The organism is Streptomyces sp. NPDC055140 (assembly GCF_053607285.1).
The window spans coordinates 1-56,702 of record NZ_JBSGTG010000034.1 but is presented as its reverse complement, the minus strand read 5'-3'; the positions used below and the strand labels follow the sequence as shown (position 1 = coordinate 56,702).

54 protein-coding genes and 4 pseudogenes are annotated in these 56,702 nt (G+C 69.5%); 39 read left to right on the top strand and 19 right to left on the bottom strand.

All coding sequences use genetic code 11. The annotated features are described in order from the left end of the window. Positions 1-390: 390 nt before the first annotated feature. Entirely contained in the window at positions 391-630 is a 240-nt protein-coding gene (locus ACWFR4_RS40450; protein WP_453656611.1) for a hypothetical protein, read from the bottom strand. Between the two features lie 113 nt (positions 631-743). On the opposite strand from ACWFR4_RS40450, the gene ACWFR4_RS40445 reads away from it, so the two are divergent. From ACWFR4_RS40445 to ACWFR4_RS40435, 3 genes are all read left to right on the top strand, one after another. Then, a complete protein-coding gene (locus ACWFR4_RS40445; RefSeq protein WP_453656610.1) occupies positions 744-2,099 on the top strand; it encodes a hypothetical protein in 1,356 nt (451 codons plus the stop codon). A gap of 142 nt (positions 2,100-2,241) precedes the next feature. Then, entirely contained in the window at positions 2,242-2,604 is a 363-nt protein-coding gene (locus ACWFR4_RS40440; protein ID WP_453656609.1) for a hypothetical protein, read from the top strand. Positions 2,605-2,609: 5 nt separating this feature from the next. After that, complete coding sequence (locus tag ACWFR4_RS40435; protein ID WP_453656608.1) at positions 2,610-2,990, top strand: hypothetical protein; 381 nt, start codon at positions 2,610-2,612, stop codon at positions 2,988-2,990. A gap of 5 nt (positions 2,991-2,995) precedes the next feature. Here ACWFR4_RS40435 and ACWFR4_RS40430 read toward each other — a convergent pair whose 3' ends face one another. The 3 genes from ACWFR4_RS40430 to ACWFR4_RS40420 all read right to left on the bottom strand — a co-directional run bounded on the left by ACWFR4_RS40430 (position 2,996) and on the right by ACWFR4_RS40420 (position 4,422). Next, positions 2,996-3,157 carry a hypothetical protein gene (locus tag ACWFR4_RS40430; RefSeq protein ID WP_453656607.1) on the bottom strand — a complete coding sequence of 54 codons (162 nt, stop codon included), beginning with the start codon at positions 3,155-3,157 and terminating at the stop codon, positions 2,996-2,998. 176 nt (positions 3,158-3,333) lie between these two features. Beyond that, positions 3,334-3,456 carry a hypothetical protein gene (locus ACWFR4_RS40425; RefSeq protein ID WP_453656606.1) on the bottom strand — a complete coding sequence of 41 codons (123 nt, stop codon included), beginning with the start codon at positions 3,454-3,456 and terminating at the stop codon, positions 3,334-3,336. A 42-nt stretch (positions 3,457-3,498) separates the two neighbouring features. Further along, the gene (locus tag ACWFR4_RS40420; RefSeq protein ID WP_453656605.1) at positions 3,499-4,422 is read right to left on the bottom strand and encodes a hypothetical protein; all 924 of its coding nucleotides are present in this window, start codon (positions 4,420-4,422) and stop codon (positions 3,499-3,501) included. Between the two features lie 79 nt (positions 4,423-4,501). On the opposite strand from ACWFR4_RS40420, the gene ACWFR4_RS40415 reads away from it, so the two are divergent. Beyond that, complete coding sequence (locus tag ACWFR4_RS40415) at positions 4,502-4,684, top strand: hypothetical protein (RefSeq protein ID WP_453656604.1); 183 nt, start codon at positions 4,502-4,504, stop codon at positions 4,682-4,684. A 1,129-nt stretch (positions 4,685-5,813) separates the two neighbouring features. Continuing rightward, the gene (locus ACWFR4_RS40410) at positions 5,814-6,020 is read left to right on the top strand and encodes a hypothetical protein (protein WP_453656603.1); all 207 of its coding nucleotides are present in this window, start codon (positions 5,814-5,816) and stop codon (positions 6,018-6,020) included. 356 nt (positions 6,021-6,376) lie between these two features. Here ACWFR4_RS40410 and ACWFR4_RS40405 read toward each other — a convergent pair whose 3' ends face one another. Further along, a complete protein-coding gene (locus tag ACWFR4_RS40405) occupies positions 6,377-6,898 on the bottom strand; it encodes a hypothetical protein (protein ID WP_453656602.1) in 522 nt (173 codons plus the stop codon). 489 nt (positions 6,899-7,387) lie between these two features. Here ACWFR4_RS40405 and ACWFR4_RS40400 point away from each other — a divergent pair, with 489 nt between their 5' ends. The 3 genes from ACWFR4_RS40400 to ACWFR4_RS40390 all read left to right on the top strand — a co-directional run bounded on the left by ACWFR4_RS40400 (position 7,388) and on the right by ACWFR4_RS40390 (position 9,060). After that, positions 7,388-7,612 carry a hypothetical protein gene (locus ACWFR4_RS40400; protein WP_453656601.1) on the top strand — a complete coding sequence of 75 codons (225 nt, stop codon included), beginning with the start codon at positions 7,388-7,390 and terminating at the stop codon, positions 7,610-7,612. Positions 7,613-7,838: 226 nt separating this feature from the next. Continuing rightward, on the top strand, positions 7,839-8,768 hold the full coding sequence (locus ACWFR4_RS40395) for a hypothetical protein (RefSeq protein ID WP_453656600.1): 930 nt from the start codon (positions 7,839-7,841) through the stop codon (positions 8,766-8,768). A gap of 31 nt (positions 8,769-8,799) precedes the next feature. Beyond that, positions 8,800-9,060 carry a hypothetical protein gene (locus tag ACWFR4_RS40390; RefSeq protein WP_453656599.1) on the top strand — a complete coding sequence of 87 codons (261 nt, stop codon included), beginning with the start codon at positions 8,800-8,802 and terminating at the stop codon, positions 9,058-9,060. 735 nt (positions 9,061-9,795) lie between these two features. Here the strand turns inward: ACWFR4_RS40390 and ACWFR4_RS40385 are convergent. Together ACWFR4_RS40385 and ACWFR4_RS40380 are read right to left on the bottom strand one after the other, a co-directional pair. Continuing rightward, positions 9,796-10,269: a hypothetical protein gene (locus tag ACWFR4_RS40385; protein ID WP_389705177.1), complete on the bottom strand. Its 474-nt coding sequence runs from the start codon at positions 10,267-10,269 to the stop codon at positions 9,796-9,798. Between the two features lie 10 nt (positions 10,270-10,279). After that, a complete protein-coding gene (locus ACWFR4_RS40380) occupies positions 10,280-11,521 on the bottom strand; it encodes a helix-turn-helix domain-containing protein (protein WP_453656598.1) in 1,242 nt (413 codons plus the stop codon). A gap of 251 nt (positions 11,522-11,772) precedes the next feature. Between ACWFR4_RS40380 and ACWFR4_RS40375 the strand changes: the two genes are divergently transcribed. The 4 genes and pseudogenes from ACWFR4_RS40375 (at position 11,773) to ACWFR4_RS40360 (ending at position 15,528) form a co-directional block, all read left to right on the top strand. Then, positions 11,773-12,225 carry an ATP-binding protein gene (locus ACWFR4_RS40375; RefSeq protein WP_453656597.1) on the top strand — a complete coding sequence of 151 codons (453 nt, stop codon included), beginning with the start codon at positions 11,773-11,775 and terminating at the stop codon, positions 12,223-12,225. 559 nt (positions 12,226-12,784) lie between these two features. Beyond that, positions 12,785-13,764: pseudogene (gene rfbB, locus ACWFR4_RS40370) on the top strand (dTDP-glucose 4,6-dehydratase). Next, positions 13,757-14,887, top strand: a complete 1,131-nt coding sequence (locus ACWFR4_RS40365; protein WP_453656596.1) for a DegT/DnrJ/EryC1/StrS family aminotransferase — start codon at positions 13,757-13,759, stop codon at positions 14,885-14,887. Before rfbB ends, ACWFR4_RS40365 begins: the two are co-directional and overlap by 8 nt. Continuing rightward, positions 14,884-15,528 (top strand): formyltransferase family protein, encoded by a 645-nt coding sequence (locus tag ACWFR4_RS40360; protein ID WP_453656595.1) that lies wholly within the window; start codon positions 14,884-14,886, stop codon positions 15,526-15,528. Before ACWFR4_RS40365 ends, ACWFR4_RS40360 begins: the two co-directional genes overlap by 4 nt. Before the next feature lie 11 nt (positions 15,529-15,539). Here the strand turns inward: ACWFR4_RS40360 and ACWFR4_RS40355 are convergent, their stop codons facing one another. Further along, complete coding sequence (locus tag ACWFR4_RS40355; protein ID WP_453656634.1) at positions 15,540-16,763, bottom strand: UDP-N-acetylglucosamine--N-acetylmuramyl-(pentapeptide) pyrophosphoryl-undecaprenol N-acetylglucosamine transferase; 1,224 nt, start codon at positions 16,761-16,763, stop codon at positions 15,540-15,542. A gap of 223 nt (positions 16,764-16,986) precedes the next feature. Continuing rightward, entirely contained in the window at positions 16,987-18,018 is a 1,032-nt protein-coding gene (locus ACWFR4_RS40350) for a hypothetical protein (protein ID WP_453656594.1), read from the bottom strand. Between the two features lie 1,154 nt (positions 18,019-19,172). Here ACWFR4_RS40350 and ACWFR4_RS40345 point away from each other — a divergent pair. The 23 genes from ACWFR4_RS40345 to ACWFR4_RS40235 all read left to right on the top strand — a co-directional run bounded on the left by ACWFR4_RS40345 (position 19,173) and on the right by ACWFR4_RS40235 (position 44,330). Next, complete coding sequence (locus ACWFR4_RS40345) at positions 19,173-20,078, top strand: conjugal transfer protein (protein ID WP_453656593.1); 906 nt, start codon at positions 19,173-19,175, stop codon at positions 20,076-20,078. Next, positions 20,075-20,407: a hypothetical protein gene (locus ACWFR4_RS40340; protein WP_453656592.1), complete on the top strand. Its 333-nt coding sequence runs from the start codon at positions 20,075-20,077 to the stop codon at positions 20,405-20,407. Before ACWFR4_RS40345 ends, ACWFR4_RS40340 begins: the two co-directional genes overlap by 4 nt. After that, the gene (locus tag ACWFR4_RS40335; RefSeq protein WP_453656591.1) at positions 20,404-20,946 is read left to right on the top strand and encodes a hypothetical protein; all 543 of its coding nucleotides are present in this window, start codon (positions 20,404-20,406) and stop codon (positions 20,944-20,946) included. Before ACWFR4_RS40340 ends, ACWFR4_RS40335 begins: the two co-directional genes overlap by 4 nt. Further along, positions 20,946-23,642 carry an ATP-binding protein gene (locus ACWFR4_RS40330; protein WP_453656590.1) on the top strand — a complete coding sequence of 899 codons (2,697 nt, stop codon included), beginning with the start codon at positions 20,946-20,948 and terminating at the stop codon, positions 23,640-23,642. The genes ACWFR4_RS40335 and ACWFR4_RS40330 overlap by 1 nt, the downstream gene beginning before the upstream one ends. Then, a complete protein-coding gene (locus ACWFR4_RS40325; protein ID WP_453656589.1) occupies positions 23,639-24,052 on the top strand; it encodes a hypothetical protein in 414 nt (137 codons plus the stop codon). The genes ACWFR4_RS40330 and ACWFR4_RS40325 overlap by 4 nt, the downstream gene beginning before the upstream one ends. Then, positions 24,052-26,895, top strand: a complete 2,844-nt coding sequence (locus ACWFR4_RS40320) for a hypothetical protein (RefSeq protein ID WP_453656588.1) — start codon at positions 24,052-24,054, stop codon at positions 26,893-26,895. The genes ACWFR4_RS40325 and ACWFR4_RS40320 overlap by 1 nt, the downstream gene beginning before the upstream one ends. After that, a complete protein-coding gene (locus ACWFR4_RS40315; RefSeq protein ID WP_453656587.1) occupies positions 26,892-28,169 on the top strand; it encodes a C40 family peptidase in 1,278 nt (425 codons plus the stop codon). Before ACWFR4_RS40320 ends, ACWFR4_RS40315 begins: the two co-directional genes overlap by 4 nt. Then, a complete protein-coding gene (locus ACWFR4_RS40310; protein WP_453656586.1) occupies positions 28,166-28,837 on the top strand; it encodes a hypothetical protein in 672 nt (223 codons plus the stop codon). The genes ACWFR4_RS40315 and ACWFR4_RS40310 overlap by 4 nt, the downstream gene beginning before the upstream one ends. Then, a complete protein-coding gene (locus ACWFR4_RS40305; RefSeq protein ID WP_453656585.1) occupies positions 28,807-31,422 on the top strand; it encodes an ATP/GTP-binding protein in 2,616 nt (871 codons plus the stop codon). The genes ACWFR4_RS40310 and ACWFR4_RS40305 overlap by 31 nt, the downstream gene beginning before the upstream one ends. Then, complete coding sequence (locus ACWFR4_RS40300) at positions 31,419-32,354, top strand: replication-relaxation family protein (RefSeq protein ID WP_453656584.1); 936 nt, start codon at positions 31,419-31,421, stop codon at positions 32,352-32,354. The genes ACWFR4_RS40305 and ACWFR4_RS40300 overlap by 4 nt, the downstream gene beginning before the upstream one ends. Further along, positions 32,351-32,656: a hypothetical protein gene (locus ACWFR4_RS40295; RefSeq protein ID WP_453656583.1), complete on the top strand. Its 306-nt coding sequence runs from the start codon at positions 32,351-32,353 to the stop codon at positions 32,654-32,656. The genes ACWFR4_RS40300 and ACWFR4_RS40295 overlap by 4 nt, the downstream gene beginning before the upstream one ends. Before the next feature lie 621 nt (positions 32,657-33,277). After that, on the top strand, positions 33,278-33,583 hold the full coding sequence (locus ACWFR4_RS40290) for a hypothetical protein (protein WP_384683450.1): 306 nt from the start codon (positions 33,278-33,280) through the stop codon (positions 33,581-33,583). Positions 33,584-33,810: 227 nt separating this feature from the next. Then, entirely contained in the window at positions 33,811-34,416 is a 606-nt protein-coding gene (locus ACWFR4_RS40285) for an ATP/GTP-binding protein (protein WP_453656582.1), read from the top strand. Between the two features lie 87 nt (positions 34,417-34,503). Continuing rightward, positions 34,504-35,148, top strand: coding sequence for an SAF domain-containing protein (locus ACWFR4_RS40280; RefSeq protein ID WP_453656581.1), 645 nt, complete (start codon positions 34,504-34,506; stop codon positions 35,146-35,148). Then, positions 35,148-35,999, top strand: coding sequence for a hypothetical protein (locus ACWFR4_RS40275; protein WP_453656580.1), 852 nt, complete (start codon positions 35,148-35,150; stop codon positions 35,997-35,999). The genes ACWFR4_RS40280 and ACWFR4_RS40275 overlap by 1 nt, the downstream gene beginning before the upstream one ends. Then, positions 35,989-37,500 carry a CpaF family protein gene (locus tag ACWFR4_RS40270; protein ID WP_453656579.1) on the top strand — a complete coding sequence of 504 codons (1,512 nt, stop codon included), beginning with the start codon at positions 35,989-35,991 and terminating at the stop codon, positions 37,498-37,500. The genes ACWFR4_RS40275 and ACWFR4_RS40270 overlap by 11 nt, the downstream gene beginning before the upstream one ends. Positions 37,501-37,517: 17 nt before the next feature. After that, on the top strand, positions 37,518-38,414 hold the full coding sequence (locus ACWFR4_RS40265; protein WP_453656578.1) for a type II secretion system F family protein: 897 nt from the start codon (positions 37,518-37,520) through the stop codon (positions 38,412-38,414). Beyond that, positions 38,408-39,307 carry a hypothetical protein gene (locus tag ACWFR4_RS40260; protein WP_453656577.1) on the top strand — a complete coding sequence of 300 codons (900 nt, stop codon included), beginning with the start codon at positions 38,408-38,410 and terminating at the stop codon, positions 39,305-39,307. The genes ACWFR4_RS40265 and ACWFR4_RS40260 overlap by 7 nt, the downstream gene beginning before the upstream one ends. A 14-nt stretch (positions 39,308-39,321) precedes the next feature. Then, positions 39,322-39,561, top strand: coding sequence for a hypothetical protein (locus ACWFR4_RS40255; RefSeq protein ID WP_453656576.1), 240 nt, complete (start codon positions 39,322-39,324; stop codon positions 39,559-39,561). Between the two features lie 2 nt (positions 39,562-39,563). Continuing rightward, on the top strand, positions 39,564-39,956 hold the full coding sequence (locus tag ACWFR4_RS40250; RefSeq protein ID WP_453656575.1) for a TadE family protein: 393 nt from the start codon (positions 39,564-39,566) through the stop codon (positions 39,954-39,956). Beyond that, positions 39,953-40,420 carry a TadE/TadG family type IV pilus assembly protein gene (locus tag ACWFR4_RS40245; RefSeq protein ID WP_453656574.1) on the top strand — a complete coding sequence of 156 codons (468 nt, stop codon included), beginning with the start codon at positions 39,953-39,955 and terminating at the stop codon, positions 40,418-40,420. Before ACWFR4_RS40250 ends, ACWFR4_RS40245 begins: the two co-directional genes overlap by 4 nt. After that, positions 40,417-40,875, top strand: coding sequence for a hypothetical protein (locus ACWFR4_RS40240; protein ID WP_453656573.1), 459 nt, complete (start codon positions 40,417-40,419; stop codon positions 40,873-40,875). Before ACWFR4_RS40245 ends, ACWFR4_RS40240 begins: the two co-directional genes overlap by 4 nt. Beyond that, positions 40,872-44,330: a LysM peptidoglycan-binding domain-containing protein gene (locus tag ACWFR4_RS40235; RefSeq protein WP_453656572.1), complete on the top strand. Its 3,459-nt coding sequence runs from the start codon at positions 40,872-40,874 to the stop codon at positions 44,328-44,330. Before ACWFR4_RS40240 ends, ACWFR4_RS40235 begins: the two co-directional genes overlap by 4 nt. A 22-nt stretch (positions 44,331-44,352) precedes the next feature. On the opposite strand, the gene ACWFR4_RS40230 is transcribed toward ACWFR4_RS40235, so the two are convergent. Continuing rightward, on the bottom strand, positions 44,353-44,574 hold the full coding sequence (locus tag ACWFR4_RS40230) for a hypothetical protein (RefSeq protein ID WP_453656571.1): 222 nt from the start codon (positions 44,572-44,574) through the stop codon (positions 44,353-44,355). 205 nt (positions 44,575-44,779) lie between these two features. Here ACWFR4_RS40230 and ACWFR4_RS40225 point away from each other — a divergent pair. After that, positions 44,780-45,070: pseudogene (locus tag ACWFR4_RS40225) on the top strand (transposase); the annotation flags it as partial. 34 nt (positions 45,071-45,104) lie between these two features. Here ACWFR4_RS40225 and ACWFR4_RS40220 read toward each other — a convergent pair. The 7 genes and pseudogenes from ACWFR4_RS40220 to ACWFR4_RS40190 form a co-directional block, all read right to left on the bottom strand. Continuing rightward, positions 45,105-45,890, bottom strand: coding sequence for a hypothetical protein (locus ACWFR4_RS40220; protein ID WP_453656570.1), 786 nt, complete (start codon positions 45,888-45,890; stop codon positions 45,105-45,107). 25 nt (positions 45,891-45,915) lie between these two features. Further along, positions 45,916-46,572, bottom strand: coding sequence for a DUF6000 family protein (locus tag ACWFR4_RS40215; RefSeq protein ID WP_453656569.1), 657 nt, complete (start codon positions 46,570-46,572; stop codon positions 45,916-45,918). Positions 46,573-46,575: 3 nt separating this feature from the next. Next, positions 46,576-47,304 (bottom strand): HEAT repeat domain-containing protein, encoded by a 729-nt coding sequence (locus tag ACWFR4_RS40210; RefSeq protein ID WP_453656568.1) that lies wholly within the window; start codon positions 47,302-47,304, stop codon positions 46,576-46,578. Further along, entirely contained in the window at positions 47,301-47,687 is a 387-nt protein-coding gene (locus tag ACWFR4_RS40205) for a CPCC family cysteine-rich protein (protein WP_453656567.1), read from the bottom strand. Before ACWFR4_RS40205 ends, ACWFR4_RS40210 begins: the two co-directional genes overlap by 4 nt. Before the next feature lie 1,636 nt (positions 47,688-49,323). Further along, positions 49,324-50,104: pseudogene (locus ACWFR4_RS40200) on the bottom strand (DUF2637 domain-containing protein); the annotation flags it as partial. Positions 50,105-50,349: 245 nt separating this feature from the next. Beyond that, positions 50,350-50,922 carry a hypothetical protein gene (locus ACWFR4_RS40195; protein WP_453656566.1) on the bottom strand — a complete coding sequence of 191 codons (573 nt, stop codon included), beginning with the start codon at positions 50,920-50,922 and terminating at the stop codon, positions 50,350-50,352. Continuing rightward, complete coding sequence (locus tag ACWFR4_RS40190; RefSeq protein ID WP_453656565.1) at positions 50,922-53,432, bottom strand: DnaB-like helicase C-terminal domain-containing protein; 2,511 nt, start codon at positions 53,430-53,432, stop codon at positions 50,922-50,924. Before ACWFR4_RS40190 ends, ACWFR4_RS40195 begins: the two co-directional genes overlap by 1 nt. A gap of 611 nt (positions 53,433-54,043) precedes the next feature. On the opposite strand from ACWFR4_RS40190, the gene ACWFR4_RS40185 reads away from it, so the two are divergent. After that, positions 54,044-54,331 carry a hypothetical protein gene (locus ACWFR4_RS40185; protein ID WP_453656564.1) on the top strand — a complete coding sequence of 96 codons (288 nt, stop codon included), beginning with the start codon at positions 54,044-54,046 and terminating at the stop codon, positions 54,329-54,331. 325 nt (positions 54,332-54,656) lie between these two features. On the opposite strand, the gene ACWFR4_RS40180 is transcribed toward ACWFR4_RS40185, so the two are convergent. After that, entirely contained in the window at positions 54,657-55,070 is a 414-nt protein-coding gene (locus ACWFR4_RS40180) for a hypothetical protein (protein ID WP_453656635.1), read from the bottom strand. 17 nt (positions 55,071-55,087) lie between these two features. On the opposite strand from ACWFR4_RS40180, the pseudogene ACWFR4_RS40175 reads away from it, so the two are divergent. Together ACWFR4_RS40175 and ACWFR4_RS40170 are read left to right on the top strand one after the other, a co-directional pair. Then, positions 55,088-55,701 (top strand): annotated as a pseudogene (locus tag ACWFR4_RS40175) (IS5 family transposase); the annotation flags it as partial. Between the two features lie 53 nt (positions 55,702-55,754). Continuing rightward, complete coding sequence (locus ACWFR4_RS40170) at positions 55,755-56,087, top strand: DUF6221 family protein (protein WP_453656563.1); 333 nt, start codon at positions 55,755-55,757, stop codon at positions 56,085-56,087. Between the two features lie 192 nt (positions 56,088-56,279). Here ACWFR4_RS40170 and ACWFR4_RS40165 read toward each other — a convergent pair whose 3' ends face one another. Next, positions 56,280-56,702: a tetratricopeptide repeat protein gene (locus tag ACWFR4_RS40165; protein WP_453656562.1), complete on the bottom strand. Its 423-nt coding sequence runs from the start codon at positions 56,700-56,702 to the stop codon at positions 56,280-56,282.

The window sequence follows — 56,702 nt, the reverse complement described above, 5'->3', positions numbered from 1 at the left end:
TTCGGCGTGCCAGGGCAGGCAGTCGTGGCAGGGCCAGATTTCGTGCGGGGTGCCGTCCTCCTGTCCGCGGCCGTGCCCACAAGGCTGGGGCGAAGAACTGGCAGCAAATCACCGCACACGGACTACGCCGTGGGGGCGCCCAAGCCATTGCGGCTGTGGGGGGCGACCCCACCAAGCAGGGCCGGTGGAAGGAGGGCTCGGCCGTCGTGAAGCGGAAGTACCTGGACCACGCGCAGTCTCGGGCCGAGAATCCGTGGTTGAAGGTGCAGGAGACCAGGCGGAAGCCCAGCGATTCGTAGAGCCTGCGCAACTACACCAAGCGCTCCGCCGCCGAGCGGCTCAGGGCCAGCTAGGTTCTAGCACTCGGTCTGCGAGGGGAGCTCGTACATCTCAACCAGCGCCAGGTATTCGGGTGCGTGGCGGAGGCTGGGAGGGGCGTCTGGCACGAGCAGCTCCCTGAGCGACGACCGGCGCCGCTTCCGCGACCTGTACGGCCGCCTCGACGAACGCGTCGTCGACATCTCCGACGCCTGCTTCGAGCTGCTCCCCTGGATCAGCCAGGACCTCCACCGCCGCGCCCTCATCGCCGACACCATCGCCGCCCGCGCCCGCGACGACCAGATCCAGCACGACTACGCAGACTGACGGCTCTTCGGCAGCAGCGCCGTAACGATCGCATCCGGCTTCCGCGTCAGCTCAGCAACAACCGGCACCCGGCTCCAAGCCACCGGAACACTGCCCTGGTGGATAAGACCCTGCACTTCCTCGGCGGTCACGCGGAGAAGCTCCTTGACCTCCTCATCGGCGTGTTCCTCGCGTACTTCGGCTGGTGGTTGGCCAACAAGTCCCGTGATCGAGCGGACCGTGAAGCCGAGAAGGCTGCCCTCCGCGGGCAGGCCGACGCCCTGATAGTCGCTGTCGTCGACCTGCGGCATGCCGCAGCCACCAACCGCATCTTGTGGGAGGGCCCTGCGGAGCGCGCCCGGTCCTTCCTCCTCGCACTTCTCGCCGGCGCGGGCGGCGTCGCCCGAGCGCAGGTAGTCGGCGGGTCCGAGAGGCTGCACATCACAGCCGGTCTCGGGAGCGCCGCCGAGATGCTCGCCGGGGACCGCCGAGCGAGCAAGGAGCACACGGCCAGGGTGCGGGAACCGATTCTCCGCCTGGCCACCGCCGCCGCACCGCTTCTCCGCCACACAGACGCGAGCGTGGCGACGGCCGCCAACGGTCTGGTGACCGCTGCCTTCGCAGAGGTTGAGAACCCCACCCGCGTCGAGGCGGCACTGGAAGCCTTCGAGGGTGCCGTCCGGTCGGTTCTCCAGCCGTCGCCGTCCGTGTGGGCGCGGCTCCGCGGCCCGGCCGCTTCCGCCGTACGACTGCCCCGCCGGCCTGACACCAAGCAGGGGCAAGCGGAGGGCCCGGTACCGACGGGGGTGCGGTACCGGGCCTACTTCAACCCTAGTTGTGCTGTCTCAGGAGATTGGTTACGGGTCAGCGTCGGGGCCTCGGTGCTGGCGATACACGTTCGTCCTCGAAGCCCACGTGGTGCCGCCGTCACGGGATGGCCCAAGCTGGCCCGTATGGATTGGTTGCCACTGCTCTCCACCCTGGCCGGGGCCGCGATCGGCATCGTCGCTACTCTCATCGCCGATCGGAATCGGTGGAAGCACGAGAATGTCAAAGAGGCTCATCGGCTGCGGCTCGACATCTACACGCAGTACACCACCACCGTGAAGGTCCTCGGTGAAGCCTTGCGGGCCGTGGCCGAGCGAGAACACCCGTCCGACGACGAGCGGGCGCTTGCGCTGCGCGAAGCCTTTCGGGATTCAGGCATAGCCATCGCATCAGAACGGATGTGGCTCATTGCGCCCCAACCCGTCGTCAAGGCCTCCAACAGCGTGTTCCACTGCCTGCGACGCATCTGCGACGGCTACATCGATGGCACTGCCGTCAGCAGTCCAGAGGATCGCGCCCGCTGGGAGGCACGCGGCAAAGCAGCCGCCAAGATGCGCACGCTCATGCGTGAAGATCTCGGCGTTGGCCCACTCACCGAGCGCCACAGCCCCCTTCTCAACGACTACAACAACCCCGCCGCGCAGTGATCGTGACCGTGGCACCAACGTCATGAGATGGCACACTTAGTAGGCCCACGCCGCCCACGCTTGAGGCCGCGCGGAGTCGTGATGCCGCACCCTTGGCTGAACGCCGCACAACAGCCCTTCCACGCCCCGTACGCTGGCGTTCATGGCCGCCGAACTGACCAGCCTCGCCGACGCGTACAGCCTCGAGCGCGTGCGCAAAGCCCCTTCGGGAACCGTCGACTTCACGGCGCAGGTCGCCGCCTACGAGGAACGGCAGCGCGAGCATCCCGACCGGCGCCACTGGTCGCCCACAGACCAGAACGATCCCGGCGACGACGGGCCCGCTCAGGTCCTCGACGGCGACCTCGACCGCTGGAAGCGCCTCACCCACGGCCCCAACCGCGGCAAGTGGCGCATGCAGGGCTTCAACCCAGGCGAGCACGAGCAGAGCACCGGCGATGACCTGCCCTGGCAACAGCTCGCCTACAACCACGCCCCGCTCACCGAAGCAACCAACGAGGACTGACGCGCGTGAATCTCGACGACATGCTCGGCCCCGAGTACGCCCGTGTCATCCGCGCCCGCAAGGAGCTCGAGACCGCGATCACCGCAGTCGTGGAAACGGCCCAGTCCGTACAGGACTTCGGCCCCATGGGCACCGACGAGCTGCCCGCGGCCGTGTCTGCGCTGGAGGCCTCCGAGCACGTCGACTCTGACGAGGGCGCTGCGCAATGGGTCTCCCGCGCCTTCACCGCGACACCCGTGGACCTGCTCAAGACCGGCGAGACAGGACTGGCGTTCGGCGGCAGCGTCGCCCTGATGCGCGCCGCGCTCCACGACCTCGACCAGGCCCTTGCAGCCCTCGACGACGAGCCGGGCCCGACGGCTTCCGGCGGTACATTCTCCCGCTGACCTCCCTAGGCGGCGGCCGGCACCTCCTTGGCCGACTCCGGGAACAGAGCTTCCACTTCGAAGAACTTCAGCAGCAGCGCGAACCCGAGCCGTGTCGTCCCGGACTTGTTCCGCATCTTGGGGAGATCCCCGCGCTCGCTCGAGCTGCTCGACTCGATGCGAGGCATCCAGCGCCCGTAATACCAAGATCGTTCTTGCACAATTGCGCAAGCCCTGGGGCCCCTTGCGAGTGATGCGAGGGGCCCTATCACGTGGGCGGGACGTACCGAAACGGGCTCAGTGCTCAGAACCGCCCACCATCTGACTATCGCCCCTCCCATGACAGAAACTACCGCGGCGCCCCTCATCGGCGCCCAAGGCTCTGCGGATGCGGACCTGTGATGCGCCGGCGCAGGGGCTTCTTCGTGTCGCTGTCTTCCGGCGTCGGGTCGGAGTGCTGCGCGGGAGGCTGTGGCGTGTCGGTCATGGATGGCCCCTTCGCGGAGAGGTGCCGGGGCCGCCCAGTCTGTCAGGGGCAGGGTGCCAATCGGGTCATGCCGCATCTCCGGATCCGGGCGCGTGCGGTGCCAGGAGTCAGCTGTTCTCGTCTCTGGGGGTGTCCCAAAGGCCGGTGTGGGCGATGGTGTCGGCGGTGACGGGGGGGTTGGCGTTGGGCGAGGATGGGGTGGAGGTCGGCGATCTGCCGTACGAGCATGTTGGGGTAGCGGCTGACGATGGGGCGGCCGCCCTGGCCAAGGATGAGTTCGTGGACGCCGTCGGCGGGCCGCGGCCGTGAGGGCAGGTAGTCCTTCAACGCTGCGCCGGCGAGCGGGTCGAGGACGAACTGTTTGCCGATGGCTTCGAATTCGTAGTCGGGGGCGCGGACTTCGTAGCCGCCGTCGGGCTGTTCGTAGAGGTGGCGGTTGTCGAGGCGGACGATTTCGCCGGGTCTCATGCGCTCGAGGAGTAGGTAGGCGATGAGACGGTCGCGGCGGTAGTGGCGGGCTTGTGTGGGGCCCCACATGCCGATGCAGGTGAGCAGGACGGCGCGTTCGCGGGGTTCGAGCTTTTTGGGGTCGCCGTCGGCGCGGTCGAGGCCGGAGCGCAGCTCGGTGAGGCTCGGGGGTGCGGGGATGAGGTGCCGGGCGGCGGCCGCGCCGTAGAACTGGTTGAGGGCGGTGATGCGCCGGTCGTGGGACTTGGCGGCTTCGGGGGATGTCTGGGCGAGGTAGGCGAGGGCGTCGGGCCCGTGGAAGGGCCGCCCGTCCAGGAACGGCGCCAGGTAGGTCTCTTCGGCCCAGCGGGCGATGTCGATGAGGCCAGCGTGCAGCGGTGCGACGCCGGCGTACGGATCACTAGGTTCTCCCTCGCTTTGGGGGCTCAGCTGGATGCATGACGTAGGAGCGGTGCCGATTGCACCGCCCTGCAGCCCGACGCCACTTGCCCTGGTCACCCGGACGAGAAACAGGGCGTCGGGACATTCATCCACTCAGGCGTGCGCCGCACGCCTGAACCCCGAGGGGGAACCGTCCATGTCCACGCTCGCCCTGTTGGTCATCCTGCTGCTCGGTCTGGTCGGCTTGATGCTCGTTGGCGCACTTGCCTACGCCGTGCACCGCCGGCCGTCCCTGAGCCAGCCGATGACCGTCGCTCTCACGGGGGCTGGCGTGTTCGCCGCCGTGATCACCGTCATCGTCACTGTGGGCGGCCGGTGACTTCGGGAGTGAGGCCTCGGAGTTGAGCGGGCACCTGCCCTTTCACCATGAGCACGCCTTTGACGGCCCCGGAAGGGCAGCTGTTGGACATCCTTGATGGACACCGACAGCTGCTCCGGCGCGGTGAGTCGATCTCCAGGCGTCGCTGTCCATCAACCGATCAGTTCATGGACACGGCTGTGTTCCGTTCCTTCCCGGGCTGCGTTCCCTCCTTCTCAAGCTCGTCAGAAGGAGACAGAAGAAAAGACCGCCGAGTCCGCGAAGTAGACCAAGGAGCGCGACGAGATCGACAACCTCGTCAAGTTCGGCAAGCTGGTCGCGAAGCTGTTGCCCCTCGTCGAGGGGCAGACGGAGGAACGGCTGTTGTCTGTTGTGCCGAGGGGCACGTGTTCAGCACCTTTGCCGATGACCTTCCTCACCAACGAGTCCGTGTACGAGGTCGTCGAGTTCGCCAGGCAGATCAAGGTCTTCCTGCGCGACAAGAACATCAACATCTAGAAGGTGTTCCTGGAACCTGCGGGCCGGGCCAGGCCAGAAGCTCGGCAGAGACCAAGGACCTACCTACGAGCAGCCAGTTCGCCCCTCACATCTAGAAGGTGTTCCTGGAGCCTGCGAGCCAGGCCAGAAGCCCGGTGGAGGGGCTCCATAGTGGACCCCCACCTGCGAGGAAGACGCGGGTCGTAGCCCTGGCAGCGGCCCAGCATGATGGACGCAGCCGCGTCATCCTGACGATCGGCGACACGAAGAAGGCGACGTCAGCCAAGTGGGGTGCGTCACACACAAAAGCGCCTGACAGTAAGTGAGTTGTTTCGTCCGCGAAAGGCACCCAGGGCTTTGACCTGCTAGAACGCTGCCCGGGTGGGCGAAGGGCGGAGCACAACAACCACGCTACACAGTCACCGCAATTGCGTTCCCCCTGCTCTCTCCTGAGGGGCGGTCAGGGCTGTCCATGGGTGAGGTTTGGCACTTCGGTTGTCAACGCCCCTCTGTACCGTGGGCGTCATCGAATACCCCTTCGGCACGACGAAGGGAGACCTCGTCGCAGCTCTGCTTCCTAGGGCCGGCCGCGGGGAGGTCTCCCTCTCGTTACGTCGAGCTGGTCCGTCCTGCTGTGAGGAGAACTGACCGAGTGACGTCCATCGACGGTACCCCAGGCACGCCCCCGGAACCCAGCTCGAACCGGCTGGCATGGGCCACCCTCGTGACCGGGCTTGTTTCGATCGTGGCCGTGGTCATCCTGGCCCTGACGCACAACGCGGAGGCCATTGGACCCGTCGGCGCTATCGGTGTGGCGGTGACGAGCGGCGTGCAGATCAACTCACGCAACCGGCAATGAACATCGAGGGCTTCACACGGAGGGAAAGCCCATTGCCGCCCGAAGCAGTCGGGCCGTCTCCTCTGCGGTCGTCCGAGTCTCGTCGTCCGACCCGTCGGCGCTGAGTTCGTCGAGGAGGAGCGCGGCCGCCTGCAGGACGCCCAGTTGTACCGGGACGGTCTGCAGAGCGGCGAGTGCGGCCGCGGCCTGGCCGGCGGCCGCAACCTCGGTGCCCGGCTGTGGGATGAGCGCGGCGACACCGCAGCCAAGCTGACGGACGCGCCGGATTCGAACTCCTTCGCAAGATTGATTCTGCTTCAGTGACCCTCCGCGACCACGCCCAGTTGTTGTGCCAGAACCGCTTTCAGAGTCACTCGTCAGATGCCCGGCCCGACAGTGGGGTGTGAGACCAAGGCACGGGCAGCGACCCGCAGTTGCGCTTCCCACGCCGCTTCGTCGAGCCCCAGCGTGTACTCGATGCAGCACGCGCAGGGCGGGAGGAGCGCCAGGAATGCTTGCTCCTGAGCGGTCTCGACCTCTATTTCCAACCACTCATCCGATACCAACTCGGCGAGAGTTGCCTCCCCGGCGGTGAATCTCGTGGCCAGCCTGCGCAGCGCGTACCGTTGGGCCAGGTGGTGATCGGGCAACGCGATCCCCGATTCGGCGAGAGCCTGCTCAAATGTGTCACGGATGTCCCGGGGGTCCGCATGGCGCGGCAGACCCGCGAGCTCGCACAGGGTGGGGGTGTCCATTCCGCTTGCGAGTGCCTGGGCTGCGGTCATCGGCAGGTCTTCCGGACACAGCTGATCCGCCTGATACAGCCATGCCACCTCTTCCAGGGGCAGATGTATGCGTACAGGGTTGTCTGGTTCGGATGTGTCTCCTGTCGCTGCCATGGTTCATACGATGTCAGCATTGCTCGAGAGAGTGCCGGGAAATTTGGACCGCCCTAGCAGATTGTTCTGTGGGCTGATCCGAAACTCGTGCCGTTTGCCTCGGTACCCCTCTGCGACCGTTCCCCAAGATCTGTACCAGAGCCCAAAACTCGCGAACATCTCGGGGCTGGTAGGTCGGCAACTGCTGTCCAAACTGGCTGACAAACGCTGTCCCTACAAGTGAACGGAGCCAACCCAGACATCGCCGGACGGATGCTAGGCCTGGAGGACACGTCGGTCAGCCTCAATCCGCAGGCGAACTGTTCGGCCGCCGAAGCCTGCTGGAGCAGTTCAACCCGGCCGCGGCGAGGACCGGCCCGCGCTCGCCGCGTTCGAGGAGTAACTCACCTGCCCGTGGGCGCTTTACCACGTGCGGTGCATCCTGCCGGTCTCGAAGGCGGACCCCACCCGGCGCAGCAGGCCGATGCGCTCGGTGGAACGCGAGTCCACGTGGGCCGCAGGCTGCGCACCGTCTCCGAGCGGCACGGCTACCCCGTCGAGGTCGACGAGCGCTACGGGCGGGTGCGGACCTGGAGGCGGCGCAGGGAGTCGGAGTTGCCGACGGTGGAGGAGCTGATGCTGACCGCTCCCCATCACGTGCAGAACAAGCAGGTGCCGCGCTTCGAACGGCAATGGAGGGCGGCTTCATGGCGGGATGTGCGCCGGCAAGATTGACAGCCACCCACCAAGAGCGTCATATTGATTACGCGAAAAAGCGGTAAAAAATGGTGGGCGGCGGAAGGCACCCTCTCACGAAGGTGTCGACCCAGGGCGGCAACCCCGGCCGAACGTCCCGCCGACCACCTTCACCAACCCGTCTCACCCTGCCGGCGCGTGAGCGCCGAAGGAACAAGAGGAGCAGGCCCTCAGTATAAGGCCGCGGCCCGGACCGGAGAGTGCAATGTCCACCAAGCCCCTGAACCCGCAGCGTCGCGTCGTCGGTGGCCGTGCCGTGGTCAACCGCGACTGGATCCGCGAGTTCACCGGCGCCAGCGTCGGCACCGCGGCCCGCTGGTACAAGGTGCGCAACGAGCAGCCCACGGAGCACCGCCACCCGGAGAAGGAGCGCATCGATGGAACGGACTTCTACGACGAGCAGCAGTTCCGCGCCTTCTATACCTGGTTCCAGCAGGACAAGGCGAGCAAGGTCCTCAAGGCCGACCCCGAACTGTACGAGCTCAGCCCCGAGGACATCGTCTCCATCAACAAGGCAGCCGCGCTGCTGAACTTCAACGGGCCCTCGGTGATCCGCAAGTACCGTCGCGACAACCCCGACTACTTCCCGGACTCCGCAGGCGAGGTCGCCGGTCCCACCGGCCGTATGATCCCCGGCTTCCGCATCGGCGATCTGCAGGAATTCGACCAAAAGCGCACCGGGGACAAGCTCGGCAGGGCCGGCCGCCGTCCCGGGCCGCAGTCCGAGGCACCCGTGGGCCGGCCCTCCGCCCTCGAGGGGGTTCTCGCGGCCGAGCTGAGTACCCGTACCGGCGGTGAGCCGCTCACCGCCACGCAGCTCGCCGAGAAGTACGCCGCCGAGGCGATCGAGCGCGACGGCTACCACCCGGGTCTGGCCGCGGAGCTCAGCGTGCAGTACGGCGGTCCGCAGAGGTCCTGGGAGTACGTCGTCCGCAACGCCCTCGAGCACCACCCCGCGGCCACGCCGACCCGCTCGGAAGCCGACCGGCGGGCAGCCATCGCCCTGGCCGCACTGCGCGAGCGCGGCGACGTCCGGGGACTTGCCGCCTCCCTCGCCCGCGAACACGGCGGCAGCCCCGACGTCTGGTCCCGCGCAGTGAACACGGCCCGCCACCTCACCGACCCCACCACCTGATCACCCCGACCAGCCGGAGGATGATCCCCCGATGCCCAGCTATCAGCTTCGCGACACCGCCACCCGCCAGCTCCTCGCCCGCGACCTGGCCGACTACGCCGCGGCCGCGGCCGCCCTGGACCGTCTCGACGACAAGCTGGAACACGACCTCGCGGCCAACAGCGAAGGCGCAGGACGCATCCGGCTGCGCCTCGACGTCGAGAAGGTCACCGATGGCGCCACGGAGACCGTCGGACACCACGTGCTCCTCCTCGGCGTCGACGACCACACCGACCCGCTGCCCGCGCCGTAGCCGACGGCGCTTGCCCACAACCCGTGATGCGCCGCCCGAAAAGCCGGCGCCTCACTCCCACACCCCGCGGCGCGCCGCCCCACGACTCAGGCCCGCCGGCCGCCACCAGGACGATCGCCGTGCCCGGACGCAGGCCGGGCAAGACGCCCGCAGTCACATCTCGTCGGGAAGCATCAAGGTCATGACGGCAAGCATGTCCGGCAGCCGGCTCAGTTCGGCAGCAGTTGCGCACGAGTTACCGGTGGCAGTTGGGGATCACGCCGTCGAGAGAGCGGCACCCAGGAAAGACCACCGCATTTCCCAGAACACCACACCTCACGACCTTCAAAACCAAGACGTCACCCCGCACATAGACCTTTACTTCCCAGCCCACACGCACAGGGCAAAGCTAAAGGTGAACTCGAGGGCGAGGCTGAGACACCGGCAGCAACTCACTCGATGTGACCATCCCTCACCACCCCCAAGACCAGCAGGCACAGCAACGGTTCGCTCGGCACCTCTGAATCGTGGCAGGCCCGCCGACACACAGAAGCCTCTCCGGGTACGGAAGTACATGAAGAGAGCGCTGCCGACGTTGCGCACGTCCGCGCCAGCCGGACCGCCAAAACCCCGTAGCGGGCTGATCACCCGAGTTTTGACGGTGCTGGGAACCTCCTATCGAGGTCCTGTACCTGGCAGGCTGGGAAAGGGCCGTGTCAGTGACTGCTGCGTCTCGCCGTGGCCCAAGTGCGGCTGTCAGCGGCTAGCGCCCTCGGGCCACAGCACCCGGAACGGCACTCCGGTGCGCTCGGCGTACGCCACGACGTCTGCCGTCCCGCCGAACCCGCGGGCGGGCTTCCCGTCCCAGACCGCGAGCAGCTCGTCAGCGAGACCGACGAGGATTTCGCTGCCCGCCTGATGCGCCTCGCTCGTCGACTCCGTCATGCCGGTCTCATGGACGTCGGCCGCACGGGACATCAGCCGGTCGTACACCTCGTGGTGCCACTCGGGCAGGCTCGCCCGGTACTCGGCGGCCGGGATGACGACCTCCAGGCGGCCGCCGTGGCTGAGGACGGATTCCGCGAACCAGGCGTCGGGTCCGTCGGCGATGCACGAGACGGCGACCAGCTCGGCCGCGTCGTAGCGGCTGACGGCCTCGTCGAGCAACGCCCGAACCTGCCGTTCGACTTCCTCATCGAGTCCGCGGTGTCCGGTGATCCCCACCCGCATGCGCTGCCTCCTACAGATAGACGCCGTGCAATCGCTCGTCGAACTCGCGGACCACCTTGGGCGGTGACCCGGTGCTCAGGGACCGGCGAAGGGCTCGCGCCCGCTCGACGATCCGGCCGGAACGGTACCGAAGGCCTGTTTCCAGCGCGCGGGATGCCAGAGCGAACGCGGCGTCCACCCGTCCGCCAGCGAGGTGCCCGGCCGCGATGTCGAGCACCAGGAGCGCTCGTTGTTTGTCATGGCCTGTGGCGAGGGCCTCGGTGTCCTCACGTAGCACCCACGACGCGATGCCCAGGCGGGCTCCGCAGGCGACCCGCACGATGGACACCTTCGTCGGGGTGAACGAGAACACCCACGGCCACGGCGGCGCCTCCTCGGGCAGTGCCTCGGCACCCGCGCGGGCCGCGATCAGGGCCCGGTCCGCCAGCCGTTCATCACCGCCCGCGGCGTGCGCGAGGGCCTCGACCGAAGACAGCCACGCATCCGCGACGGCCGGACGGCCGTCCCCGAGCGACCGGCGGGCGCGCCACACGAGGTTGAGCGCCTCCACGCTGTTGCCGGCGTGCGCCTCGAACTGGGCCAGGCTCCCGGCCTGGTAGGCGGTCAGAAGCGCGTTTCCGGCTGCTCGGGCGCTCTTGACCGCGGAGCCGTACCAGGAGCGCGCCGACCCGTTGTCGCCCTTGTCCCAGGCGAGCCATCCCGCGAAGCTCGCAGCCTCGCTCCCGGCGGCCGCCAGGCGCTCGCGGTCGGCGCCGGTCGCCGCCTGTGCGGTCGTCCGGATCAGTCGCATGTGGCCCTGCACGGCGTCTGCGAGATCCCGGCTCGCCGTTGTGCCGTCGAGCCTGCGGTAAGCCGCTGTGGCGAGCCGAAGGGCCGCCGCCTGCCCACTCGACACGTCGGCAGGACCGGGGACTTGAGGCAGGACCGGGGCGGCGGCCGCGGCCGCCGCAGTACCTAGGAAGAGTCGTCGGTTCACGTCGTCACCGTCGTTCTGTGGCCCCGGCGGTCGACTGTCGGCAAGCCCCACCAGTGCCGGCGGAATCTCCAGATGTTCCGCAGCCGCCGCGAGGGTGTCTGTGCTGTATGCGCCCGTGCCCTTCTTCTCCAGACGGGACACGGCGGACTGGCTGAGTCCGAGGGCCTGGCCCAAGGCGGTCTGCGTCATCCGCCGTGCCACCCGGGCGAGTTCGATGACCCGCCCGTAGTCCCCGGTCCGGGAGGCGTCCCGGACCGAACCCGTCTGGAAATCCACGGCCTACCCCCACGCTAAGAGCCGTTGTGGCTGCGAGCACCCGCCCGTACCCGCTCAGCCCATATCCCTATGCGGGTACCGCATGCGTGATGGTCCCACAGCACCGAGTGATCGTTGACTGTCTGTCAGGACAGCAACGGCCCGACTCCCCAGGCCGGTTCTGACCCAGGCGGCTGCACACCGCCTACCCCGTGAAGTGCAGCCGCCGCCCTTCCGACAGCCGCCGCGAGCGTGAGGCCGCGATGACGAACATGACTGCATTACGAACCGCAGCACCGCAGATGCGCCCCCGACCCACCGGCCACCCCGGCTACGCGGTCGGGCTTGCCTGCCTGCCGCCGAGCGCCGCCCTCGCTCGCCAGGCCGTACGGACCACAGTGCAGTGCTGGGGCCTGCCCGAGGACTTGGCCGACAACGCGGCACTCATCGCGAGCGAGCTGGTGACGAACGCAATTCAGCACACCGGTCCCCAGGACCCGGACGCCCCCGCCCGCTGCCGCCTGACCATCGAGCGCCTCGCCCCGGACACTGTCCGCCTGGAAGTCGCGGACCACCACACCCGCAGCCCGGCCAAGCGCACCGCCACCGAGGACGACGAGACCGGCCGCGGTCTGGTGCTCGTCGAGGCCCTCTGTGTGGACTGGGGCACCACCCCGCGCCCGATCGGGAAAGCCGTCTGGGCCGAGCTGAAGGCGGACACGTGAGCGGGGCACAGGCGCGCCGCTGGGTGGGAGTGACCGAACCCCGGTTGACCGCCCCCCCGGCACGCCCGACCGGCCCCGCTCCCCTGGCGCGACCGCCTCACACTCGGGCTCGGACTCCCGCTACTGTCCCTCGGCGCGCTCGGCGCGACGACGCAGGCCTGCGCCGACCAGCCCGCGGCCGTCGCTCCGGCCCATCCGCCAGCAGATACGGAGTCGGCTGGCGCCGACCCGCTCCCGGATCCGTACGGCACCCGACCGCCGACGCCGAGGCCTCCCGAAGGGGCGCTGTTAGCCGGCCTCGAGGACGTGGACGACTGGACAGGATCTGACCTGCGCCTCTCGGAGTATCCAACTCGCCTCATAGGCACGGCGAGTTCAGCCTGAATGCGGTTTGTGGTGCTCACCGACCGCCACACCGCGGCCGGCGCCCAGCGCTCGGCTCAAGACTTCTCGGGGCCTGCGCCTTGCCCCCGAGGGAGGCTCCGGCCGTTATCCGCCCGTGCGTTCCCAGCCGAGGGGCGGCCTGAGCCTGCGCACCGAAACAGAGATGAGGTTGACCATGCACATTCTTGTCACCGGGGGCGCCGGGTTCATCGGCTCCCACTTCGTGCACCGCATGCTCAAAGCACCCGACGTCGAGACGATCACCGTCCTCGACTCCCTCACCTACGCCGGTCACCGAGGCAACCTCGGTGACCTCGAACTCACCGGGAAGCTGGCCTTCGTCCACGGCGACATTCTGGACGTGCTCCTCGTGGACCGGCTCATGGCCGCGCACGACATGGTGGTGCACTTCGCCGCCGAGTCCCACGTCGACCGCTCGTACGCGGCCCCGGAAACGTTCGTGACCACCAACGTCATGGGCACCCAGACCCTGATCGACGCGGCAACCCGGCACAGCATCACCAAGTTCGTCCACGTCTCCACCGACGAGGTGTACGGGCCGCTGGCCGAGGGGCGGGCGGCAGAGGACGCGCCGCTGCTGCCGACAGTGCCGTACGCGGCATCGAAGGCCGCGAGCGACCTGGTCGCCCTCAGCGCGCACCGCACATACGGGACGCGGGTGTGCGTCACGCGGTCCTCGAACAACTACGGGCCGCGTCAGTACCCCGAGAAGGTCATCCCGTTCTTCGTGGCCGGCTCCTGACCGGCCGCCCGGTAACCCTGCACGACCGCGGGCAGCACGTGCGTAACTGGCTCCACGTCGAGGACAACTGCGCCGGCATCGAAGCCGTGCTGCGGCGCGGCCGGCCCGGTGAGGTCTACAACCTCGGCGGAGACACCGACCAGACCGGTCTCGAGCTCGCGCAGCGGCTGATCCGCCTGTGCGACGCCAACCGCGACTCCATCGCCTACGTCCCTGACCGGCAGGCCAACGACATCCGTTACGCGATGGACTGCTCCAAGGCGGCCGGCGAGCTCGGCTACCGGCCGCAGCGCTCCTTCGACGCCGGACTGGCGGAGACCGTCGCCTGGTACCGCGACAACCCGCAGCGGTGGACGCCGCTCCTCGACCGGGAAGGCCTCGCCCATGTCTGACCTCAACAGGATGGCTGGTGCCCCGTACGCACAGAACGCCCGGCCGTTCTTCCACGGCGAGGAAGCGGACGCCGTCGGGGAGGTCATGGCGAGCGGCCAGTTCGGGCACGGCGAGGTGACCGAGGAGTTCGAGCGCGCCCTGGCGTCCCATCTCGGCGTGCCGGACGTGGTGGCTGTCGCCTCGGGCACCACGGCGCTGCAGATCGCGCTCGCGGTCGCCGGCGTGGGCCCGGGCGACGAGGTGGTCGTGCCGTCGATGACGTTCTGCGCCACGGTCCAGGCGATCTGTGCCACGGGCGCCTTACCGCGGTTCGCGGAGGTCGACCCTCGCACGATGTGCACGGGCTCCGACGAGATCGAGGAGGCACTCACGCCCAGGACCCGGGCCGTGCTGCCGGTGCTCTACGGCGGCCGCGCTGTCGACCTCTCCCGGATCCGCGACGAGTTGGCCGGTCTTGACGTCGCCGTGATCGAGGATGCTGCCCACGCCTTCGGGTCGCGCCGCGCCGACGGGCAGCGGGTGGGCGCCACGGGAGAGCTGACGTGCTTCAGCTTCGGTCCGATCAAGACGCTCACCTGCGGGCAGGGCGGAGCGATCGTGCCGCGCACCGAGGAGGACGCCGAGCGGGCGCGCCGGATACGCCTGCTCGGCATGATCGAGTCCCCGGTCCAGCGGGCACGCAGCATCTCCTACACCGTCGACGGGCCCGGGCTGCGCGCTCACCTGTCCCAGATCAATGCCGCCATCGGGCTCGTCCAGCTGCGGCACATCGACGAAGCCGCAAGCGCCCGCAGGATCCTGTGGACCCAGTACGAACAAGGGCTGAAGGACCTGCCGGGCGTGGACCTGGTCGACGTCGGCGTGTCCGCGTCCGTGCCATCGATGCTCGCCATCCACATCCCCTACCGCGAGCACGTCTTCACCACGCTGAGGGACCAGGGCATAGGCGTCGGCACCCACTATCCGCCCAACCACCTGCAACCGGCGTTCGCCCCCTGGCACCGGTCCCTTCCCCTCACCGAGCGGATCGGCCAGCGCAACCTCACACTGCCGTTCCATCCGCTGATGAGCGGCCACGACGCCCAGATCGTCGTCGACGCGCTCGCCGGAGCCCTGCGATGAAGCGCGCCGCCGTGCTCGGAAAGGGCACGCTCGCCGCCCACGCCTGCGACGTCCTCGCCGGCCTGGACGGAACCGTCCTGGACACCGTCATCCCCAGCGCACCCGAGCCGCAGTGGGATGCGCGCCTGTCCGAGCACGTCGCCCAGCACCACCCCGACGCCCGGCTTCTCACCTCCGGCGACTGGCGCGACCTCGAGCCCGGGCGCTGCGACCTCGTGGTCAGTGTCCTGTACGACCGGATCATCGGCCGGGCCCTGATCGATGACACCACCAAGATAGTCAACTGCCATCCCGGGAGGCTGCCGCAGTACCGCGGGGCCCGGCCGGTCAACTGGGCGCTGCGCAACGGTGAACACCTGCACGGCGCCACCCTCCACCTCATCGACGAGGGCGTCGACACCGGCCCGATCCTCGGCGAGGTCACCTTCTCGATCTGGCCCGCGACCGACGAGGTACGGGACGTGTGGCACAGGACGATGCGGCACGCCCGCCTCCTGCTCTCCGACACGCTGCCGCGCCTGGACGAGATCACGCCGCGCCGCCAGGACGAGGCTCTGGCGGTCACGCACTACAGCCGTGACAACCACAGGCTCGGGGACCGCAGCGACTGGACCCGGGCCACCTCCACGGGCGGCACCTGACCAAGCGCGCGTTATGCGGTGCGGGCAGCTTCCAGGAGCACGTCGACGAGCCGCTCCGCCGCGTCAGGCCGCCCGTGCTCGCGGGCGGCCTGAGCCATGCCCGCACGCCGGGCCGGGTCGGTCAGCAGCGGTCCGAGCGCTGCCTGCAGCCGCTGCGGGCTCGTCTCGCCCTCCAGAGCGACGGCGGCACCGGATTCCTGCAGGTGGCGTGCGTTGTGCGCCTGCTCGTTGCCCGCCGAGGACGCGAGGGGAATGAACACGGCGGGCTTGCCGAGCGCGGTGAGTTCCGCGAGGGTGCCCGCGCCGCTGCGGGACACGACGACGTCGGCCAGGGCGAGTACGTCCGGCAGCTCCGGGCCGACGAAGCCCGTCAGGTGATAGCGGCCGGACAGTGCTGCGGGCAGGGAAGCGGCAACGGTGCGCAGCTCGTCGACGTTCGCCGGGCCGCACTGGTGGACCACGTTCGCGCGCTCCAGCAGCCAGGGCAGTGACTGGGCGATCACCTGGTTGATCTGCTGCGCGCCCTGGGCGCCGCCCGTCACGTAGAGGGTGGGCAAGCGCCGGTCGAAGCCGGTCAGCTCCAGCGCGGTGACGGCCTTGTCGGCGTTGCCGGTGAGCACCTCTGGCCGGACCGGGTTGCCCGTGACGACGGCTGCTGCACGCACGTCCTGCGGCAGCAGGGAGAGGGAGGACTCCGAGGACACCGCGATGCGGGTGGCAGACCCGGCGAGCTTCCGGTTGGCCAGACCCAGACGCACCGTCTGCTCGTGCAGGACCAGGGGGCGCCGGCACAGGCGGGCGGCGAGGCCGGCGGGGACGGCGACGTATCCGCCCGTGGCAAGGACGACGTCCGGGGCGAATTCGGCGATCCGGGAGCGGGCCTGCGCGACGCCGAGCGGTACGCGCGCCATGTCCTTCACGTTCGCCGGGCCCAGCATCTTCAGTGGGTTCGACGAGCGGCGGATCTTGCCCGTGGCGACCGTGGTGAACGGGATGCCCTCGGCGGGCGCTACGCGCGCCTCCAGGCCCTCGGCCGTGCCGATCCACAAGACCTCCAGGCCGCGCCCCTGACCGGCGAGCCGGTTGCGCAAGGTACGCACAGCGGTGAGTGCCGGGTAGGTGTGACCGCCGGTTCCACCGCCCGTCACGACGAGGCGGAACGGCAAAGGCGTGGCACTGCTGGTCACGAGACATCCAATCTGGCTGCGCAGGGCAATACCCGTCGTGCTCAACATCCCGTCCGGGACAGGACGGGTGGCGAGGAACAAGCCTTCCACACTTCGCCCTCTCCCCCGCAGCCGTCCAGGGGTCCTGGGTTCCAAGGGCGGGACCGCTGAACGTCGTGCCACTCGCCGACAACCCCGCGGAGACCAGCGGCAGTATGCCGCCCGCCACGGCACGCCAGGCCAGGCCGCTCTCTCCAAATTGCAGTTTGATCATTGTGGCCGGTGGGGCGGATCATGGCTTCGCATGAACGCAGCGGGGGCACAGCGCGCCGGGGGCGCCCACCGGCCGTCCGCACAGGCCGTCCTGCCCCGGGCACTCAGGCTTGGGCGTGATCGCACCCACCGCCAGTGCCTGCGGGCTTGCCTCAGTGCCGGTGCTACGTGGCGGCGCCGTCCAGGAATGGCGAGCTTGCTCGGAGGCTGCGGCCAGGAGCGCGAGCTGCTGCAGGCGGGCGGCGACGAGGGCGGCCAGGGAGTGGGTGCGCTGCTGGGGTGGCGGGTAGGGGCGGCCCACGAGGGCTTCTCGGATGTGTTCGCGGCTGACTCCGCCCTGTAGGAGGCGGCCGACGAGCGGGGCCTGGTCGGCGAGGGTGGTGCCGGTGGCCAACGCTGCGTGGACGTCTGGGTGGTGTCGGGCGATCGACAACAACGTTTCCTCACCCCGGGCGGCCGTCTTTGCGTCCCTCCCTCCCCTGTCTTCGCGCGTGTCCTGGGCGGAGGGAGGGAGGGGGCTGGTGTTCTCCTCGTTGGTCTTCTTGAGCTTGTTCTTCTTATGGAGCGGATCTCCCTGCGCAGGCTCAGCCTGCGCAGGGAAACCCGACTTAGGTTCTGACCTGGGCGTTTGTAGACCACTGTCCAGGGGCGGGTTTTCCGACTCAGGTGCTGACCTGCGCGAACGCGGCAGCACCGCCTCCGTGCCCTCGTGCCGCTTGCCTGGCGGGGATGCCCACGGCGCTTGAGCGACGATCTCCACACCATCCGGCATATCGGTCAGGTAGTAGCGGGCCTCCCTCAGCCGCCCGCGTGGGTCGCGCTCACGTTCGCGGTGAAGGTAGCCGTGCCGCTCCAGTTCGCGCAGCGCCACCGTCAACGCGTCCTTCCCTTCGGGGCCGGCCTTGATGAGCATGGCGAGCGAGACGCCGTAGCCGTCACGGTGGCTGAGCAGTTCGACGAGCAGACCCCGGGCACGACGGGTCAGGCGGCGGTCGCGCACGGCGTGGTTGAACACGGTCGTGTAGTGGCTGCCGATGACGTCGACGGCCATCGGGCCCCGTTGGATCAGTCCGCCGAATCCTTGCCGCGCTCCGCTCACTGCTCACTCCGTCCGTCCGGGACCGGCAGCCGTGACGGCCGCAACTCTTGTGGTCCACGCCGGAGTTGACCCGCCAGGGCATACCGAAAGGCGCACCAGTGCGGGCGTACCGCAATCACGTCTGCATCACGTTCCGTCACGAGGGCCGGTACAGGCGTACCGGTCACCGGGCGCGCTACTCACGGCTGCGCAGGCGACTGCGCAGTGGCCGGCCGCGGGGCGAGACGGCGTCTCGGTCGTTGCGCAGTCGAGGAGTAGGCCGCGGTGCGCAGCCGGCTGCGTAGTGAGGGTGCGCAGCAGGCTGCGGGTCCTGGCGAGGTAACTGCGCATGCGGGCGCTGGTACGCAATGCGATCTTCAACGCGCGCGCTGAGACGTCGGGCAGTCTGTGTTCATCGCGGTGAGCACAGACTGCCCGCGGCCGTGTGCCTGGGACCGGGCCCGCGACCGGTACGGGCTTGTGGTGGCGGCCGGTCTGGGCGTACCGGTCCGACTGGCATGGCCAGACCGGCCAGGTCACAGGTCTGTTGACCGAGCGCGTCCTGGGGCGCGGGTACGGCTTTGTGTGGCGTGGGGAGCAGGCCGGTACGCCCTGCCGGCCAGCCCGTACCGATGTTGCGAGAGGCTGCGCAGGCTTGCGTACCAGGGTGTGCGCGGCCTCCCGCGCGACGTTGTGCGCACCCCTGTCGGATCGTCAGGCCCGGTGCGCAGTATCGAGGCCGCGCTGCGCACCGACTCGGGCGCGGTGCGCACTGCGCAGCTGGTTCGGGTTCCCCACCGATGCTGTGCAGTGGTCGAGCCAACCGGTCCGGGCCCGGGTGCGCAGCGGGTGCGCACTTGTGGTGCGCAGTCGTTCGACGCACTTGTGCAGCGGGCCGTCGTGCGTTGCGCAGTTGGCGTCTTGTCACGCTCGGTGCGGGCCTTCGTTGCGGAACGGTGGGCGGAAGGGCGCTCCCTGTGGGCGGTTGCGGCAGCTGGTACGGGCGTACCGGTGGATCGTGTCCCACTCGCAACTGCGGTCTGCGCAGACCGGTACGCCTTTCGGTACGCCCTGCCGGGTTGGGTCATGGCATCAACCACTTCCCCTCGCTCCATGGGAGATCGCAGATGCCAGCGCCCACTCTCGAGGCGCCGCCGACGGCGGCCGGTCTCGACCTCGAACGGACCCGCCGCATCATCCGTCTGGGGCGGGCCGGTGTGTGGGTCTGCCTGCTGGCCGGGCCCGCCGCCCTTGCTCTGGCGCTGACCCGGCCGCCGGTGACCGTGGTCACTCAGGGCGCTCCGGCTCCGGCCTCGAGCGCCGCCGCGGCGGTGGCGCCGTCCGATCCTTCCGGCTACGTCGCCGAGTTCGCCGATGCCTGGCTGCGTTCCGATGCCGACGCTCCCGACAGCGCCAGTGCGATGCGGGCGCTGCGGCTCGCTCCTGGTGTCGCTCTGCCTGAGCCGGCCGACGGTGCGAAGGCGCCGCAGAGGGTGACGGCGGTGCGCAGTGTGCATCGCAGCGGGAGCCAGTGGTCGGTGACCGTGGCGGCCCAGTACGCCGACGGTGTCCGCTACTTCGCTATGCCGGTCACCGCATCCGCGTCCGGCGGCGCGGTCGCTGTCACCGGCACGCCTGCGCTCGTGGCCGCGCCGGCCGTTGCCAAGGGTGCGCCCTCGGCGTACCGGGTCGAGGTGCCCGACGGGCCGCTGACCGACACCATTAGAGACTTTCTGACCGCCTACCTTGCCGGCAGCGGCGAGGTCGACCGGTACCTCGCCCCGCGGACTTCGCTGGGTGCCCTCGCTCCGGCCGTCGCCGATCAGGTCGACGTCGAGACGGTCACCGCGCGGGAGGAAGCGGCGGCCGCCGGACAGGTCGCTTCCGACAGCACTCGCGTGCACGTGACGGCGAGGGTGAGCGCGCACACGACGTCCGGGGCGTGGCCGCTGGCCTACGAGCTCACCCTGGCGGCGCGTGGCGGGCGCTGGGAGATCTCCGCGCTCACCTCGGGCGGGGGTGAGGCGAAGTGACCACGCTGCACCCGATGGTGCTCGCAGGGCAGCTCAACGACCTGGGCGACAGCTGGATCGACATGTTCAAGGGCTGGGCCACCAATGGTCTGGTCGTCGTGCTGCTCCTCATCGTCCTCTACGTACTGATCACCCGGTTCAGCCTCAAGGCCGGGGTCGGAGCGCTGCTGTTGATGGTGCTCGCGCTGGGCATCTACCAGGCCCGCCAGGACCTGGCGGACAAGGTGGAGGACGAGATCAAGAACCCGGCCAAGGGAGCAGCCGAGCTCCATGTGCCCTACGTGCCGGGGGCCGTGACTGCGCACGGGCCGAGTCGGGTGGCGTCGTGAGCGCGGCCGAGCCGGTGCGTACGGTCCGGTTCTATACGAGTGCGCGTCGTCTGCCGTGGGTGATCGGGAAGTTCGCCGACTGGAAGATCCCCTTCGGTCCGTTCAACGCGGTGCAGATCGGCGTGATGTCGATCGGCGGCCTGGTCCTGGTGCGCAGCGCCTCGTACTGGTGGTCGCTGCTGGGTCCTGTGCCGGTCGTCGTGTGGGTGGCTGCGCTCTTCGTGTGCCGCCGTCACAAGGTCGCCGGCCGAACCCCGGTGGGCGCAGCCCTCGGTGTGGGTGCCCGCCTGGTTCAGCCGACGGGTGGCCAAATCGGTGGCCGCGCCGCCCGCGACCGCCGTGCTCAGACGCTCACCGGCACCTTCACCCTGCAGCCCCTCACACGGGACCAGGCCGTCGCCGGGGAAGCTCGCGCCGCCGCTCCCGTGCGGCGTGCCGCTCGCCGTGCGGCACGACCGCAGCCCGCAGCGCCTGCCGTCGTTCGCCGTCCCCTCTCCCCGGTCCAGGCCGCTCTCCTCGCAGCGAAGGAGCAGAACTGATGCGTGTTCCCATCCGTCACATCGCCGGGCACCTCCTGTGGTCCGCCGAGGGCCACACGTGGGCGATGTACCGCCTGCACCCCGGTACGGACGAGCCCGGTCACAGCAGCGAGGCCGTCACCGGCGCCTACCTTCCGGCTGCGGTCCGCGAGGAGCAGCTGCAGCGCATCACGCAGCTGGTGCGTTCCCTGTCAGGTGAGCCGCGGCTGTTCGGGGTGTGCGCACAGGTCGACCCGTCCGAGGTCGCGTGGCGCATGCTCGAAGGCCTCCACGACGACGAGACCGGTGAGCTGATACCGGAGGCGGGTCCGTGGGTCGAGCATGTCGAAGCCGCGCTCGACGTTCTGGACGGGCAGGAGATGCACCGCCGCACCCTGTGGCTGGCCGTGCCTCTCTCCAGTGGCGCCAAGGGCGGGCGGGGCATGGTTCCCCGCGGCCTGGGGGTCGGTGCGTTCGGTGAACTGTCCGACTCGCTCGGGCTGAAGCCGTCGCCGGTCAGTGACACCGATCTGGCCCGGGCTTGTGAGAAGGCCGTGCAGATCGAGGCGCAGATGGCCGGAGCGGTCCCCTTTAGGCCGGCTCGTCCGGCCGAGATTGTCTGGCTCATCCAGCACGCGCTCCACCGCGGGATCAGTGAGCCCCTGCTGTCCGAGGCGGCATCGAGTGCGCTGTATGCGGGGCGGGTGCGGGACGGACTACTGGTCTCCCCCAGCTACGCGGACCTCCGTCAGGTCCGCCTCGAGGAAGGCGGCTCGCCGCGCAGCGCGCAGGCGGAAGGTGGCGGCAGGCGCGCGCTGTTCGGGGGGTTCCTCAAGCGCGGCGGCTCTTCGAGGGTGACGGGCCGGCAGTGGTGGAAGGAGGCGACGTCGCCGCTCCGCCGCCGGTGGCTGCAGGTCGAGACGCCGGAGGGAACCGGCTATCAGGCGCATCTGGTGCTGGCGGAATGCCCGCCCGCGCTGTCCGTGCAGGCCGCTGATCTGTTCGCGCAGCTCGACGTCCTGGATTTCCCGGTCGACTTCACCGTCGCTCTCACCCTGGTGGAGGCCGCCGAGGCGCGGCGCAAGATCCAGCGCAAGCGCACCGAGCTGGTCGACCAGGTCGACCAGTACGACGCCCGCCCCACCGGTCTGCCCTGCGACATCCCGGAGGCTGCCCGGGACCTTGGCGAGATGGACGCACGCCTGGCGCGGACCTCGGCCGAGGTAGAGGTGCAGTCGGTCACGGTACTCACCGTGTGGGCGCCGACTTCCGTCCTGTGTGATGCCCGGGCGCGTGCGCTGGAGAAGCTGCTGGCCGGTGTCGACTACCGCGTTGTGCGGCCGGTCGGCCTGCAGAACGAGCTGTTCACGCTCGGGCTGCCGGGCAGTGTCCGCCCGCTCGCGGTGCGGGAGTTCACCCAGCACCAGCTCGCGGAGGACTGGGCGATGTCCGGCGCTTTCGCCCGCAGTGAGGTGGGGGATCCGAACGGGATCCTGCTCGGCTTCGATCTGGACTGCGGCACCGCCCGCCCCGTGATGGTCAACGTGGCAGATGCACCCAAGCAGGACGCGAGTGCCTCACTCGCCGTCGTCGGGGATCTCGGCGGCGGCAAGAGCGTGCTGCAGAAGAACGTGCAGGGCGCGGTGGTCGACCGTGGGGCGCGGGCGATCTGCATCGACCGGACCCCGGTGCGCGAGTGGGCCACCTTCGCGCGCGGCGCGGCACCGGGCCGGTGTCAGGTCATCGACGCCGCGCAAGCCGAGTTGTCCATTGACCCACTGCGTCTGTTCCCCGGACCCGAGGGCCGCCAGTACGCGCTCAACTACCTGACCCTGCAGCTCGGCATCGGCGCCATGAGTGTCCAGGGCGAAGTCCTGCACCACGCGGTCGAGCAGGCCGCGGGCCTGCCCGATGCCTCGATGGCCAAGGTCGTCTCTGTTCTGGCCGAGACGGCCGCGGCCGCAACGGGCAAGCGCAGTGACGCGGCCGCGTCGGTGGCGGGGATGCTGAACCTGGTCACCAGCAACCCGCTCGCCGCCATGATCTTCGACCCGGCTCTGCCGGTCGCCCGCCTGAACGGTTCAAGCACCGCCGATCTGATCGTGATCACGACGGCAGGGCTGACGCTCCCTCCGAAGCAGGCGTTCGAGAACCCGGAGATCCTCCACCAGCAGCCCCTTGAGGCCCTGATCGGCCGCGCGGCGCTGTATCTGATCGCGGCGATGGCACGCCAGGCCGCGTTCGCCGACCCGTCCCGGTTCTGCGCCGTGGTCACCGACGAGCTGTACTGGCTGACCAGCTCCGCCGAGGGCACCGCGCTCGTGCACGAGATCCTGCACGACGGCCGCAAGCACAACGCCGGACTGTTCGCCGGGTCCCACGACGAGAAGGAACTCGGTCCCGACCGCGGTCTGTTCGCCTACAAGGCCCTGGCCCGTACGACGGATCGTGAGCGTGCCCGCCGCGGCCTGGACTTTATTGGTCTCGATGGCCGCGACGAGGACCTGCTGCGGCTGGTGACGACCAACCTCTCCCCCGTCGGTGTCACCGAACGCGCCGGCGAGATCCTCCTGACGGGACCGCGGCAGAACACCGGCCGGATCAAGGTCCATATCCCCGGCGTGGAGCGCATCGCCCGCCACATCACCACCACCCCCGGCAAGAGCCGCGCCACCGCGGCCGCCGCCCCACGCGTGAACAAGGAGGCGTCGGCGTGAGTAGCCGTCTGTGGGGGCGCCGCCGCGCGCTCGCCGCCTGTACCGGGACCGGCACCGTGATCGCCCTGCTCATTGCCGCGATCGTCTTCGTCATCGCCGCGCCCGGTGTCCCTTCGGCCTGGTGGCCGCAGACCGGAAACGCGTTCGCTGCCTCGCCCAGCGCTCCCGCCGACGCGGTCACCACGCCCGTTCAAGGCGCTGCACACGGGCAGGCACCTGCCGCCACACCGTCCAACGAGCCCGACGTGTGTGACGCGATCGTGGGGCCCGCGCACAGCTACTGCCTGGGCGCCCCGGCCCCGCAGTCCTCCAGCCACAGGATCACGCTGGCCGACTCGTGGCCGCTCGGGGTCCTGGGAGTCGGCATCGCGGCCCTGTACGTCGTCAACCGCCGTCATCGGGGGCTGTGATGTGGCGCCCGGATCGCGGCACGCTGCGCGCCGCCGGCTTCATAGCGCTGCTGGTGACGGTGTTCCTCACGGTGAACACGTCGGTCGCCTACGCGGCCAACAGCGCGAGTGCGCAGGGCGGGCTCCTTTCCCCGCTGGAGCTGGACACCTCCGAGGGCGTCTCCCTCAAGGGCTACGAACTCGGGGCGCAGGGCGCCAGCGTGTTCTCTCTGACGTCCAACTGGCAGGCCATGATCCTCAGCGGCTTGTTCACCGTGGTCCGGGTTTTCGTGGGGCTGGCGTGCTGGGCCATCGAGGTCGCCTACCGCTTCCCGTTGCTGAAGGTGCTGACGAAGCCGGCGCAGCGTCTGTCCGAGATCTACACCGAGACGGTTGTCGATGATCTCGGCCTCAAAAGCATGCTGCTGGCCTGGGCGTTCGTGTTCGGTCTCGTCCTGGTGGTGCGCGGTAAGCACGCGAAGGGGTTCGGTGAGATCGCCCTCACGCTGGTGATCGGCGCTTTGGCCGCGTCGGTGTTCATCACGCCGAACTTCCTGCTCGGCAAGGACGGTCCGATCCTGCAGACGCAGTCGGCCGCAGCTGAGGTCGCCCAGACGACCGTCAACGCGCACTCCTGGGGCGGCAAGATCTCCTCGGATGACCCGTGCGCGACCGTGTCCGGGCCTGCGTATCAGACGTGCTACGACGCCCAGGACGCCAAGACCCCTGAGGCGCAGAAGATCGCGAAGCCGATCCAGGACGCGGTGACCAACGCCCTCGTGGTCAAGCCCTTCATGTTGCTCGAATACGGACGGATCCTCGACCCGGCCAAACCGGCCGACCGCAAGGCCTACCGGGTGCACCTGATGTGGGTGTCCGGCGGTTACGACACCAACGACGGCCCGAAGGAGGAGGGCAAGGACGATCCCTGCGGTCTGGTCTTGGGCGACGCCAGGAAGTGGTGCGAGCGCAACCAAGGCGACAAGGGTCCGGACACACTGCCGGAGCTGACGCCGGGCGGCAAGCTCCTCGATGAGGTCGCTCCGGTCCTGTCCAAGGGCGACCAGGAATTCGCCGCGTTCCTCAAGGACCTGAGGAACGCGGGACCCGTGGGCAAGGACTGCGCCGAGTACGCGGAGCAGCCCAACTGGTGGCGCGTCGCCGGCGTCGTCATGGTGTTCATCGCAGCCCTGCTGATCTGTGCGCTGCTTCTGTCAGCCGCCATGGTCCTCGTGGGGATCACGGCGGTGTGCGCGGGGGCCGCAGCGAGCGGCGGGGTGTGCTTCGTGTGGGGCATGCTGCCCGGCCCGAGCAGGTCAGCGGTGTGGAGATGGCTGGCCCTGTTCGGGATTTCGATGGCCGCGATCCTCGCCGTCGCCACGTTCATCCCGGCCGTCGGGATCACCATCGACGTCGTCCTGACCGACGGCCCGGACCTGCTGGCCGAGCGCCTCCTCCTCATCGATGTCGTGGCGCTTGTCGGCCTCGCCTTCCACCGCCGCCTCCTGATGGTGATCACCTCGTTCAGCCAGCGCCTCACGCTGCGCATGCGGTACGCAAAGATCGGCGGCAGCCACCTGGCCGGCGACTCCCAGCTGGGGGCCGCGCTCGCCATGAGCGGCGTAGGAGGCAGCTACTACACCTCCAGGTCGCTGCGCGGCCACGACCGGACAGGGCTCAGCACCGCTGGCCTCCTGCAGGGCGTACTCGGTGGCGCAACCGACGGGGCCGGAATGCCAGGCGATCCGGCACGGCTGCTCACCGACGCGAACGCCGAGGCCTCACGCGGCCTCGCCCCGATCGGTGCGGCCGTCCTGGGGGCCCGCCTCACCGCGGGCGGCGCCTGGACAGTCCTGGTCGGGAAGAATCCGGGCGCAGCCAAGCTCAACTCCCTTCGCAAGCCGACGGCCGAGGACGACGTCAACGGCAGCGCCAACGGCAACGGAAGCGCCAGCGGGCAGCCCTCCACGTCCTCCGGGCAGAGCCCTGCATCTTCGGCCCGGCTCAACAAAGCTGCGGGCGGGCCGCGGGACCGCTACCGCGACGACGACGGGCAGATCATTGACCCGGACACCGGCGAGGTCCTGCACGACCAGAAAACCGACCGCACGCTCTTGTCGACGCGCGCCCACAACCGCCTGGTACGCCTGAGGGGATACCGCATCGCCCACCAAGGCGGCCGCATGCTCTACGGGGCGACACTGGGCCTGCCCGTCACCGCCCGCACCACCCAAGCCAGCGCCTCCCGTGCCACGAGCGACACCCGCCAGCAGCTGAAGGTATGGAGCAACACGCTGCGCCAGGACGGCCGCTCCTGGGGCAGCATGCTCCAGCAGCCGTCGAGGCAGCCCTCGGCCAGCAGCGGCCGCATCACCGGCACCTCCAGCGGCACCACCGCACGCCCTGTACGGGCGACGGCCGCCGCGACCGCACCCTCCGGGCGCACCGGCCCGTCCGGCCCGAGCGTCCCGAACCCTACTGCTGCCACGTCGTGGAGCACGGTGACTGCACCGTCCGGACCCGGCGCCATCGGGCCCCGGCTTCGCCCCGCCTCGGGAGGCGCGGGGACCGCAGCTTCCGGCCCTGGGACCGCCGGTCCCAGGCCGCGCCCGAGCGCGCCGTCCCCGGCACAGCCCCAGCCGCAGCAGCCCCCGCACACAACTCCTCCGTCCACCCCCCAGCCGCCTCCGGCGGGCAACACAGGGCGCGTGCCCGGCTCGCCGCGGCGGCCCAGCGGTGGGCTCGGCTCCTCCGATGCCGCACGGCAGGCCGCGCAGGACATGTTCCGCCGCATCCAGGAGAACAACGCCCGCAACCAGCGCCCCGCTGATGACACGGGCCAGGACGGCGGTGACGACGGGTGAACAGTCGCCAGCCGCAGCGGCGCTCACGCCGCTTCCTCAAGTGGGGCCTGGTCTCCGGTCTCCTTCTCGCCCTGACCGTGAGCTGCATGGCTCCCTTGTCCGGCGCGGCCGACCGACTGGCCTTGCTGTCCCAGCAGGACAACGCCGACGCAGGTCTCGCCGAGGCCGGCAGCAGCGCGGACATCCCGCCGCGCATGCTCAAGGCCTACAAGAACGCCGTGCACCTGATCGGTTCCAGGGTGCCGAAGTGCCGGGGGATGCGCTGGCCGGTCCTGGCCGGGATCGCCAAGGCCGAGTCCAACCACGCCTCAGGACGTGGCATCGCCTCCAACGGCGACATCCGGCCCAAGATCTACGGGGTGCTCCTCAACGGCTCCGGCGCGGGCGGTAACACCAGCGTGTTCACCGATACCGACGGCGGGAAGTGGGATGGCACCGCTGTGGGTGAACGCGCGGTCGGCCCCTTCCAGTTCATGCCCGCCACCTGGGAATCAACCGGGCAGGACGCCAACAAGGACGGGGACCGCGACCCGCACAACGCGGATGATGCTGCGCTCGGCGCGGCCGTGTATCTCTGCGGGAAGGGCCGCAACCTTGCTGCCGCCTCTCAGCTGCGGGCTGCGGTCTTTCAGTACAACCACAGCAACGAGTACGTCGCAGGCGTCACCGGCTGGATCAGGCAGTACAGCGCTGCCGCCGGTACCAGTGGCAGTGGCAGTGGCAGCGGCAGCGGCAGCGGCAGCGGCAGCGGCAGCGGCAGCGGCAGCGGCAGCGGCAGCGGCAGCGGCAGCGGCAGCGGCAGCGGCAGCGGCAGCGGGAGTCTGAAGGGCGTCACCGGCAAGGCGCGCACCGTGATCGAGGCGGCTCTCTCGCAGCGGGGAGCGCCGTATGCGTGGGGCGGTGGAACCGCCGGCGGTGCGTCGACCGGATCGTGCTGTTCGCCCAGCGGCAAGTCCGGCGCAGGGATCAAGGGATTCGACTGCTCGGGCCTGACGATGTACGCGTTCGCGCGGGCCGGGATCCGGCTGCCGCGCACTGCGGCAGCGCAGGCCGGCCAAGGCCGGCGCATTCCCGCCTCCGCGGGTCAAGGAGCGCTGCAGCCGGGCGACTTGGTGTTCTTCGGCTATGCCCCCGGGCGGGATTCGACGATCTATCACGTCGGGATCTATCTCGGTGGTGGACAGATGGTCAACGCCGCCCGCCCCGGCACCCTCGTCCGCAAGGACCCGGTCGATGCCATGCCCGGCTACGCGGGAGGGGCCAGACTCCTGTGACCCAGCTTCCGGCACACAGTGGGGTGCGCCGTGGCGGCCCGTGGCTGCTGCTCGCGGTGACGGTGGCGCTGACCGCACTCGGCGTGATGCTCCTGCTTCCCGCGGTGCGAGCGGATGACACCGCGCGCCCGAAAGGGGCAGTGCACTCCGCTGCGGCCAACGGGGGTTTCAACGACGCGCCGGGCGGGCGGCGTGCGCCGAGGGGCCTGCGTTCCTCCGCGCCGCTAGCGCGGACCGCCCCGGCAGCGAAGAGTGCGGCGGCGGTTGAGTTGGCGCCGCGCGGTGAGGGCAGGGCCGGGGACCGGCAGATCCAGGAGGTGCTGGAGCGCTCCTGGCCGGCCGACCTCCCAAAGCGACAGGCCGCCGACCTGGTGGCGGTGGCTCGCGCCGTGCTGATCGCGGACGTCACCGGCGTGGGCCGCGGCCGCTTCCCCACCGCCTTTCCCGCACGCGGCGGGCCGGTGGTCGCGCCCGCCTTCAGCCGGGTGCGGATCCAGGCCGCCATCGCCCGCAAGGACACCACCACGCCAGGCCGGGCGGTCGTGCATCTGGTGTGGGCCGGAGCCGACCGTGGCGGCACCTACACCGACGGCCGCCTCGCTGACCTCACCTTCCGCCACAGCCAAGGAGATGCCGCATGGACACCGCTTCCGCCCACCTCACGATGACCCCCCTGGCCATGCCGGGCCTCGCCGACGCCGCGTTCACGCTGGTCCATGTGTCGTGGTGGCTGATGCTCCACTGGTATGTGCCGCTCGCCGTCGCCGGCCTCGCATGCGCGGGCTGGCAGTGGGTGACCCGCCGGACGGGGGCGAAGGCCTCACAGGAGCGGTGCGTGCTCACCATGGAACCGGCCCCGTACTTCAATCCGGATGAGGAGCGGGTACTGCGGCAGGGCCTCAAACTGCTGCAAGCCGCGAACGCGTTGCCGTGGTGGGCGCCCAAACGGTCCCGCTCCGTGCGCATCCGCCTACGGTCGGACGAGGCCCATCCGCTGTCCTACCGGTTGGAGGGCCCGCCGGGGGCGGCGAAATTCCTGTGCACCAGCGCCTTCGGCGAGGGCGTGAGCATCACCGTGCCGGACCCGGATGGGGAAGTGCGGGATGACGGCCGGGATTTCGAGGTTCGTGGGGAGATGGTGCTGCGCGGCAACCCTGCCGCCTATCTGCGCGAGGTACCGCTCGAGCCGGATCCGCTGCAGCCCATCGTGGACGCGGTCAGCGCGCTCAAGACCGAGCTCGGTGACCTGGTCGAGGTGTGCATCGACCTGCAGCCTGCGCCTCGTCTTGCGTTGCGGATGCAGCGCCTGCAGATGATCCAGCGGGCGCGTGGGGTGGAACACCGCGAGGCGCGCGCCGCGAGTCGGTGGATGCGCCAGGACGTCGCCGCGGCCGCCGATTCGCTGCGCGCCCTCGCGCAGGGGCGCCGCGGGCAGGCCGCCCCGCTGATCGTGCCGCAGGCACGGCGCGTCGACCGGGACAAGGCGCTGGGCAAGCTGGCCGCGGACACCGCGCTGGCCCGCGTACAGATTTTGATCCGGTGCGCCTCGGACAAGGAGGGGCGTGCGCGTGCCCTGCTGTCCCAACTGCAGGGCGGCTTTCAGGTGTTCGCTCACGAGGCGCGCCTCGCGCCGCGCGGGATGCGGTTTCTGGCGTGGTGGTGGGGTCCCGACCAGTGGCCCCGCAAGGCGGGCTGGCAGCGCCGGTGGGACAGCGGTCAGTGCCGGCCGCCCAAGGCGAACCTGGCGCGCCTTTGCGAGCTTGCGGGGCTGCTCAAGCCGCCCACCGTGCACTGCCGGCTGCCGATCCTTCCCTCCCAGCTGCCGACGTTCGAGCACGGCAACCCCCAGCTGCTCCTGCAGGGCGTGGTCGTCGAACCCGGCGGCGCACGCAGGCTGGTGGCCACCTTTGAGGCGGAGACGCTGTTCGAGACGGGGGTGGGCAAGGCGGGCGGCGGTAAGACGGAGCGGGCTCTGGCCCAGGCCATCGCGCTCGCGCACACCGGGGCAGGCCTGCTGTATGTGGACCCCCACCGCGACTCGTGGGAGCGGGCCGCCCCCTACCTGGCGCACCCGATGCTGATGTCCCGCATCCAGCTCATCGACCTCAACCCCACCGGCGCCAAGGGGCCCGTCGGCGCGTGGAATCTGCTGGACATGCGCGGCGGCCGCGCCCGGCACGAGGTGGTGGCAGCTGTCGTCGACGGTCTGGCCGCAGGCATGAACTGGGACGACTCGAGCACTCCGCGCGGCATCACGATTTTGACCGCGTGTGTGCAGGTCCTCGCGGCCGTCAACGAACTCGCCGTCCACGCCGCGCAGCCGCAGCCCCAGGCGCAGACGACGGTGTTCCACATCCGTTCGCTGCTGACCGACAGTGCATTCCGCGCAGAGGCCCTGGCTGCCGTGTCCGGGCACATCGGGGAGGAATCCCTGTCGTGGTGGCGCACGGTGTTCCCGACCCTGGCCCTGGACGCGTTCGGGATCATCCTCAACCCTCTGGCGCGCCTCGCCGACAACCCTGTCTACTACGCCTTTCTGGGCCAGCCGGAATCCCGCCTCGACCTGCGCCGGGCCATGGACACACGGCGAGTGCTGTGGGTGTGCACCGCCGGGAACGGGCCCACCGACCGGCTCGTCTCCTCCCTGATCGCACACGAACTCCTGCGGGCCGGCCGCTCCCGGCGCGACATGCCGCCCGATCAGCGTCTCCCCTTCCGCGCCTTCCTCGACGAACTCATCACGATCGCAGGCAGTGCACCCGAGAGCCTGGCCGCCATGTTCGAGGACCTGCGCAAGTTCCAGGTCCGCATCCACGGCATGACCCAGGCCCTGGGACGCCTGCCCCAGCCCGTGCGGGACGCCCTGCTGCAGAACTCCTCCACGCTGGCCACCACCACCGGCTCACACAAGGTCGTCTCCGCGATCACCGCCGAATGGGGCGATCGGCCCGGCCCCGAACAGGTCGTGGCCCTCCCCCGGTACCAGCACTACGCGTCGTTCACCGTCGAAGGCCGGCGCGTCGGCCCGCTCCATCTGCACGGTCCGCACCTCGATGACGACTTCAAAGACCTCGCCCACCCCAAGGCGGTGACCGCACTCGTCAACCGTGCTCACCGTGCCTCGGGCGCCCAGGCGCTGGACGCGCAGACCGCAAGCGCGTCTGCGCAGATCGACCGCGTCCGCAGCTTCCTGAGCAGCTGCACGCCCGCCCAGGCTTCACCCACCAGTCTTGCGAAGGGATACCGCTCTTGACCAGCCCCGCCTCCAGCGGCCGCGCCGCATCCGAGTCGGCCGGCTTCGTGCCCAGCTACAGCGAGGGTCTCGCCCATCAGGTCCTGGGGATGATCGCTCAGCATCGCATCGTCACCAACAGCCTTCTGCACGCCGTGCTCCTGCCCGGACGCCGCCGTGAACAGCTCTCCCGCGCGCTGTCGAGGCTGCGGCGCGAAGAAGCCGCCGACTTCGTCGTGCTGCCCGCCTCGCACGGCACGCGGGCCTGGTTCCTCACCGAACGCGGGGCCGAACTCACCCGGCATCTGCCGCAGCTGAGGGACCGGCCGGCGTATCCGATCACGAGCGCGAGTGCCGCGTCGCTGCGGACCGCGCACACGCTGGCCGTGGTGCGCGCGCACGCCGCGTTCGCTGTCTCCGCCCACCGGCGCGGTGACGAGCACGGGCCATGGGACTGGACGCCCGAAGTAGCCCACAACCTCGGCGACGGCGAACGCGTCATCGCCGATGCCCTCATGCACTACACCCACCACACCGACGACGGGCAGCGCATCAAGTTCCGTGCGTTCGTCGAGGTCGACCGGGCCACCATGAGCAGCGAACGCCTGGCCGCCAAACTCATCGAGTACGCCCGGTTCCGCATCTACGAACCACACGCCGCGGGGACACGGCGCTCACGCACCGACGCACTGGGCGGCCCCGCGTGGCTGCGCTGGTACCCCGCCTTCCCCCGCATCCTGTTCATCCTCACCGGAGCCGGCCCCACCGCACTCGGCAACCGCATCGACGACCTGCGCGCCATGGCCCGCGAACACCCCACGGTCGCCGCGCTCGCCCGCGACGTCCCCCTCGGCGCTGCCGTCCTGGAAGACATCGAAACCCTGGGAGTCGACGCCCCCGTCTGGCACTGCTTGCGCGGTAGTGAGGGACAGCGGCCATGGACCCAGCTATGAGCTCGCGAAGACCCGGGAGACGCCCAGGCCCGGATGTCGGGTGCCTACTGGGCGGACCGGCACGGCTGCGCTGGTACCCGCTCTTCCTACACATCCTCACCGGCGCCGACCCCACCGCCCTCGCCCACCGCATCGACGACGTGCGCGCCATGGCCGGTGAACACCCCACAGTCGCCGCACTCGCCCGCGACGTCCCCCTCGGCGCCGCCGTACACGAAGACCTGGAAGCCCACGCAGTCCACACCCCCGCCTGGCACGCCCTCACCACAGACACCACACCCCGGCCCTGGACCCAGCTGTGAAACCGCCTCGCCACGGAACCCGCGCCTCCGATCAGCAGCCCCGGCCCCACCCTTCGCAGAAGTAACCACGATATTGCGCCAACTTGCCGAATACGCAGGCTAGTTGTGACCGATATTTCCCAATGAACGGTATGCGCCACACGAGTTGAGGGGTGCACACGCGCTTACCCACAAGTAGTCTTCCGTCACTCAACAGAATCACCCCAGCTCCACCAACACCACCAACCCCACGGGAGACACCCAAATCCCGCGGCCAAGGTGTCCGGCACAGCACCACAACGGGGAGACGTCATGCACCGACCAGCACGACGCCAGGCATATTCCAGCATTCACAGGTGGAAAAGCGGACGCTCAATCTGTGCCGCGCTTTCCGTAGCAGCGCTTACCGCCGGTGCGCTCACCGGATGCACCAGCACAGACAGCAAGGGCCCCGAGGCCACGCTCGGCCCGTCCGATCCGCCGACATCACCCAAGGCGTCGAGCACTCCCAGCCCGAGCCCGTCCCCGTCCGCTACGGGAGAGGCCGCCGCGGTCCAGCGTGCGTATGAGGGGTACTGGAAGGCCAACGTCGCCGCGTACGCCAAGGGCAGCATCGACGGAACGGATATCAAGAAGTATGCGGTGGCCGAGGCACTACTCGACACCAAAAACGACCTGGCCGCGCTGAAGCAGCAGGGGTACGTGGCCACGGGAAAGCCGTCGCTGTCGCCGAAGTACGGCGCCGTCGACGACAGCCGCAAGGTCCCGCGGTCCAAGTTCACGGACTGCGTGGACATCACCAGGTGGAAGCTGGTGAAGAAGTCGAACGGCAAGGAGGTACAGCTCCCCAAGGAACGTCTCCTGCGCCACACGAGCAAGGTGATTGCGGAGAAGTGGGACGGGCACTGGGTGATCGTCCGCGCGACGCAGGAGGAGCAGAAATGCTGAGGCGCAATCGCTGGGTCGCGCCCCTTGCTGCCGGAGCACTCTCCCTCACCTGCGGCGTCGCTGCCGCCGACGGCGGCACGACGCACGGCTGGTGCGCGTCCAAACAATTCTGCGTGAGCGCAGGCAGCTCAGGAACTCCGGGAGGCTCGTCCTCCGGGGGCCCCTCCAAGGGGCGGCCGGCCGGAGCCAAGAAGGGTGGCAAGGCCCCGAAGTGCAAGGTCCAGCGCATGGATCCGCAGCCGGATCCTGGCGCCTTCTGGTATCCGGGCGAAGGAAAGGTGGCTTACGAGCGCACCTGCCCTGACGGCGTGACCACCCACTTTGCGGGGGCCCCAGGCGCGGCCGGGCCGACAGTCGATCCAGCTGTGGTGGCGCAGCAGGCCGTGGATTCCATGAAGCTGCTCGGGCCGAAGGTGGCCAGCCCACGGGCGAACGCCAAGTACGTCGTCGGGATCCCGATGTGGCTGTGGGTGACCCCGAGTGCGACGACGTTCGGGCCGAACACGGCGACCGCGTCGGCCGGCGGGGTATCGGTCACGGCGACGGCCAAGGTGTCAAAGATCGCCTGGAGCATGGGTGACGGCGAGAAGGTCATCTGCGAGGGCGCGGGCACGCCGTTCAAAAACACGCATAACGGCATCGAGTCACCAGACTGCGGCCACACCTACCAGGAACCGTCCACGCAGGAGCCGGGCACGAAGTACCACGTGTCGGCGACCGCGTACTGGGACGTGACGTGGGAGGCGAGCACCGGCGAGCAGGGGCAGATCCTCACCACGCGTGAGACCGATGTGGCGTTCACCATGGGCGAGCTGCAGGCCGTGGGCAGCTGACGCTGCGGGCCGCAAGGAAAGGTGAGCTTTGTGAGCAGGACGGATGTGTCCGCGCAGGCCTCTTCGGGAGCCGCACAGGCTGCCCCCATGGCCGCTCCCCCGGTGGGTGCGCAGGCGAAGTGGCAGTCGCGTCGGCGCCGGCCGGGAATGCTGGCGGTCGCGGTCGCGTGCATCGCTGCGTGCGCGGTAGGCAATTACTGGTACTGGACGCAGAACGGGCAGCGTCAGCCGGTGCTGGAACTGGCCCGTGACGTCCCGGCCGGCAGTGTCATCAAGGACGGTGATCTGCGGGAGGCCTCCGTCGCCCTGGACCCGTCGATGAAGGTCATCGGCGTCCAGCAGCGCGACGACGTTGTCGGCATGCGAGCCGTGTCCACACTGCAGTCCGGTGCGCTGCTGCACCCGAGGCAGGTGACCCGCAAAACGCTGGTGAATGCTGGCGAGCAGCTCGTCGGGATTGCATTGAAGCCGGGACAGCTGCCGGATTCGCCCCTGCGGCCGGGTGACACGGTGCAGTTGGTGTTCACCAGCGAGGACCCGTCAGCGGACACCGCGAAGAACGCAAACGGGCCCGAATCCGTGCAGGCGCGCGTGGTACGTGTGGGCGCCACCCGTGAGTCGACCGGTGAGCGGGTCGTGGATGTCGCTGTAGGCAAGGCGCAGGGCCCGCAGCTGGCCGCTCAGGCGGCGGGCGGGGACGTGGCGCTTGCCGTGAACGGGGCGGGCGACTGATGGCGGTCATCGCGCTGGCCGGGCTGCCTGGTGCACCTGGTGTCACGACCACCGCGCTGACCTTGCAGCGGAGTTGGCCGTTGGAAGGGGACCGGCGGATGCTGGTCGCCGAGTGTGATCCCGACGGCGGTGCGGTGCTGTCCGGCGCACTGCAGGGAAGCCTGGCCGCGGATGTGAGTCTGCGGAACCTGTCGGTGTCGCTGCGAGGTGAGCAATCGCTGCGGGAGGCGTTCTGGACCCAACTGGTCCGTCTGTCGGACGACAACGGGCACAGTGACGGCCGGCATGTGCTGCTGCCAGGTCTGACGGAGCCGTCGCAGGCCGCGAGTCTGGCGCCTGAGTGGTCGCAGTTGGCCGAGCTGTTCGTGGGGATCGACCGGATGCCCACGCATGCCCATGACGTCATCGTCGATCTCGGCCGCAACGGTGCCTATGGCCCTTCCCGGGTGCTCGCGCAGCGCGCCGACCTGGTGCTGCTGGTCGTGCGCGGCACCCTGCGCAGCGTGAACGCGGCCAAGGGCCGGATCGCGATGCTGCGCCACGTGCTGGAAAGCGACCAGGGCCGCCCCGCTCCTTCATTGGCCGTTCTGCTCATCACTGAGGGCGCCTACGGTCAGCGGGAGGTTGAGGACCAGCTCGAGACTCGCGTGATCGCGACGCTGCCTCACCGGCCGGTTGAGGCGGCGGTCCTCTCCGACGGTGCTCGGCAGGACCGCAAGTTCGCCAAGAGCCCGTTGATGAAGGCGGCCCGGGATGCGTGCACGCCCATGAGGCAGCAGGTGGCGTCGCGGCGCTCACGGTTGTACTCGCCGACGCAGCAGCGGCTCGCGGAGGTGCGCAGTGCGCGCTGAACCCGTCTACAACGGCCCTCCCCCGCCCCGGCGCTCCCCGCAGCAGGGCCCACCCGGCAGCGCGCCCGCCAACGGCTCGCATCCGGGATACGGCCCTCTTGCACATCGCAGCGTCAGTGTCGCTCCCGTTCGGGCCGCGTCCGACGCCGCGCAGGCGGTGGACTACCGGGCAGCTCAGGAGATCAAGAAGCTTGTGCTGGAGCGGCTGCGTAAGGAGAGCAGCAGCCGGACGCCGCTGTCGCAGCAGGCCAAGGAGCAGCGGGGCCGTCACCTGATCAACGAGCAGGTGGCGATCTGGTCGGACACGCAAGGGCTGTCCACCGGGGGCGCGGTCAGTCAGGGCGCGGAGCAGGAGCTCGCGGGGCTCGCGTTCGACATGTGCTTCCGTGCCGGGCGGCTGCAGCGTTACCTCGACAGCGAGCTGGTGGAGGACATCTGGATCGAGGGGTTCGAGCGGGTCTTCCTGAAGTACAGCGGGCAGCGGGACCCGGTCCGTGTGGCACGGGTGGCGGACTCGGAGGAGGAACTGCAGGAGACGGTGCGGGATTTGATCCGTGCCTCCGGGCAGGGCGGGCGGACGTTCTCCACGTACAGCCCTGATGTGGAGCTGCGGCTGCCGGACGGGTCGCGTCTGCAGGCACTGGGCCCGGACATCACGGGCGGGAGCACGCATGTGACGATCCGCCGTCACCGCTACCTGGATGTGGACCTCGGCAAGCTGGTCGGGCTGGGCATGCTCGGTGAGGACGCGGCGGATCTGTTGGCGGCCGCGGTGCGGGGCCGGTTCAACGTCATGGTGGCCGGGGAGCAGGCGTCGGGCAAGACGACGATGCTGCGCGCGTTGTTGAGGGAGATCCGGCCCACCGAGCGGTTCGGCACGCTGGAGACGACGTTCGAGGGACTGGCCGATCCGGCGTATCACGAGCATGTGGTGCCCATGGAGGCCCGCCAGTCCAACGGTGAGCGCATCGGCGGAGCGGCGGCGGGTGAGATCACGCTGATGGATCTGATGCTGCGGGCCAAGCGCATGTCGCTGTCGCGGGTGGTGGTGGGCGAGGTCCGCGGACCGGAGATCACGGCCATGATGCAGGCGATGACCAGTGACCGGCCGGGCAACATGTGCACGATCCACGCCTCCGAGCCCGGTGCGGTCTTCGACCGGATCGCCGAGCTGTATCTGCTGGCGCAGGCCAACTTCACGCCGGAACTGGCCTATCGGCAGATCGCGAACGGACTGCACCTGGTCGCGTTCCTCTCGGTCGACGACAGTGGCGAGGCTCCGCGCCGCTACCTCTCCCACATTTGGGAGATCACGGGGATCGCTCACGACGGGCGGCCGGCTCACAACGAGATCTTCGGCCCGGCAGATGGCATCGATGGACCGGCTGTGCCCAAGGGAGCGCTGAGCCACGTCAAGCGCCGCCGTCTGGAGCGGGCGGGTATGACGTCCAGTCTCCTGTCGGATCAGGCGCTGGCCTATCTCAGCCGGAGGCCGATGTGATCACTTCATTGTGGTGGGTGGCCAATGGCACGTTGCTGGGCCTGGGCCTGGTGCTCGCCGTCGCTGCACTGATCGGGACGACGGCGCCGAAGCGTGGCCTGCCGTGGAAGGGCGAGCGCGGCATGATGGCCCGCAAGTACGCCGCGCAGCGCCGCGTCCTGATCGGCGTCGCCGTGGTGGCGTTGCTGGTGGTGTGGCTGATCACCGGCGTGGTGACGGCCGGGATCATCGTGGGTGCCGTGATCGTCGGCGGGCCGTGGCTGCTGTCCGGCCCGGCGATGACCAAGATGCAGATCGCTCGCCGGGACGCCCTCGGTGACTGGGCGCAGCGTCTGTCGGAGATGGTGCGGCTCGGTAACGCCCTGGAGAAGGCACTGATCGCCTCCCGCAAGCACGCGCCAGCCGCGTTGGCCGACGAGGTCGCCGAGCTCGCGGACAAGGTCCAGGCACAGTGGCCCACTCACGAAGCCCTCGCGGACTTCGCCCACAGGTTCGACGACGTCACCGGCGACAAGGTCTGCTCCGCTCTCATCCTGGCAGCGCAAGACCCGGGCCCTGGGCTGGCGCAGGCTATGGAGGACCTCGCCGCGTCCGTGCGTGAGGAGGTCAAGATGCGCCAGGGGATCGAGTCCGACCGGCAGAAAGTCCGCACGACCGTGCGCACCCTGACGGTCATCACGCTGGGGATCGTGGCGCTCGGCTTCACCGTGCCGCAGGTCACCGGCGTCTACGCCACGCTCATGGGCCAGCTGGTGCTCGCGCTGCTGGCGGCGGGTTTCGTGGTGACCCTGGTGTGGGTGCGCAGCTATGCCACCCGCGGCCGCACGGCGCGCGTGCTGGTCCCTGACCCGCGCAGCCCGGTGAAGACGGATCGCCACCCTGACGCGGCGGCCAACACGGTGGGGGCGTGGTGAACACACTGACTGCGGTCGTTCTTTCTGGCGGCGTCGGCGGCGCCGGTGTGGCCCTGCTGGTCAATGAACTCCTGCCCGCGGCCCCGAAGCTGGGTCCCGCTCTGGAGCGACTCAATCCCACGCCGGCAGCGCCGCAGCACGCACAGGTGGCGCCCGGGGCCGCGACACGGCAGGTCCAGGCCGGGCAGTGGCTCGTGAAGCGGCTGCCCATCACCCTGCCGCGCAAGGACCTTGACCTGCTCGGACAGAGCGCCGAAGAGTTCTTGCTGAACAAGACGCTGCTGGCGCTGTTCGGCCTGTTCGCCCCGTCCCTGTTCATCGGAGCGTGGACCTTCCTGGGGATCAGCGTGCCGCTGTATGCGCCCGGCATCGTGGGCCTGGTCCTCGCTGCCGCGTGCTGGTTCGCCCCCGATCTGACGCTGCGCCGGGACGCGGCGAAGGCCCGCGCCGAGTGCGCGCACGCAATCGCCGTGTACCTGGAACTGGTCGCCCTGCGTCTGGCCGCCGGAATCGCGATCGAGTCCGCTTTGGAGCAGGCAGCGAATGCCGGCCGCGGATGGGTCTTCCTGCGTATCCGGGATGCCCTGATGCGTGCCCGGGTGGAGCGCACCTCGCAGTGGGCCGCGCTGAAAGCCCTGGGCGAACTCCTCGACGTTCCTGTGCTCTCCGACGTCGCCGACTTTGTGCAGATGTCCTCCCAGGAGGGCGCGTCCGTCTACGACACCGTGCGGCACCGTGCTGCGAGCCTGCGGACCGAGCAGCTCAACGCCGAAGCCGCAGCGGCCAATGCGGACACCGAGAAGATGCAGGCGCCGTTGGGTGTGCTGTGTGTCCTGGTCCTGGCCGCTATGGCGTTCCCCGTCGTGCTGAACGCCTTCAACCAATCGATGTGAAAGGACGCATACCCGTGTCTGACCGGTTCTTGAAGGCGAGCATGCTGCTCGCCCACCTTCCCGCTGCTGTCAGCCGCCGGATCAAGGAGGCACGCGAGGAGATCAACGAGCGTGGGGATCGCGGCGACAACCCGATCGTCACCGTGATCCTTTGGGTGGCCGGCATCGGCATCGCGATCACGATCGTGGCCGCCCTCGTGGCGCTCGGCAACCGGGCCAGCAGCAAGGTCGACAACGTGGACCTCGGCGGCTGACCGTGTCGAGAACGTGGGACGACCGGGGATCCTCACCCGTCCAGGCGGCGATCCTCTTTCCGGTCGTCATCGTCATCACCTTCACCCTCCTGCAAGGGGTGATGTGGGCCTACGCACGCAACATCGCCTACACGGCGGCCCGTTCAGGGGTGGCGGCGGGACGCATCTACGAGGCGTCTCCTGCCGACGGGTCGGCCCACGCGAAGCGGGCCCTCGAGGACCTGGCAGGCAACATGCTGACCGGTACCAGCGTCAGCACCGCGGGCAGCAGCCAGGACACGATGCGCGTGCACGTGAGCGGACAGGCCCTGACGCTGCTGCCCGGATTTCACCTGACGGTGCAGGCCACGGTGAGCGGGCCGATCGAGCACTGGACCGTACAGGGGGATCGATGACGTGGCCGGCGTTGATGCAGCATCGGCGCATAGGTGCGCTCCTGCGAGACGATCGCGGCAACGCGGCAATCGAGGCAGCCATTGTGGTGCCGGTGCTGATCGTGCTGGTGCTGCTGTTCATCGCCGGAGCCCGCCTGTCGTTGGCCGGGCAGAAGACCGACGCCGCCGCCCAGGCAGCCGCCCGCGCCGCCTCCCTGGAACGCACCCGCGGCGAGGGCCAGGACGCCGCGCAACAAGCCGCCGAGCAGGCCCTGTCGGGCGAGCAGCAGGCATGCTCCAGCATCAACGTGAGCGCCGATACCTCCGGTCTCGCCGTACCCGTCGGGCAGGTTTCCGCCGTCACGGTGACAGTGGCGTGCCGGGTGCCTGTCGGCGACTTGATGCTGATCGGCGGCGGACCGGGGGTGCGCACCGTGACCAGCACGTTCACGTCCGTCGTTGATGCCTACAGGGGCCGCTCGTGATCCCATCCCAGCTGCGCGAACACGGGCGCCGTCTACGGTTCGGCGACCGCGGCGGCATCAGCGTCTTCGTCGCGATCATCGCCGGGCCGCTGATTCTGCTCGCCGGCCTGCTCACCGTCGACGCTTTCGGCGCCCTGCGCGCCAGGGAGAACGCCGACGCTCTGGCCGTTGAGGCAGCCCGTGCCGCCCAGCAGGCCGTCGACCTGGATACGGCCATCCCGTCCAAGGGGGTTCGGGTCGATCCTGCCGCCGCCACGGCGGCCGCACGCACCTATCTGGCGCGCGCAGGGGCAAGGGGCACAGTACGCATCAGTGCTGGAGGTCGCCGGATCACGGTGACCGTCACCGGCTCCTATCGCGGCAAGTTCTACCCCCACACCTACACCCATCAAGTCACCAGCACCGCGACGTTGTTGTTCGGCACGACGCAGCCCGAGGACGGCGAGACTCCATGAACCGCTCCCCCGAACCCGCTTCGACCCGGCGCCCGCGTCGAACGGCAGCCCTGCTGCTGCGCGCCGTCGGCGCTCTCGTGGCCCTGGCCCTCACCGTGGTGGCCCTGCCGTGGTTGCTGTGGCAGGCGACCGTGGCGCTCGCGCCGGGCGGCTGGGACGGGCTGCAGCACCTCTTCACCCGTCAGGACACCGGCAGCGTCGCCCTGCTGGCCGTGTGCGTGATCGGCTGGCTCGCCTGGGCGAGCTTCATCCTGTCGCTGCTGTTGGAGATTCCCGCCCAGCTGCGCGGCGTACGCGCACCGCGCCTGCCCGGCATCCAGGTGAGCCAGCGCGCTGCCGCCGCGCTGGTCGGCTCACTGCTCGTGCTCCTGCCGACCAGCACCGCCCTGGCAGCTACTCCGGCCGAGGCTTCGCCGCGCGCCGAGACCTCCGTTGCCGCTCCGGCACAGCCAGGAGCCAGCGACCACGCGACGTCGCCCGCTGCCACTGCCACCGGCAGCACGGCGGGACACGCCGCCCACAGTACTCAGGACACCTACACAGTCCGCGACACCCGGCCCGCTGAAAGCCTGTGGAGCATCGCCGAGCGTCTCTACGGCAACGGCGAGGCCTACACGCACATCGCGCAGGCCAACGAAGGCAAGGCCATGGCCGACGGACAGACCTTCCACGCCGACGCCCCCATCCGGCCGGGCTGGATCCTGCAGCTGCCAGCCGAGGTGCCCCGCATCGACGCGCAGCACCCGGCTCACCAGGAAGAAGCGGGGCTGCAGACGCAGACTGCTGCCACAAAGCCCGCCGCCACCTCGCATGTCGTCGAGGACGGTGAGTCGATCTCTGAGATCGCGAAGGATGAGACCGGCAATGCGGCCAACTGGCCCCAGCTGTATGAGGCCAGCCGCGGCACGCAGCCGAAGGGCCTGCCCCGCATCACCGACCCGAATCTGATCTTCCCCGGGCAGCGGATCACCATCCCCACGGCAACCGCCCCTCACGACAACCGGGATGACTCCTCCGGACAGCAGGACCAGGAGCAGCCCGCAGAGTCGGACCATCATGCGCAGCAGCCCCCGCGTGCCGGCACTGGATCGGACCAGGGCGACCACGACTCCGCGGACAAGCCTGATCGCGGCAGCGGTGCCGGAGAAGCGGCAGCCTCACCGAAGCCAACGGCGGAGCCCAGTAAGAGCCCGGCGTCGCCGTCCGCGCAGCCCAGCAACACGGAGCGCCCGGCGTCCCCCTATGCGCAGCCCGGCCAGAGTGCCCGCCCGTCGGCGCCTGCCACGGCTACACCGACAGCGTCCACGCCCGGGCAGGAGCGCTCCCCCGCCGCATCGCCACGTTCCGCCGAGACCGGCTCCTCCTCCGTCGTGTCCACCCGGACCGCGGTGGGGGTGTTCGCGCTGCTGGCGGCCGCCCTGACCGGGACGCTCGCGTTGCGGCGCTTGCGGCAGCGACGCTCCCGCCAGCCCGGGCAGAGCCTGCCCCAGACCGTTCCGGCTCCCGTGGAAGCCGAGCTCGAGCTGGCGGCCGGTGACGGAAGTGCCGGTGTGCTGCGCCTGCAAGGCGCCCTGTCGGCCCTCGCCCACCAGACCGGCGGCACTGGCCCGTCGCTGCGGGCTGCGCGGATTACCACTGACGGCGTCCAGGTTCTGCCCGCCGACGTCGCGGCCGAGCCCGTGGCGCCGTTCACCACGTCTCGCGCGGGCTGGTGGGAACTGCCACACGCCGCCGACTTCTCCGTTCCTGAGGACGGTTCGGCTCTGGCAGTTCCCTATCCGGCGCTTGTCACCCTCGGCGCCGCTGCAGGCGGCGACTTGGTGCTGGCGAACCTGCCCGCGCTCGAAGTCCTCCTCGTCGATGGCGAGCCGGCCGACCGCACGGAAGTCATCGCCGCTCTGGCGGCCGAACTCACCCTCGGCCCCTTCGCCGACCACGTCGAGGTCGTGGCCTGCGCAATGGGCAGCATGGGCGCCGACCTCGCCGCCCTCGGTGTCCAGTACCTGCCCGACCCGCGCCTGGCAGCCACAGAATTCGCCGGGCGCCTGCTGGAAGCCCACCAGGAACCCGAGGACTCCGCACTGCCGTACGTGCTGCTGTGCGCCGGCCTGGACGACGACGATGTCGCCTGGCAGTTCGCTCAGAGCCTGGACAAGGCCCAAGGTCTGGTCCCCGCCGTGCTCGTCATGCCCGCCACAGCGAACACAATGTTCCCCGACGCCGAAACCCTTGATGCCACCACCAGCACGCCCCAGCGCATCGACACGATCGGCTGCGACCTGGTGCTCCAACGCCTCGACGCCGCCTCCCTCACCGAACTTGCAGACGCCTACCGCCAAAGCAGCAAACACCCCGTAGACGCCGACGGCGTCTGGGAGCACATCCCGCCCGAGACCATCCCGCTGCCCGACCCGGCCCCGCCCGCTGTTGCCGTGCCCCACCCGGGCCAGGACCTCGGTGACGCCGCCGCCGACCCGCGGCCAGCAGCTGAAGAACAGGCGGCCGCTCCCGGCGGGTTCCAGGCGCTCCTCGGTCCTGCGGCCGACCCTGCGCAGACCCCCCTCAGAGCTGTTCAGGCCCATCCGGCACCCAGCACAGCATCCGGCTCCAGTGGGGCCCAGCCAGAGCGGATCGGGCCTCGCTTCCGCATTCCGCCCTCCCACACCATCCTCACTCCCGAGCGCGTCGCCGCGATCGGCGAGACGGACGAGGACAAGGCGCTCAGCGAAGCCGGCCCCGACGACACGACGCCCAGATTGCGGATCCTGGGCGGGCTTCACGTGGAGCACGCCGAACTCGAACCGCGCCTCATCGAACTCGCGGCCCACCTGCTCCTGCGCCCGGGCAGCAGTGCCCAGGCGCTCTGCGAGGACCTGGGCAACCGGGAACCATGGTCGACCTCCACCCTCAACTCGCGCCTCAGGGCACTACGCAACCGCCTCGGCACCGACACCAACGGCGCCCTGTACGTACCGCAACGCGTGAGCAAGGCCTCCCCCTATGCACTGTCGGACACGGTGCGCTGTGACTGGCACGAGTTCGAGCGGCTCGCCACACTCGGCGTCAGCCGCGGCGAACAGGGCCTGCCCTACCTCGAACGCGCCCTCGCCCTCGTCCACGGCGTGCCCCTCGGCGAGCACGCGTCCTCCTGGATGGTGCCGCTACGCACCCACATGCAGAACCGGATCACCGACATCGCATCCACGCTGGCCACGTATCGCACACTGGCCGGCCCCCACCAGGACTTCCCCAGCGCACGCCAAGCCTGCGCGACCGGCCTGTCAGCCGACAACCTCGCCGAGACCCTGCACCGGGCCATGCTGAAGATCGAAGCCGCCGCAGGCAACCGCACCGGACTCCGCACCGCTGTTGCGCACTGGCAGGACGCAACCAGGCACCTCAGCGAAGTCGACGCCAAGACCCAGGCGCTCGTCGACAAGCTACTGTCCGCGTAAAGACGCAGAGCCGGGTCGGGCGTCAGGTGGCGGCGAGGTCGCGGACGGCGCAGGCGAGGAGTTCCTGCGCCGCCGCCTCGTCCGACACCGGTGGCCGCTCAAGCCACCGCTGGACCGTCTCACGGACCGTCGCTGCGACGGCCTCCGCCTGGTGGACCAAGTCCTCGTCCAGCCCGGTCACCTCACCCTCCGCATGGCGGCAGCCGGTGACCACGATCGATCCGTGCAGCGGGTACAAGGACATGCCACGCCAGACACTGGCGAGAGTCCAGGCAGCAAGGTTCAACGGGCTCCCACGGTTCGCGGCGTCGCGGATGCGGAGCAACGCCCGCCGGTGGTAGACGGCCCGCACCCACGACAACACCGCCTACCTGCGAACCCTGCAAGCCGGCACAGCCACGGCCGCACCGGCGAAAATCCCGAGCCCGCGCCGGATCACCGCCTGGATCATGCGGAACCGCGACCGCCTCAGTACCGAAGAGATTGAGCACCTCGACCAGGCCCGCCTCGCCTGTCCGGACATCGCGCGCGCATGTGATCTCGCCCGGGCCTTCACAGACCTCGTCCGCAACCGCCGAGGCCAACTGCTGCCCGAATGGATTCGCCAGGCTGAACAATCCGACGCTGTCCCGGTCGCCAAGTTCGCCGCGTTCCACAGCCAGGACTTCGACGCCGTCACCGCTGGCCTCACCCTTCCCTGGAGCTCCGGCATCGTTGAGGGGAACGTCAACCGTGTCAAAACGATCAAGAGAGCCATGTGCATAGCCGGGTTGGTCACGGAATCCAACCGACAACCACCCTCTCCGCCACCGAGAAGTCATTCCCGCAGTCCGGGCAGGCGGCTCGTCCGAACAGGTACGGAACGCCGTGAGCCAGGCTCTCCTGCCCGTCCGCCCTCGCTCGCGTGAACAACCTGCGCGGCAGCCCGTCCAGGTCTTGGGTTCGCGCCGGTTGGAGGGGCGACTTCTCCACCTCTCGCTGCGCGTAGTCATCGCTGCAGCAGAAGTAGCCGTCCTGTCCGATCACGACGAACACGTTGACGCCGCAGTACGGGCAGCCGAGCTCGTACTCCCCGGTCTGCAGACCGTCCAGGCAGCGATCCCAGATCTCGACGCCTTCGAAGGAGAGCAGGGTCTGCAGCAGGTTCACGTACTCCTCGGTCTCGACTGCCCGGCTCAGGTGGCGATCGGTGAGACGGTGCAGAACCCGGATCGGGGCCGAGTAGACCGTCTGAGGGCTATCGGGCTCCGACAGCCCAGGCGAACAGGCAGCAATAGCTCCGGCTGCCAGCAGCACCCAGGTCAGATCCTCCGGACTGCAGGCGATCGCGATCTCGGCCAGCCGCGGAAGAGCTGCGTAGCTGGCAGGGAAGGCAGTGTCCAACTGCGGACATAGATGGTCCATCACCTCGGACCACACACTGCTCGGATCGGCCTCGAACCGGTCCAGGAGACCAGGCACGTGCTCCGCGGAACCACACGCATCGGTGAGCGTCGACCAATCCGTCATGCGTTCATCCAACCAGGTGGCTCCGGACGGACTGCACCAGATGAGAGTCACTCCAAGATCCTTCACGGAACCGCGGTCAGAACCTTGAAAATGGTCTGCTGTGTGTGTGGGACCAGCCGTTGGCGAAGTCGCATTGGAGGTCCGTCCAGCGGCGCAGCTCGGCGGGGGTGTAGGCGGGGTGGTCGCGGAGGTGGGTCAGGGCGTTGACCCACTGGTCCCAGAGGCCGCCGGGCGGGGTGAAGCGGTCGGCGTGGTGGGTGCCGAGGTGGGCGTCGAGGCGGAGGAGGGCGCCGAGGGCTGCTGGCTGGTCGTAGCGGAGGTTGGTGCGGGGGAGGTAGTGGTCGAGGTAAGCGGTGAGGATCTCGGCGTCGGCGTGTGTGCCGAAGCGGGCCAGGGCGAAGCAGTAGGCGCTGCCGGAGAAGCAGAACTCGCTGGCTAGGAGCAGGTCGCCGATGCGTTCGCGGAACGTGTCGCGTCGGCCTACGCCGATCAGCCAGGCGGCAGTGAGGCGTGAGCGCCACTCGTAGCCGAGGAGGGCCTCCAGCTCGTCATCGGTGATCGTTGCTGCGTCGTCGATGAGGTGACGGGCGAAGCGTTCGGCATGTGGCCACCCGGGCCGCAGGGCGCGACCGCTTTTCAGTTCGCGGTAGCGCGGGTGGTCCGAGTCCTTCCTCGTCACATAGCGCTCGATTACGTAGCCGTAGCCGATCTCCTTGGGGTGCTGGAACGGCATCGGTCACCTCTCCGGGTACAGGTCGGTACGGTCGATCCAGGTGGGGGCGACGAAGATGTCGCCGGCGGGGGCTTCGGAGGCTTCCAGCAGAGACCAGGTGCGGGACTCCTCGACCAGGTGCTCCCAGGGCGCGGTCCAGTCGAGTTCCCAGTCCAGGCCGGGGCCGGAGATGCCGTATGTGCGGCCGGCGTCCACTCGCCAGAACTGGGAGTAGAGGATCACCTGGGCGTGGTCGGCGAGGTCGTTGATGATCTCGGTGAAGTGGGCCGTGGGCCAGCCAGGGGCATCATCTGCGGCGGTGGCCCGCAGGCGCGCGGTGAGTGGGGGGACGACAGGGCTACGGGCGGCGAGTTCGGTCAGCGCCCAGCGGATGCCGACAGACTCGGTCCACTCCGGTGGGGTCGCCCGTTCCAGGCAGGCGCGGTAGGCGCGGCGCAGGGGCTCGATGGCGCCGTCGATCTCCAGGCTCGCCAGGGCCATGGCCGCCCATTCGCGGACGGTCGGGTTGTCGCTGTCCAGCAGGCCGATGAGAGCGGGGCCGCAACGGGGATCGCCCACCTCCTCGAAGACCTCAATGGCGGTCAGCTGACCGAAGCCGCCGAGGGAAGGCAGGCCGTTGATGACGGCGGGTATGGCGTCGGCGCCGATCCAGATCAGCTCCGCGCGGGCGTCGTAGGACTCGTCGGCCTTGCCGTCGAGCTGCTGGACGAGTGTCTCGATGTGGGAGGTCATGACGCGCAATGGTCCCGGCGCCAGAAGGTGGGCAGCCACCAGCAGAGCACCGAGTGGTCGTCGGGCCACGGGGCGCGGTCCTGGGCCGCCCCGTCCTCAAAGGAGTCCCATGTCAGGTCGATGGGGCGCCAGGCGGGGTCGAGCGGCTCGTCCTCGGCCGGAGGGCGGACGTGCCTTCGGCCGTGCTGGTCGCAGGCGCCGAACTCCTGGTAGTTGCGCTGGGCCTCGATCAGGGAGACCTTGTTCGCTCCGCCGCCCATGGTCGGCCAGCGGAACTGGACCCCGTCGTCTTCCCAGAAGCAGACGGGGCAGATCTCGTAGGAGCCGGGCATGGCGTCGAGCACGCGGTGCCCGCAGCTGGGACAGGGGTAGCGGTCGCTCACCCGCGCAGTCTCGTTGCAGGTCCCGCTGGTGTGCCATGGATTTCTCTGCCCCGGGACCCCCGACCAGTCCGCAGTCAGTCCGCAGGACACCCGTAAACGGCCGTCGGGAGCCAACGCATGCCAACGAGGAATCCCAGGTCAGGGCCCTGCACGGGGCTCCGCCGCAGATCAGGATCAGTCCGCAGACGTTCCTGGACAACGTCAGACAGTTCATGGTCACCAACAGCGCCGTGATCACAGTGATCGTGCTGCTCCTTCTGGAAGCGAACGTCCTGGGTGACGGACTGTCCGCTCTAGGCCGCTGACACTTGGAAGGCGGCAGAGAGCAGACAGACGATCTACTCCGCAGACAGCCGCCCACAACCAGCACGAGTACCGCCGGCGCCGGGCACACCGGCCCTGTGAACGGTGACTTCACGTGGGCGGAGGCTCAGTGCAGGTCACGGCACTGAGCACCTCTTTGGAACTGCGCAGTGCCTCGCCTGAAGCCGCCGGCTACTGCGCAGATGGAAGTGCACAACTCCCCCGGTGTTGCGCAGCAGATACCGCTACGGGTGCGCAGTGCTGTGGTGGCTGCGCAGTGCGTCGTAGCGACGCTCGAACCCAGACGCGAGACGCTCGCCGCGCTGCAGATCGTCGAGGGTCAGCTGCCGGTTGCCCGCCTTGACCTTGTCGTGGGCGAGCCGATTCAGCAGCGCCTCGTATGTCGGCGGCTCACCCAGGCGCTCGTATTCGTCGACCCACCGGCGGTAGATGCGCTGCTCCAGTGCGTACCGGCGCAAGGTGCTGGGGCTGACCGGCTGTCCCTTGTCGCCCAGGACACCGGACGCAGCAAGCTGTTGGGACACTTCCTCCCAGGCTGCTCCACCCTTGGGCTCCATGCCGTGGGCGTCCACGTAGTTCTGATAGGCGAGGTAGTACCGGTCGGGGTTCGTGAGCCGTGCGAGCTCCTCCCCCTCTCCCCCTGCGTCGTCCTGCGTCGTGGAAGTGTCGAGGGCTACGTCGATCTGGGCGCGGTCCCGCTGTGAGGCAACCGGCACCAAGTCGTCCGACGAAGTCCTGCTGGGCGCCAGCCCGGCGTCGGGACTCATGTCCGCGACGCTAGAGGCGGGGAGTTGCTCCGCTGTCACCTCGGCGGGCAGCAAGTGCGCCTCGGGAGCATCCAGGTTGTAGCGCTCTCGCAGGTACTGCGCGAACGCTGCCGCATCGGGTGAGGCACCGAACTCCTCGACATAGGCACGGGCTACATCCCAGTAGAACGCCGCCCACGTCTCCTCCGAGACCGGCACCTCAGCCTGCGACTCTTCCCCGTCGCCCAGGTCTTGGCCGCCCGCGCTCGCCTCGAGCCTGGCCACATATTCGACTAGGAGCGGCACCAGCTCTCCCTCCGGCAGCGGACTGCCGTCGTCCTGGGCGGCGCCATGCTCATCCCGCAGATAATGCGCGAACTGAGCCGCCGTCGGCACGACCTGATACTCAGCCAGGAACTCCTCAAAGGGGCCGAAGTAGTCGACTGAATGAGCCGTCTCGACGTGGTGCGCCGGCAGCTGCTGGGCGAACCACGGACTCGAAGGCTCTGCCACAGAAACCTCTACAGCCTCGATCGGCAACGCCAGCTCGGGGGCTGTCTGCTGCCGCGCGGCCGGCAGCAGCCGTGACTCGATGCCCGCCGCCGCCAGGCCCGCCGGAGCGGTCTGGGCGAGCGGGACGCCATAACGCGCCAGGCGCAGCGGCATCAGGGACTCGACGGGAGCTTTGCGCCGCCAGGCGCGGCCGAAGCGGGAGTGCAGCCGCGCCTGGTAGACGAGCCGCTCCTGCTCCAGCTTGATCACCTGCTCGTAACTGCGCAGCTCCCACAGCTTCATGCGGCGCCACAGCAGGAACGTGGGCAGCGGCGAGAGCAGCCAGCGCGTCAGGCGCACGCCCTCCATATGCTTGTCGGCCGTGATGTCCGCGATCCGGCCCACCGCGTGCCGCGCCGCCTCGATGGAGACGACGAACAGGACCGGGATGACGGCGTGCATGCCGACGCCGAGGGGGTCCGGCCAGGCGGCCGCGCCGTTGAACGCGATCGTCGCCGCCGTCAGCAACCACGCCGTCTGGCGCAGCAGCGGGAACGGGATCCGGATCCAGGTCAGCAGCAGATCCAGGGCGAGCAGTACGCAGATACCCGCGTCGATACCGATCGGGAACACGTAACTGAAGTTCCCGAAGCCCTTCCGGAGCGCCAGCTCACGCACGGCCGCATACGAACCCGCGAAACCGATCCCGGCAATGCCCACCGCACCGGCGACGACCACCCCGACAAGTACGCGGTGCGTCCGCGTCAACTGGGGCACGGCCGCTCCCCCACTCCGGCCTAACCCACCCTCACCCTCTGCTCCTCCCCCGCCCCGCACGCCCCCAACAACCCCCATCACCTCGCGGTCAACTCACCCACCACAATTCACTTTTGCACACCCGAACAAGCCACGACACAGCAAACCGGCAACTGCCCACAACCGCCCACCAGTTGACCCATCCACCAGAGGCCGAGAAGTTGAACCGGACGGACCATCTCACGTGCCCGGGAGACTTCGACCCGTCGACAGCCTTCCCGGCCAGCCCATTCCGCTCGCGCCCCGCGCACCCGGGCCGATGCTCACGCGGGTTCCCTTCTGTGTTACCTGAGTTCAACGGAGTAGCTGTTTCCGTCGAACTCCCATCCGTCGGTGCCTTCGCCGATGTCCTGCACGATGACGTCGTCGATGAAGTGGTCTTCGAACTCGTCGTCGGTGAGCTCGCCGGCCATCCAGAGTTCCTCGATCGCGTCCCAGTCACCCTGGCTCCCGTCGATGCGCAGGGGCGCGGCTTTGCGAGTTCCGCGTTCGCGCCGGTCGGTGCCGGTGGTGACGTAGCCGCTGATCTCGTACTGGCCGTTCTTGACGTGGTCGGGGATCGGGTCGGCGGGGACGAGGGCGACGTTCTCGTAGGCGGTGTGGATGAGGCCTTGGTAACTGCGGCGGACGTTGTACTCCGAGTCGGACAGCCAGTTGAGAAGAGTTCTGGCGCTCACGTCGAGCCCGGACTCTTCCAGGGCCTGGTATCCGCGGTGTGTTCCGGTGAGCTGGGAGAGCTGGGCGTGCCAGTGCTTGGCGTGGTACGAAGACAGCCGGTGGCGGGGGGTGACCTGGGCGCGCAGGAGGGTGTTGAGGGCGGCGCCCAGGGAGCCTCCGTGGCCGGTGGGGCCGGCCATCAGTCGTCACCCTCGGGGATCATCTCGCCCGGCTGGATGAACTTGGCCTTGACCTCGCCGAATCCGGTCCCGATCCGGTACGTGGCGGGGGGCGTTGCGGGTGGCGTCCAGAAGACGGCCGCGTCGACGTTGCGCAGGGCGATGAGCTGGTGGCCCTCCTGGACCGCCTTGAAGGCAACGGTCCAGTGGCGCACGGACGCCTCGGCGACCATGCTCATACGCCAGTCCGGCCGCCAGAACGGGGACCGCTGTTCTGGGCGCTTGGGCCACAGCAGGCGCAGCGCGATGGACAGCCGCGTCTTGTATGCCTTGTACGGGTCGCCGCCGGCCTGCACAAGCTCGATACGCACCGTGCGGGCCGCTTCGTAGAAGGGCTTGAACAGGGACTCGTTGGCCTTCCCCGTCCAGGAGTCGTGGATGGCCGGCATCGCAGCGAGGTGGCCTTCGCGGACGAGCCTGGCCACCTGCTTGATGTGCGGGGTGGTGACCCACACGCGGCCCTGCTCGTCGGGCCGCTCGATGATCCGCCCCAGCGGGTGCGGCATGTCCGTGCGCGGCCACTGGGGGATGTCGATGAGGTAGATACCGGCGCCGGCCTTGTCGAAGGCCTCGAGGGGCCCGGTGTGCAGCAGTTTGTTCGGTGCGAGGGGAACGGCTGAACACGCGGACGGGTAAGAGCCGTTGCGGTCGATCAGGCACAGGGCCCCCTGGCCGAACGCGTCGGGCACATCGAGCTGATCTCGCCTGACCCGCTTCCCGTTCTCCCGGATATAGGGCACCCGTGTGCTGGTGACGTCGGGATGGACCCAGCGCGGTTCGCCGTCCATGTGCTCACTGATCAGCGGCCACGGGCCACTCTCCCGCTCCTCGAGGCGGATGACCTTGACCGGGTGCATCTTCGAGCGGCCGACCGCGTCCTTGAGGAGCTTCAGCGCGGGGAAGGGCGCGCTTTCCGGCTCGTCCTCCTCGTCCCCCGGCTGAAGTTCCTCTTCCGCTTCCGCGTCGTCTTCGTCGTCCAGGCCGTGTCCGCCCTCCGCGGCAACCCGGGCAGCAGCGGGCTGCCCGGGGGGGCCGGCGGACACGGCGGCGTTGTAGGCGTTCAGCGCGGCGGCAAGGCGACGCCCCTCGGCGGTGTCCGGCAGCTGCTGCGGCGCCGCAGCAGTCTCGGCGAGCGAGGGACCGAGTTCGTCTAGGGCTTCCTGGCTGCCGTGGGCCAGCGCGGCACGCAGCGCGGACAGTACATGCGTGACGGAAGCCGGCAGCCCCCGCTGGGCGCCGGAGGTGTAAGGCAGCGCCGCGTCGGCCAACTCCCGCTCCATGGCGCTGTCCAGATTCCGCGCGGGTTCTTCACCGGCCATACGACCCACGCCGACGGAGGCGGAGTCGGAGTCGGGGGCGGTGTCGAGGAAGCGGGCGTGGAGCAGATCGGGGATCAGGTATGCCGAGCCGATCGCGCCGAAGTCGCGTTCCGCGACCGTCGCCTGGACCTTGGCAGGGTCCTCGGTCGGCGCGAGCGTCACCAGGACGTCGGCGTCCAGGAGACCCAAAAGCGCGGGGTCGGCGCTGTCCACGATGGCGAGGACCGGCACGTGCAGGGTGCGCGCGAGACAGGCCAGGACCTGAGAGGCGTCCGGGAGTCGGTCACCGGACAGGGGAAGCCGGGGATTGTGGGCGGCCTGGAGCCGGTCCACGACCACCAGGGCCAGGTCCTGGACGTACGGGGCGGTCTCCGCGATCGCCTGGGCGGTCAGCTCACTGCCGTCGTCGATCAGCAGCGGCGCCTGGACCAACTCCCGGGCGACCTGCTGCTCGTGAGCGGTGAGGTGTCCCTGCTTCAGGCGCGGGTAGTCGCCTCCGGTCTGCGCGGAGATGATCCGGCGCATGATGTCGGCCTGGTTCGGCCCCGACGCCGCGTACAGGACCCGGCGGTTGTCGACGAGCGCGGCCTGCCGTGCGGCAGCCAGCCCCAGCAGACTTCCGCCCACGTTCGGGGCGGCGGCCACCAGCGTGAGCCGGCCGGGCTGCAGACCACCTGTCGCAGCGTCAAGCCCGGGCAGTGCAAACGTGGGGCCGCCGGTCGGGCCGGAGGCAAGCACAGCACCGATGGCGTCGCCCAGGGTGACAAGTCTGCGCGGCGCGCCGCCGCGTTGCTGATGGCCTTGGCTGTTCACCGCACCTCCCGCGGATGCCGCGCCCATGGCAGCGGCCGGATCAGAGGAGTTGGTCCGAAAGTCCGTGCCCGCGGGCAGCAGCACCGCGATGGGCGTGCGGCTACGCCGCAGCACCTGCGGCTGGCCCTGAGCCGCCAGCGTGATGAGTTCACCGAAGTCCTTCTGTGCCGCACTCAGCGCATGGGACGGGTATGCGTCGACCTTCCGGGCCGCCGGAAACCGGTCCAGCGGCGCCAACAGAGCGCGATCCTCCCGCCTGCGGACCAGCGTCACCGCCCCGTCCTCCTCGGCGCGCTTCACCAGGGCGAAAAGCTCCGCACGGGCCTCGGTCACGTTCATCGCAGTCTCAGCCAACGGTTCCTGACCCTGCCCCACTCACCCTCCCAATTACGCTCAACTCCTCCTCAGGATATCAAAATTCACTCACCTAATTAGCTTTAGCCATACTTCACGGCGGAAACTTCACTCACTTGTGAGGCTTTTTGGTGTGAGTTGACCGTATGGAGCAGTCACCGTCGAGCGCTGGCGCGCAGCCATACGCCAGGGCGGTGGCCGGGGCCGGTGGCCACGGCCACCGCTCACTGTGCGTCCGCAGACGCTTCCCGCCCCGCCGAACAGGCGGTCTCAGCCGGGTGCCGCCGGCTCCTGCTCTCCGGGCGCCACCTTGTACGCGAAGGGGTCGACCGCGGAGTGGGCCTTACTCAGGTGCCGTGCAGGTTGCCCGCGAGGTCCCACGCCCGGCCGGACAACGAGTGAAGCGCTCGATCACCTCGTCGAGCGGCTCGCCCCGCCAGCCGGACATCAGGAGTCCCCTGTCGTGGAGGCCCTGTACGGAAAACTCACGGCCGGACCCTTGCTCGCCGAAGACATCACGGCGCCGGCGCCGGGGGCCCGTACCCCTGGAAGACCTCCTCGGGCGCGCCCAGCACGGGCAGTACCAGCACCGCCACATGTACACCTACCTTTCACCGCAGCCGGACCCGGCCCGCAGTGCGATGCTCGATGCCGCCGCCCAGCGATCCGGGTACGCGGCCGCGCTCTGGGCGATGCGCGCCAATGACCTTCAGGTCGAGCGGTTCTCCTCGGGCGAGGAACTCAACGAAGACGCAGAGCAAAAGCACGTGATGGCGGCGCGGTGCGTACTGCCGACGCCGGAGGAATGCGCGGCGCAGTGCAGCATGCCCGGGGCGGCAAAGCGGGCAAGCACCGCGGGCCGGTCAGCCTGCTGGCGGCGGTGACCGGACCGCCCGAACCGGGAGATCCGTCTGCCCGACGGGACCGAGCCGGACAAGCCGTCCGCGCAGCCTCCGGCGGCAAAGCCCGGGCGACCCACGGCGCACGAACGCGCTGATGGACCTCAACCAGCCCAAGCTCGACGAAGTGATCACCAAGCCCGAGTGGGAGCACCAGTGCGTCGGCGCCCCGCACAAACCCCGCGGTTCCGCTGTACGAAGTCGCGCGAAGTGCGCGGCACGGCGATCCAGGCCGACGGACAGGGCGGGATCAAGGCCGACGCCCGCATGGAAGCGCCCCGGAGCCTGCCATCAAGACCGAGGGCGGACCTCACTGAAGTCGCTGGACGGCTTCCTCGGCAGCAGGCCCGCTCGCACCGACCTTCTTCAGACGGCTCACGATGGCTCCCTCATTGCGGCCGAACTCCTCCACGAGCTCTGCCAGCAAGGCGCCTTCGGCCGAACGCCGGGCCAGATCCTGATCCTCCTGCGGCGTCCAGCGCCGGTAGGCATTGGCGTGTTCTTCACGCTTGTCGTCCACCGTGTAGGCCTTGGGCTGCTCCGGCTCCGTGCTCCCGCGCTGCTCCGGCACGAGGTCGTCCGGGAAAGGAATCAGCTTCAGGTGGTGGAGCTTCCAGCGGATGGCGGACTCACTGCGGTCGAACGCTGCCGCGAGCGCGGCGATGTCCTGCCCAGCCTCGTAACCGGCGCGCAGACGACCGGACAGTTCCGCAGTCCACCGCACACCCCGCCTCGAAGCAGACCGCGCACCGGCGCTTCACGTACTGGTCGGACGCTCGGGTGTGGGCCAAGCTGCACCGCGTGGTCCTGGACCGGCTCGGCGCCGCGGGCCAGGTGGACTGGACGCGGTGCGCGATTGACTCGATCAGCGTCCGGGCGGTCAAAGGGGGCCCTTGACGGGACCGAATCCGACCGATCGCGGCAAGCCCGGGTCGAAGATTCATCTCGTTTGTGACCGCACCGGGCTGCCGCTGTCGATCGGGATCTCGGCAGCCAACCTGCACGACAGCCAGGCCCTGATCCGGATGATGCGCGGCATCGCACCCGTCAGGTCCCGACGCGGGCCGCGCCGCAGGCGCCCGGCCAGGCTGCACGCGGACAAGGGCTACGACTTCGAGCACCTGCGCGCGTGGCTGCGGCGGCGCCAGATCGTGCCGCGCATAACCCGCCGCGCAAAGAGCCATCCGACCGCCTGGGCCGGCACCGCTGGGTCGTCGAACGCACCCTGTCCTGGCTCATGGGCTGTCGGCGTCTCCAGCCGCTACGAACGCAAGGCCGAGCACTTCCTCGCCTTCGTCGGCATCGCCAGTACCCTCATCTGCTTCCGCCGGAGCACCAACGCGGACCACCTCTGACGCCAAGTCCTCTGGACGTGCCACGGGCGAAACCTGGACGCCACCCACTGTCAGTGGCACAGGCAATCATGCCGGGTATGACCGCCGAACTGATCACCTGGCTGCACGAGCAGATCGACGCCGACGAGGCGACAACCGCAGACCAGCCCCCCGAGTCCTGGCTGCCCGACGGGCTGACCCCGGATAACCCGCTCGCCGCGCTCTACGCCCCGGCACGCACAATCGCCATGAAGCGCGACCTTCTCGCCGCCTGGCGCGACCCGGACCACGCTGATCTCGGGGACTACGACGCCCTCCGCGGTGACTGGGCGGTGCGGGTTCTCGCGCTGACCAGCTACTCCGATCGCCCGGGATATCGAGCAGAGTGGGCCCCTGACGACGAGTAGGCCCCTGCAGGGCATCGGGGGCTCGCCGAGCTCGTCCTTCACCACTCGGCGGCCTACCGCGATTACAGTAATGGGCTTGCCTCTGCTAGGTCGGCCCAAGACCCGACAGAGGGGCGCGGCGCGATGCGAGTCGCAGTGCGCGGTCGAAGAGCAACTTCTCCTGCGCGGCCTCGGCGCTGGCGCGTCCCTGCCTCACCACGCCAATGGGCGAGGTTGTTGCGGGTGGCTATTGGTCAGGGTGGGTTCGTTGCGGGGACCCAGCCTTCGTGCCAGGTCAGGCAGTAGTTCCTCGAACTCGGATACGGCACCGACTGCATCTCCGGCTTTACTCCGCCAGTGGGCGAGGTCGTTGCGGGCGGTCAGGGCGTGGCCGTGGCTGGGGCCCTGCACTCGTACCAAGTCAGGCAGCAGTTCCTCAAACGCGGCTACAGCACCGGCCGCATCCCCCGCCTCACCCCGCCAGTGGGCAAGGTTGTTGCGGGCGGTCAGTGTGTGACGGTGGTCGGCACCCTGCACTCGCACCAAGTCAGGCAGCAGTTCCTCAAACGCGGCTACAGCACCGGCCGCATCCCCCGCCTCACCCCGCCAGTGGGCAAGGTTGTTGCGGGCGGTCAG

Excerpts from the sequence above, each read along its gene's own strand:
- ACWFR4_RS40440 (WP_453656609.1), top strand. The coding sequence starts at position 2,242 with ATGGCCGCCGAACTGACCAGCCTCGCCGACGCGTACAGCCTCGAGCGC.
- ACWFR4_RS40430 (WP_453656607.1), bottom strand. The coding sequence starts at position 3,157 with ATGCCTCGCATCGAGTCGAGCAGCTCGAGCGAGCGCGGGGATCTCCCC.
- ACWFR4_RS40425 (WP_453656606.1), bottom strand. The coding sequence starts at position 3,456 with ATGACCGACACGCCACAGCCTCCCGCGCAGCACTCCGACCCGACGCCG.
- ACWFR4_RS40415 (WP_453656604.1), top strand. The coding sequence starts at position 4,502 with ATGTCCACGCTCGCCCTGTTGGTCATCCTGCTGCTCGGTCTGGTCGGC.
- ACWFR4_RS40405 (WP_453656602.1), bottom strand. The coding sequence starts at position 6,898 with ATGGCAGCGACAGGAGACACATCCGAACCAGACAACCCTGTACGCATA.
- ACWFR4_RS40395 (WP_453656600.1), top strand. The coding sequence starts at position 7,839 with ATGTCCACCAAGCCCCTGAACCCGCAGCGTCGCGTCGTCGGTGGCCGT.
- ACWFR4_RS40390 (WP_453656599.1), top strand. The coding sequence starts at position 8,800 with ATGCCCAGCTATCAGCTTCGCGACACCGCCACCCGCCAGCTCCTCGCC.
- ACWFR4_RS40385 (WP_389705177.1), bottom strand. The coding sequence starts at position 10,269 with ATGCGGGTGGGGATCACCGGACACCGCGGACTCGATGAGGAAGTCGAA.
- ACWFR4_RS40375 (WP_453656597.1), top strand. The coding sequence starts at position 11,773 with ATGACTGCATTACGAACCGCAGCACCGCAGATGCGCCCCCGACCCACC.
- ACWFR4_RS40365 (WP_453656596.1), top strand. The coding sequence starts at position 13,757 with ATGTCTGACCTCAACAGGATGGCTGGTGCCCCGTACGCACAGAACGCC.
- ACWFR4_RS40360 (WP_453656595.1), top strand. The coding sequence starts at position 14,884 with ATGAAGCGCGCCGCCGTGCTCGGAAAGGGCACGCTCGCCGCCCACGCC.
- ACWFR4_RS40355 (WP_453656634.1), bottom strand. The coding sequence starts at position 16,763 with ATGTTGAGCACGACGGGTATTGCCCTGCGCAGCCAGATTGGATGTCTC.
- ACWFR4_RS40350 (WP_453656594.1), bottom strand. The coding sequence starts at position 18,018 with ATGGCCGTCGACGTCATCGGCAGCCACTACACGACCGTGTTCAACCAC.
- ACWFR4_RS40345 (WP_453656593.1), top strand. The coding sequence starts at position 19,173 with ATGCCAGCGCCCACTCTCGAGGCGCCGCCGACGGCGGCCGGTCTCGAC.
- ACWFR4_RS40330 (WP_453656590.1), top strand. The coding sequence starts at position 20,946 with ATGCGTGTTCCCATCCGTCACATCGCCGGGCACCTCCTGTGGTCCGCC.
- ACWFR4_RS40320 (WP_453656588.1), top strand. The coding sequence starts at position 24,052 with ATGTGGCGCCCGGATCGCGGCACGCTGCGCGCCGCCGGCTTCATAGCG.
- ACWFR4_RS40305 (WP_453656585.1), top strand. The coding sequence starts at position 28,807 with ATGGACACCGCTTCCGCCCACCTCACGATGACCCCCCTGGCCATGCCG.
- ACWFR4_RS40295 (WP_453656583.1), top strand. The coding sequence starts at position 32,351 with ATGAGCTCGCGAAGACCCGGGAGACGCCCAGGCCCGGATGTCGGGTGC.
- ACWFR4_RS40285 (WP_453656582.1), top strand. The coding sequence starts at position 33,811 with ATGGATCCGCAGCCGGATCCTGGCGCCTTCTGGTATCCGGGCGAAGGA.
- ACWFR4_RS40280 (WP_453656581.1), top strand. The coding sequence starts at position 34,504 with ATGGCCGCTCCCCCGGTGGGTGCGCAGGCGAAGTGGCAGTCGCGTCGG.
- ACWFR4_RS40275 (WP_453656580.1), top strand. The coding sequence starts at position 35,148 with ATGGCGGTCATCGCGCTGGCCGGGCTGCCTGGTGCACCTGGTGTCACG.
- ACWFR4_RS40245 (WP_453656574.1), top strand. The coding sequence starts at position 39,953 with ATGACGTGGCCGGCGTTGATGCAGCATCGGCGCATAGGTGCGCTCCTG.
- ACWFR4_RS40235 (WP_453656572.1), top strand. The coding sequence starts at position 40,872 with ATGAACCGCTCCCCCGAACCCGCTTCGACCCGGCGCCCGCGTCGAACG.
- ACWFR4_RS40230 (WP_453656571.1), bottom strand. The coding sequence starts at position 44,574 with ATGTCCTTGTACCCGCTGCACGGATCGATCGTGGTCACCGGCTGCCGC.
- ACWFR4_RS40215 (WP_453656569.1), bottom strand. The coding sequence starts at position 46,572 with ATGCCGTTCCAGCACCCCAAGGAGATCGGCTACGGCTACGTAATCGAG.
- ACWFR4_RS40210 (WP_453656568.1), bottom strand. The coding sequence starts at position 47,304 with ATGACCTCCCACATCGAGACACTCGTCCAGCAGCTCGACGGCAAGGCC.
- ACWFR4_RS40195 (WP_453656566.1), bottom strand. The coding sequence starts at position 50,922 with ATGGCCGGCCCCACCGGCCACGGAGGCTCCCTGGGCGCCGCCCTCAAC.
- ACWFR4_RS40190 (WP_453656565.1), bottom strand. The coding sequence starts at position 53,432 with ATGAACGTGACCGAGGCCCGTGCGGAGCTTTTCGCCCTGGTGAAGCGC.
- ACWFR4_RS40185 (WP_453656564.1), top strand. The coding sequence starts at position 54,044 with ATGTACACCTACCTTTCACCGCAGCCGGACCCGGCCCGCAGTGCGATG.